This window comes from Streptomyces sp. UG1 (genome assembly GCF_049974585.1).
In the GTDB taxonomy this organism is placed as follows: domain Bacteria; phylum Actinomycetota; class Actinomycetes; order Streptomycetales; family Streptomycetaceae; genus Streptomyces.
In genome coordinates this window covers 112355-155210 of record NZ_JBNGGG010000030.1, presented here as the reverse complement: position 1 = coordinate 155210, position 42856 = coordinate 112355, and the positions used below count along the sequence as shown (strand labels likewise).

Here is a 42856-nt window from a genome sequence, read left to right as displayed (position 1 = left end):
GAGCACGCCGAGGTCGACGCCCGCACCGCGATCTGCGTCCTCACCCACGACGCCAAGTTCGACATCCCCCTGCTCCGTCTGGCCCTCGGCCTCCCGGTCGGCTACATCGGCGCGCTGGGCTCCCGCCGCACCCACGAACACCGCCTGGAACGTCTGCGGAAGACCGGCGTGCCCGAGGAACACCTGGCCCGCCTGCACTCACCGATCGGGCTCGACCTCGGCGCCCACAGCCCCGAGGAGACGGCGATCTCCATCACCGCCGAGATCATCGCCCACACCCACAACGGCACCGGCCTGCCCCTGTCCCGCGTCCCCGGCCCCATCCACGGGGCCGTCCGGACGACGACGGGCCTGCGAGAAGAGGAGCCCCAGACATGGACCCCGTACGGAGCACCTCACCTCGTCGAGGATTGATCGAGGCGCATCGGGTGCGCCCCTCGTCGCGGCACCGTCCGGCCGAGGGTTGCCGAAGGGCAACTGGCGCATCGACACCCACGCGCACTACTTCCCCGACGTGTACTACGACTACCTGGAGCGCCACGGCGGCCTCGCCGACACCCTGCCCTCGGCCCGGTCGACGACCGCCGCGTCACCGCCCGCGCGGTCAACGACTACGCCCACGACCTCGTGCGCACCCGTGGTGACCGGTTCGGGATCTTCGCGGTCACCCCGATGCCGGACAGCGAGGGCGCGGTGGCCGAGGTGGACCGCGCGCTCGGTGAGCTGGACCTCGACGGCATCTGTCTGCTCACCAATTACCAGGGCCCGCTACCTGGGCGACCCCTCGTTCGCGCCGCTGTACGAGGTCCTCGACCACCACGGCGGCTATGTCTACGTCCACCCGACGGGTCCGGAGGTGAATCCGGCCCCGAAGCTCCGCTACGGCCCCGACATCCCCGCACTGAACTTCGTCTACGAGTACACCTTCGACGCGACCCGCGCGATGACGAGCCTGATCTACAACGGTGTCCTGTTCGGCAGCGACTGGCCGCCCGTCCACAACCTCTTCGAGGCCGACAACCTAGAGAAGATGCCGTTCCTCGAGGGACGTCTGCCGGACCCGCGAGCGGGCGACCCCGAACCGCCCGTCGACGGCGTCTACAGCCCGCGCCAGAGGATCGCTCTCGAGCGGACCAACGCCCTCGCCCAGTTCCCGAAACTGCGCGCGCGCATACCGCGGCTGAGTCGGCACTGAACCACGACCGTGCCGCGGGCCCGGGAGATTCGGTGGCCGGTCATCCGGTGTGCGGCAGCCGGGTGGCGGGGATGACGCCGAGTCGGCCGGCCTGGTAGTCCTCGAAGGCCTGGACCAGTTCGTCGCGGGTGTTCATGACGAACGGGCCGTAGTGGGCGACCGGTTCACGAATCGGCTGTCCGCCCATGACATACAGCTCCAGCTTCGGGGTGTGTGAAGCCTGCCGCGGCGCGGCGGCGAGGCGCAGGCCGTCCCCGGGCCCGTGCACGGCGAGTTGACCGACGTGGATCGGCCTGCTCTCGGCGCCGACGGTGCCGGCGCCGGCCAGGGCGTAGACCAGCGCGTTGTATCCGGGGTGCCAGGGCAGGCCGACCTGGGCGCCGGGCTCGACGGTGATGTGCGCCAGCGTGATCGGCGTGTGCGTGACCCCCGGTCCGGCGTACCCGGCGATGTCGCCGGCGATGACCCGGATCAGCGCGCCGCCGTCCGGTGTGGTCAGCAACGCCACCTGGCTGCCGCGGATGTCCTGATACCGGGGCGGGACCAGCTTCTTCGCCCGGGGCAGGTTGACCCACAGCTGGGTGCCGTGGATCACGCCCCCGCTCATCACCAGGCTCTCCGGCGGCGCCTCGATGTGCAGGATGCCCGCCCCGGCGGTCATCCACTGGGTGTCGCCGTCGGCGATCCGCCCACTGCCACCGTTGGAGTCCTGGTGGTCCACGATGCCGTCGATGACGTACGTGACGGTCTCGAAGCCGCGGTGCGGATGCCACGGGGTCCCTTTGGGCTCGCCGGGGGCCAGGTCCACTTCGCCGAGATGATCGAAGTGGACGAAGGGATCCAGTTCCGACAGGGGCACATCGGCGAACCCGCGGCGTACCGGGAAGCCCTCACCCTCGTAGCCGCGCGGTGCGGTGACCAGCCGGCGCACCTCGCGGACCCGGGTCCTGGCCGGGGCGAGTGCGGGCAGGCGGGGCAGGACGAGGACGTCCTCGACGGTGATGGCGGGCATGGTGTTCCTCCCTGTTCCTCCCTGTACGGACGCTGCCGGCGATCAGGCGAAGGGGTACGGGCCGAAGCGGCCCCACGCCACCGCACCGGCCAGCGCGATCAGCACAAGGTTCGGCACGATCGCGCTGGACTCCTTGCGCCTGGCGTGGGTTATCGCCGCCCCGGCCATCAGCAGCACGAGGCCGACGGCGGCCAGCGGCGCCAGGACGGGGAGGATGTCCAGCGCGGCGGGCAATATCAACCCGACCGCGGCCAGCACCTCCAGGGCGCCGATCAGCTTGAGCGTGCCCGGAGAGAAGTCCTCGGCCCACGCCATGTTCGGCGAGGCGACGAGCTTCTCCTTCGGCTGGGCCAGCTTCGCGCCGCCGGCGGCCAGGAAGAGCGCGGCGAGCAGGCCGGCCAGAATCCACAAAACGATGTTCATGAGTTGACCAATCAGGGGGGAGGCAGACAGGGCCCGGCGTTCTCGTGATGCGTCCCGATGTGCGGGAGGAAAGCGGTATTTCGCGAGAACGCCGGGCCCTGGGGATCAGATGCGTGGAATAAGATCCGCCGGGTCGCCCGTCAGGCGCCGGCGAAGGCGTGCTTGTGTGCGTTCAGCCACTGCTGGAACGTCTGCAGTTGCGGGTTCAGGCCGCGGACGACGTCGAGGTCGCGGACCGCGTTGAACTGCGGCACTTCCGCGTAGAACTGGAACATGTTCCCCGACTCGGCCGCGGCGGGGAACGGCTGCGCCCGCATCACGTCGAAGGGCACCGGCACGTACGCCACGTCTTCACCCAGGGCCGCGCTGAGCTGCTCGGCCATCTGCTTGCCGGTCAGGTGCTCGCCGGCGATGGACACGGTGCGGCCCACGAGGTCACCGCCGCGGCGGAAGATGCCGTAGGCGGTCTTGCCGATGTCTTCGACGGCGATGCCGGCGAGCAGGCTGTCGGCCATGGGCATGGCCAGCACGAGTCGGCCGTCGTCTCCCCGCCGCGGCGCCATCGGGCCGAGCAGGTTCTCCCAGTAGAACGTGGTCTGCAGGAAGGTGGTCGGCACCCCGGCATCGGTGAAGTACTGGTTGGCCTCGGCCTTGGCGTCGAAGTGCGGCACCTTGTAGCCGCCCATCAGCGTCGGCATGCGCTCGTCGTCGAGCGGGATGTAGTCGCGGGTGTCCTCCAGCGTCGACCAGATCACATGGGCCACGCCGGCGGCCTTGGCGGCCCGGGCCATGGTGGCCGCCTCCCGCTTCTCCCGCTCGGGCGACATGTCCGCCCAGAAGTTGGTCACCAGGAACGCCCCATGCGCCCCGTCGAACGCCTCCGTCAGGCTCCGCAGGTCGCCGAGGTCGGCCTTCACCACTTCGGCGCCCAGGGCCGCGAGCTCGCGTGCGGCGTCCGAGTCGGGGCTGCGGGTCAGTGCACGTACCGCGAACCCACCACCGGCGTCGGCCAGGATCGCCCTGGCCAGCCCGCCGCCCTGGGAACCGGTCGCGCCGACCACCGCGATCACTTTCTTCTCCGCCACGGCCTTCTCCTTCTTGTTGAGTCAAGGGCGACACAGGCCCACTACATGTCACATCATCTATCTTCGCGTCCGAATGCATGACGCGTCATATGATGTGTCATGCACGTTAGGCGCAGGTGTATGACGTGTCAAGCATCCAGGTAAACTCGTTGCGCATGAACGACACACCCGCGTGGCTGAGCCCCGCCGAGCAGGACGCCTGGCGTGCCTTCATCCGCCTGCACCAGAAGCTCTGGGCCACGCTTGAGCGTGACCTGAAGGCGCACAAACTGTCCGGCGCCGACTTCCAGATCCTCGTCGCCCTCACCGACACCCCCGACGGTCGGCAACGATTCCAGGACCTCGCCGGCACCATCGAGTGGGAACAGAGCCGCCTGTCCCACCAGATCGCCAGGATGACCAAACGCGGCCTGGTGGCCCGGGAAGAATGCGCCGAGGACGGACGCGGGGCCTTCGTCGCCATCACACCGGCCGGCCGCAAAATCATCGAGGCCGCCGCACCCCACCATGTCGCCACGGTCCGCCGCCTGGTCATCGACGCCCTCAGCCCGGACGAACTCGCCACCTTCGCACGGCTCTCCAACCGCATCCTGGAACAGTTGGGCAACGGATGACGGACCTGGCGGAGGCCTTGTCCTTCAGCTCGGCGGCTTCACCCGGCTCGCCGACCGCGTGGCGAAGGAGGGGTTGATCCGTCACCGGATCGCTCTCATCCGAGGATCGCCGCCACCTGGAGCGCATCCTGCGCGCGCTCCGCTACGCCAACGAATGAAGTTCCGCGCGGACGCGCAGACCCTCAGCGCCGGATGGGCGCCGTAGCCGCATGGCCACCTGAAGCCGGTCGCCCGGACCGGAAGGCAATCGCCCTTCGCCGTCATCGCAGAGACCATGGGCCCGCCCCCGTCCGCCGGGACGGCACAGCGCCCCACTGTTACTGCTGCTGTCTTGGTCAGAGGTTCAGCAGGTGTGCCGCGTTGCGGTGTGCGATCCGTTTGAGGTCGGCGCGGGGGAACGGCGCTGTGCGGAGGAACTCGACTGCCTCGGCGGTTGATTCGTAGGGGTAGTCGACGGCGAACAGCAGCCGGTCGGCGCCGATGGCCTGGACGGCTCCGAGGAGGGCCGCGTGGGAGAAGACGCCGCTGGTGGTCGCGTAGAGGTTGTGCCGCAGGTAGTGGGAGGGCAGGTGGCGTGGCCTGCTCTTGGGGTCGGCCTGGTGGTAGCGGCTGTCGAGCCGGGCCAGCTGGAAAGGCAGCAGTTCTCCCATGTGCCCCAGCGTCACCGAGGCCCGGGGGAACTCGTCGAACACTCCGCCGTAGATCAGGCGAAGTGCGTGGGCGCCGACCTGCGCCGTCCATCCCCAGGACGGCCCGCTCAGCACGGGGTGTCCCTGGAACACCCGCCACTGATCGGCGGGGAAGAGCGCGGGATGGAGGTAGAGCGTCACGCCGAGCCGTTCCAGCTCGGCCCACACCGGCCGGAACTGCGGCTCGTCGAGGTAGTGGCCCTGGACGTGGTCGTTGTGCAGGACTCCCTTGAGGCCGAGTTGCTCCACCGCCCGGCGCAGTTCGGCCACGGCGGCCTGCGGGTTCTGAAACGGCAGGGTGGCGAAGCCGGTGAACCGTGTCGGGTGGGCGGCGACCACGTCGGCCAGGCGGTCGTTGACCCGGCGGGCCGTGGCCACGGCCTTTGAGGGGTCCTTGATGGCCTCCACGCCGGGTGAGGTGAGCGAGAGGACCTGCATGTCCACCCCGTGCTCGTCCATGTCCGCCAGCCGCAGCTCCGTGAAGTCGGCGAGCCGGCGCCCCCACTCCTGCCCCCAGCCGGGGGGCATGCGGGCTTCGCCCGGCCACGGGATCAGCTCCGGAACGGAGAACGCCTCTTCGACCGCGATCACCTTCATGCCGCGCCCCGGGCGGTCGGCGGCGGTCCCGGCCGAGGTGGAGGTGGCGGCCTGGGCGGGGGCGGGCGAGGCCGCGAGGGCTGCCGTGCCGGCGGTGGCGCTGGCCGCGGCGGCTATCAGACGTCGCCGCGAGGTGCCCGCGGTGAGGGGGGATTCAGGCGATCCTGTCGTCATCGTCCTGCCTTCCATCGGTTTGGTGGGAATCGGAGGCATGTGTCGGAGGGGTGGGATCGATTTGAGCTCACCATTAGGTAGCCTAATCGTAGGCTACCTAATGAATGCTGATCTCGGAAGCTCAGCTCCCGGTGGTGTGGGGCACCAGACCTGACCGGCCTACGATCGGCAGACCGCGCCGAACCGACCGCCTCACCGTGAAAGCAGAACCCCATGTCCTCCTCCCCGCCTGAATCCGAGCCGCTCATCCGGCTGCTGTGGCGCGCACACAACTGGTTCCGAACCGCCCTGACCACTGCGTTCGAGGCCCAGGAAGACGGGCCGGCCGTCAGCGCGGCACACGTGACCCTGCTCAGTCAGCTCCCGTCAGAGGGAGCGAGCATCGCCGAGCTGGCCCGGCGGCTGGGCGTGAGCGCCCCGACCGCGCACCAGTGGGTCCATGAACTTGTCGCCGTGGGCGTGGTGACCCTGGAGAGCGATCCGCACTCCGCCCGGTCGAAGCTCGTGCGCCTCACGGCGGCCGGTGTCCGGCGCCGCGCGGAGACGATGCAGATACTGGCCGGGCTCGAAGCCGCGCTCGCCGAACGCGTCGGCGCGGATACCGTCACCGCACTACGGGCCGCACTGGAGGAACCGTGGGGATCTCCGGAGTCGGTGGCAGTGGAACTCCCCGGCCCTTCCACCCCGTAACGCTGTTGGCTCCCGGGCGCAGTGGCCAGTCCTTCTCCGGGCAGCAGGCGTAAAGCCATCACACGCGGACCGCATGACTGGTCCGGCGCGAACCTGCGCGACAGCCAGGCCCGGGAGCCCCTCGTCTGCGGTATCCCGCCGATCCGCTCCCGCCACGGTCCGCGCCGACGCCGGCCGGCCGCGCTCCACGCCGACAAGGGCTACGGCTACGACCACCTGCGTCGTCGGCTCAGCAAACGCGGCCTGCGGCCGTCCGCCCGCCGTGGAGTGGCCTGGGGCTTAGACGTCGACAGGTGGCAGGAGCGGGCCGGCACCCGCCGAAGGCGCATCGAGCCAGTGGCCACGGTCCTCGCGAGCCACGGTCGAGGCCGAGCAGCTCCAGCGCGAGAGCCTGGGCCAGCCGGGCGGCGGCCTGCTCACCGGGAACCGCGGTGTGCCGCCGGCCGACGGCTTCCACTGCGGTCCGGGCGAGCACGGCTGACCAGCGGGCTCCGCGGCCGCGAAGCCACCCACGCTCCAGGGCGGGGAGGATGCCGGCCAGCAGCCCGCGCAGACGGTTGGAGGCACGGGTCCGGTCGCAGACCATGCAGATCCTGGCCGCCGTAATGACATGGTGCTCTGCTGCTCGGAAGAGTCTCGCTCGCGCGATCTTCGGACGGCAGACGGCATTCCGCGCCATACGTGACATCCAGCGTCAGGGTTCCCACGGCGTTTCCGTAAAGCCGGCCGGTCGCTCTCGCTCCCGGGTGCGTCAGGACGGCCGGGCGGGCCAGAGCGCGGTGACGTCGTCGGCCGGGGGTTCGGTGATCATCCCGTCGGCATCGGCCGGGGAGCCGCCGATGGCCCGGGAGTTGCCCGCGGCTTCCGGGGCGTACGGCGGCCAGCCCGGGTCGCCGGTGGCGGCGAAGGCGCCCCAGGCGCCGACGAGGGTGTCACGGGCGGTGAGGTGTTCGGGGGTGTCGGCGCCGACGAGGGCGAGTTTGTCGAAGACGTGGAGCAGGTCGGCGCCGTGGAAGGCTCCCATGGCCGGTCCGCACGGTTCGTCGACGAGGAGGTAGTGGTAGGCGCGGCCTCCGGCCCCTGCCTGGGCCTGAGCCAGACGCGTGGCCGGGATCCGGTAGAGGGCGTCGGTGAGGAAGGCGCTGCGCAGGGCTGACAGGTCGTCGGGGTCGGCGGTGCGGCTCCGGTAGGCGTCGAGGAACTTCTCAGGTTCCGTGACACCGGCGCGCCGCATCTCCGATGTCGGCGGCGGCGCCGTCGGCGACGGCCTGCTGCGGGGCGACGGGCAGCACGCTGCCGTCGAGTACGGCACCCCAGGAACGGCCGCCGGGCAGGTTGCGCTGCCCGATGTCGCCGGTGACGACGGTGCTCTGCACGTCCAGGATCCGCTGGCAGGCGACGGTGAGCAGGTCCTCGGGGCTGTCGAGGCGGAGTGCGCTGATCAGGTCCTCGGCCATGGTGGTGGCGGTGGCCCGGTCGAAGATCCGGGACGTACTGCCGCTCTGCAGGATCGCCTTGTGGAAGAGGCCGGCTGCTGCGGGTGCGGCCAGCAGGGCTCCGATGGAGAAGGCACCGGCGGACTGCCCGGCCACGGTGATGTTGCCGGGGTCACCGCCGAAGGAGGCGATGTTGTCCCGTACCCAGCTCAGTGCGGCCATCTGGTCCTGCAGGGCGAGATTGGTCGACCCGGCCCACTGGCTGCCGAGGTCGGCCAGGTGCAGGAAACCGAGTGCTCCCAGGCGGTAGTTGGCGGTGACGACGACCGCGCCGGTCTGCCGGGCGAGCGTGGCCCCGTCGCTGTACGGGGGTGCGGCGGAGCCGGCGTCGTATCCGCCGCCGTAGATCCACACGATGACGGGGCGGAGGGCGTCCTCGGCCGTCGTCGTGGGCGTCCAGACGTTGAGATACAGGCAGTCCTCGGACGTCTCCCGGATTTCCGCCGTGGGGAAGGCGGGGAAGGTGGACGTCCGGCTCGCCCCCGGCACCAGGGATGACGCGCCCTGGGCGGGCGCCGGTGCGAAGCTGTCGGCCTGGCGGACGCCCTGCCACGGCCGGGGCGGCTGGGGCGGGCGGAACCGCAACTCCCCCACCGGGGGTGCGGCGAAGGGGATACCGGCGAAGAGTCGACCTCCGTGCGGGAGTACGGATCCGCGGACGGTTCCCGTGGTGGTGTCGGTCAGAAGTGTGACTGTCATGGCGTGCGCCTGTCTCCCCATGGTGCGAGGTCAGGTGGGTGGCAGTGAGCATTCCACCCATACGTGACACCCGACGTCAGGATTTACGCTCACTCGTGTGAAAGCCGACCGACTGCTGTCCATCCTGCTGCTCCTGCAGACCCGCGAACGGATCTCCCACGTCGAACTCGCCGACCACCTGGAGGTCTCCGTCCGCACCGTCTACCGCGACGTCGAAGCGCTGTCCGCCGCCGGGGTCCCGGTGTGGACGGAGCGCGGACGCAGCGGCGGCGTCCGGCTGCTGCCCGGCTACCGCACCGACGTCACCGGGCTGACCAACGACGAGGCACGCGCCCTGTTCGTCCTCGCCACCGAGGGCACGCACGACGCCCTCGGCCTCGGCGAGGCGATCCGCACCGCGCTGCGCAAGGTCATGGCCGCGCTGCCCGCCCCGCACCGCGGCGAGGCCGAGCGCACCAGCGAGCGCGTCCTCGTCGACCCCGTCCGCTGGATGCACGGCATCGAAACGGCCTCCGACGCCCATCTCGCAGAGCTCCAGCACGCCGCCTTCACCGACTGCCGGCTCCGGCTGACCTACCGCAGCAGCGACGCCCGCGAGCCGCGCAGCCACACCGTCGACCCGTACGGGCTGGTCAGCAAGGCAGGCGTCTGGTACCTGGTCGCCGACCGGGACGGTGAGCCCCGGCTGTTCCGCGCCGACCGCGTCATGGCCGCCGAGGTCACCGACGAACCCGTCCACCGCCGTCCCGGCCAGAACCTGGCCACCGTCTGGGCCCTGCTGCGCGAACGCTTCGAGAGCCTGCCGGACGGCATCCGGGTCCGCTGCCGCGTACGCCGCGCGCAACTGGAGATCTTCCAGCGCCTGTTCGCCTCCCAGCTCGTCGCCCCGCCCCACCCCACGGATGACGGCTGGGCCCGCGCCGAACTCGCCTTCCGCGAACTTCCCGACGTACGCGGCCTGCTCTCCCTGGGCGCCGCTGTCGAGGTCCTCGACCCGCCCGAGGCCCGCGCCGAACTCGCCGCCGTGGCCACCGAACTCACCGCGCTCTACGGTGCGCGGACCTGACCGCACCTACCGACCTGCGCCGAACGGCAGGTCGGCATCGAGACCGCTATCGCATTCGTAGGGTTGCGCCAACCGGTCTTGCCGCCCGTCTGCCTGCCGGGCCGTCCTGTTCGCGGCGATCTACGCACCGGTCGAATGCGCCCGACAGTTCCGAGACGCAGTCTTCCCATGCCGCAGCGAAGTGGCGGGAGCGGGCGTATCCGCACCGCTCTCCGTGGTCGGGACCGTCAGAGGGCGATGATCTGCCACTGCTTCTCAGGCGCGCGGTCGTAGGTGAACTGGTTGATGTTGGCCCCGTCGGCGGTCGAGCCTGCGTCGACGTTGAGCGACAGTCCGCTGAACCGGTTGGTGAGGTAGTAGTAGCCGTCGCCGGTCGGAGTGAGGGCCCAGTGCTGCTGGGGAACGTTGTGGTCCCCATAGATGGAGACGTTCCCGCCGTCCACCTGGACCAAGCGGGGCGTGATCCTGGAGAAGGACCTCTCGCTCGGCATCAAGGGGACCGGCCACCACTCCGTCGTCCAGGTGCCGAACACCGACGACTGGTACATCGCCTACCACCGATTCGCCATCCCCGGCGGTGACGGCACCCACCGCGAAACCACCATCGACAAGCTGGAGTTCACCTCGGACGACCTGATCGAGAAGGTCGTCCCCACCCTGAGCGGCATCGACCCGGTCACCACCGGCACGGCCCTACCGGCCAACGCCACCCGCTCGCTCCGATCGGCCAACTTCCCCGGCCGCTACGCCGTCGTGCGCTCGGACGGCCGCGGCTACCTCGACCCGGTGACGTCCTCCAGCGCAACGGCGGTCAAGCAGAGCGCCACCTTCACCATCGTCCCCGGGCTGGCCGACTCCAAGTGCTACTCGTTCCGTGACTCGTCCGGCCGCTATCTGCGCCACTGGGACTTCCGGGTCCGCTTCGACGTGAGCAACGGCACGACGCTCTTCAACAAGGACGCCACGTACTGCGCGCGTCCGGGCGCGACCGTCGGCTCGGTCAGCCTGGAGTCGTACAACTACCCCGGCCGCTATCTCCGCCACTACTTCTACGAGCTGCGCATCGACCGCTACCAGGACAACGCCACTTTCCGCGCCGACAGTTCCTTCACGGCGGTCAGCCCCTGGACCTGATCGATTCCCTCGCTCGCCTGCGTCTCCGCTGGGTGGTCCGCCTCCTCGGCCTCGAGCCGGGCGGGCCGGTCGTATGGGAGCCCGACGGCCGCATGCGGTTGCTGGTCGTCGACAGCCCGCAGGAGGGACCGGCACGGGAAGCCGTGCCGGTCTGACAGGACGGTCGGAGCGGTGAGCTACTGCTCACCCAGCCTGGTGGCGTGTTGTGCCACCTCCGTGTCCGAGCGCCGGGTGCCGGTGAATCGTGTGGGCCGGAAAGCCCGGAGGAGGTCCTGCTCCTGATCGGTCGCGATCTCGGTCGCGACCAGGCGTCCCAGAATCGGCGCCAAGGTGATCCCGCTGTGCGAGACGAGACAGTAGACGCGGGATTGCCCGGACGGGTAGCCGGCGATGGTGTGCCCGTCCACGGGCAGTGATCGCAGACCGACACGGAGGCCGATCCGCGGTCGCTCGCCCGGGTCGGGCAGCACCGCGGAGAACCGCTGCGCGAGGGTACGTGCGAGGTTTCCGTCCGGGGACGGAGGGTTGTCCGGATCGACGTGCGCGTTCAGATCGAGGGCTTGCAGGACCGCGTGCCCGCCGGCCGAGGGCCGGAGGTTGAGCCCGGGGCTGTGGATCACACAGCGCAGGTCGAGTTCCGGGGACCTGGCGTAGCCGAGCAGACCGACGGTCGGCGATCCACGGCCGGTCCCCGTCACCATCGGAACGTCGATCCCGGCCCGGGCGGCCAGACGCTCCGACCAACGGCCTGCCGCCAGGACCACTCGATCGCCCCTGAGGACTTTGCCTCCGGCCAGGGTGACGGACACTGCGTCAGGCTTGTCCGCGACGGCCACGACTCGGCCGATCGCGTACGTGGCTCCGTGCCGCTCGGCGTCGGCCAGCAGGTTGCCGACGAAGAGGTCCGGCAGCACGTATCCCTCGCTGGGAAAGTGCGCGATGGACGTGATGGCCGAGGGGATCCGCAGGTCGCCCGCGAACCGCGTCGCCTCGTCAGGCGTGACGAAGCGGGCCGGGTAGCCGAGGGCCCGCAGCCGTTCCACGTTGTCGGCGAGCCATTGCTCGCTCGAGGAGTCCGCCCACTGCAGCGCCCCGCTGGGGAAGTACGACCGCGTGCCCCCGAGTTGCCCGGCCAGCCTGCCGTGCTCCTCCATCCCCGCAACGCCCAGCCGGTGGTAGTCCGGGTCGAGCCTGCGGTACGAATTGATCCAGGCGAAGGTGGTCGAGGACGTACCGGTGCCGGCTCCCCGCTGATCGAGCAGGACGACGTCCTCGCCCGCCAGAGCGAGCTGCCTCGCGACGCTCACGCCCAGCGCGCCGGCACCGACAATGATGATCTTCATTGTTCCGGGCTCCTTCTCATGGGGCGGGGACGGGAAGCTCCAGGAAGAACTCGGCGGTTCCCGGGCGGACCAGGGTCGTCACCACCTCGACGGCGCTTGCGTCGTCGGTACGCAACTCCCTGCGCCTCATCAGCGCAGGCGTTCCGACCTCGCTGTGCAGCAACGCGGCGTCGTACTCGTCGAGGCTCACCGGGTCGAGGTAGAGGCGGATCGAGTCGACCGGTACTCCTGTGCGCCGCAGATACGGCAGGGTGACGAGGTCTTCGAGGTCCTCGTTCAGCAGATCGGGAGCTGCCGCGAAGAGAACGACATGCCGTTCGACGGACTGCGGCTCCTCGCGTACGTCCAGCTTCCGGCGGACCAGTTCCACCACGGCCGTGTCGGCGGCGGCACCGGGGAGCGCCAGGACGGCGTCGGCGGCCCTGACGATCCGTGCGGACACGACCTCGTGTCGGCCCGGAGTGCCCTTCGCGGCCACCTCCGGAGTGACGAAGCCGAGCAGATTGATCTGCCGCCTCACGTCCGCGACAAACGTTCCGTGACGCCGCCGCCGGATCGCCAGCCCCGCCTCGGCCAGGTCGTTGAGGACCCGTTGGGCTGTGGCCCGGCTGACGCCGTACTCCGCGGAAAGATCCATCTCGGTCGGCAGGCGTGCACCGGCGGCCAGGTCACCGGACCGGATTCTGGCTTCCAGCTCTCGCCTGATCTGCACGTAAAGGGGTGCGGACACATTTGGACAGTACAATTGGCCAATTGACCGGTCAATACCTCGGGCAGCCTCTACTCAGAGCGCGTCCACCGCGCTCACCTTCCAGCCGCCGTCCGTGTCGGACATCGTCATCCGCACCCGGTTCAGATCCACCCGCGGCACCGAAACCTGCGTGCTCTCGGTCACCTGGTTGATGAAAAGCAGGACCACGACCTTGTCCGGGGAGGCCGAGACGACGGAGGCCGCCGGGGTTCCGCCGGAGGCCGGGGCGGCGACCGTTGCCTTGACCACGCCCCGGTACTTCTGGGCCGTGGGGGCGACCACGGTCTTTGTCGTCTTCCCGTATTCCTCGCGGAAGCCGCCCGTCAGGTGGGTACGGGCTCTCGCGAAGTCCTTGTCCAAGTGGCGGTAGTCGTAGGAGAGGACGTGGGGTGCCGCCTTCCGGGCCGCCGCCAGGGCCTCCGTGCGGGCGGTCTCCGTGCGGTGGGCGTTCCAGGAGTGCCATCCGAGTACGGCCGCTGCGATCAAGGTCGCCACGAGCAGGATGCCGAGCAGTGCCGGGAGCGGCGGCCTTCGGCGGACGGGCGTGCCTGGGAGGTCCTTAGGGAGGTCCTTCGGTAGGGCGTCGTCTTTCTCGAAAGCCTCTGATGACGGCTCCGGCGGGTCCTCCCAGCCGTTCTTCGGGGCCTCGATCAGCACGGTGCGGCCCGCGACGGTGACTGCCGAGTCCCGTTCGCGGTGGCCGCGTTCCGCTCGCTTGGCCGCCGCGCGGGCTGCCGCCGTCATCGTGCGCCGAGTGGCGGTCGTCTTCGGCATGGTCCTCGTACTCCTCACTCGTGCTTGTCAGCCGACGAACTCGACGTCCGACGTCAGCCAGCGGCCGTCCTTGTGGACCAGGTCCAGTTGGAGGCGGTACGTGCGCGCCTCGCCCTTGGGCACGGCCGTGTTCGTCACCTTGCTGTCGGCCACCACCAGGACGCGCGCGGAGTTCTCGTCGGAGCGGACGATGCCCGCCTCCAGGACCTGGCCCTCGGAGACCGACTTGTTCTGGGCCACCAGCTCCGTCAACTGCTTCGTCTGCGCCGCGAACTGCTTTTTGAAGTCGCCGGTCGCGCCCGACAGGACGTTCGCGCTGTCGCGGTCGTAGTGGCGGTAGTCGAGGGACGTGAAGTTCAGGGCTGACTGGCGGGCTGCTGCCAGGACTTCCTGGCGGCGCTGGTCCGTCTCGCGCTGGTCCAGGACGACGAAGGCCAGCCAGATCGTGAGCGCGGTGGTGACGACCGTCGCCGTCGCCAACCCCACCGACAGAACTCTTCTCATGCCATCGGGCCAACGAGTAGCCATTGCCACGACTCCTTTCCGAATACGGTTCGCTGGCCGCCCGTCGAGCCGATCCGGACGGGCGTTCCCTCCGGGCCGGTGGTGGTGCCCGTCTCCGGGTCGTACGGGGTGACGTAGGCCGCGCGGTCCGCGCCGCCGTCCGGCGCCGACGCGCCCGGCGCGTTCTGCGCGCCCCGCACCGACGACTCGCTCCCGCGCGGCAGCGTGCAGCGGGCCTGTGTGTTCGGCTCGCGCGTGCTCGTGTCCGACGGGTCGCGGCGGGGCGTGCCGTAGCCCTGTTTGCACGCCGGCGGGTCGTCGGCGTTCAGCACCATGCCGAAGTGGGTCGTGCCGTCGCCCGGTACGACCGTGTAGCTGCCCGCCACCATCACCGGGAAGGTGACCAGGGCCTGTTCCACGCCGGGCAGCCTCGCCAGCGTCACCTGGCCGCCGCTGATCAGGTTCGACAGTAGGACCGACAGGTCGGGGTCCACGGACTTGAGCAGTGAGTTCACTTCCTGTGCCGCCGGCCTCGCGTTGCCGATCAGCTTGCGCAGGTCCCCGTCACTCGCCTTCAACTGGGCGGTGAGAGCAGCCAGATCGCTCGCGAACGACTTGATCGACGATCCCTGGTCCGCCTGTGTCTTCAACACCTTCCTCGAGTCCTCGATCAGCGCGATCGTCTCCGGCAGCGCGTCGGACGCCGACTCGACCAGGTCGTTTCCCGAGTCCACCAGGCGGCTCAAGTTCGGGCCGGTTCCGGCGAAGGCCTCGCCCAGCTCGTCGATCGTCACCCGGAGGTCCTTCTTGCCGACCGAGTTCACCAGGCGGTCCAGGCTGAGGACCATGTCCGTCGTCGGCAGCGGTACGCGGGTGTTGCGGCGCGGGATGTCACTGCCGTCCAGCAGGTAGGGGCCGTCGGCCGTGCGCGGCTGCAGGTCCACGTACTGCTCGCCCACCGCCGAGCGGTTAGCCACCACGGCCAGGGTGTCCGCGGGGATGCCGGGCGCCCCGTCCTCGATGTCCAGGGCGATCGACACGCCGCCCTTGCCCGTCAGGTGCAGCGCGCCCACCTTTCCCACCGGCACCCCGCGATACGTCACCTCGGCGCCAGGGAAGACGCCCCCGGAGTCGGGGAAGTCCGCGCGGACCGTGTAGCCGCGGTCCAGGATTTCGTCCACCAGGCCCGTGTACTCGGCGCCTACGTATGACACCCCTACTGCGGTGATGGTGGTGAAGGCCAGCAGTTGGAACTTGACCGTACGGGTGATCACGGCTGGACCCCCTTCAGCAGCAGCTCGGCGAGTTCGAGGTTGATCCCCTGGGGCGGCCAGTTGTTCCCGGCCGTGTACGCGGCGGCCGTGCACACCGGCGGGCACAGCAGGTCTCCGCCGCCCCCGGAGGGGGCCGAAGGTGACGACGGCGCGCTCGGGCCGTCCGGCAGCGCCGTGGGCGTCGGCACGCCCGGCACCTCCGGGAGGTCCGGTACGTCCGGCAGGTCGGGGGGTGAGGGAAGCTCCGGCGGCCCGTCCGGGTCCCCGTCCCCGCCGTCGCCGCCCGGCTCCTCCGTCAAGTTGCCGTAGATCCCCGCCAGATCGAGGTCCGCGGTGATGTGGAGGTTCACATAGTCGCCCTTGATCGCGTCCACCGCGTTGCGAGGGAAGGGGTAAGTCGTCAGCAGTTCAAGGGAGTTGGGCAGGTCGTCGCCCGCCTTGTTGAGCTGTTGCAGGATCGGGCGGAGCCGCTTCAGGTTCGCGACCGTGTCGTCGTGCGAGGCGTTGACCACCTTGGTGCCCGTCTTGCCGAGTTTCGACAGGGCGGTGAGCATGCGCGTCAGGTCGCGGCGCTGGTCGGCCAGGACCTTGAGCGCCGGTGGCATCTCCTCCACCGCCTCGGCGATGGTTTCCTTCTCCTTGCCCAGGCGCTTGGCGAGTCGGTCGACGGCCTTCAGCGCCCGGACGATGTCCTGCTTCTGCTTGTCCAGGCCGCCCAGGAAGACATCCAGCTCCTTCAGCAGCGACTTGACCCGGTTCTCCCGCCCCTCCAGCGCCTTGTTCAGCTCCACGGTGATCGTCTTGAGCTGGGCCACCCCGCCGCCGTTGAGCAGGGCCGACAGCGCGGACAGCACCTCCTCGACCTCCGGGTTGCGGCCGCTGCGGGACAGGGGGATCACATCGCCGTCGTCCAGTCGGCCGACCGGCTCCGTGTCCGTCGGCCTCGACAGCGCCACGTACTTCTCGCCGAGCATGCTGGTCTGCCGCAGCTCGGCGATCGCGTTGGCCGGTAGCTTCACCGAGTCGGCCACCCGCAGCCGTACGCGCGCGTGCCAGCCGTCCAGCTCGACCTTCTCGACCGCGCCGACGGTGACGTTGTTGACCTTCACCGACGACTGCGGGACCAGGTCCAGTACGTCCCGGAACTCGACCGTGACGTGGTACGCATTGCCGTCCGCCGCCGCGCCGCCCGGCAACTGGACGTCGTACCAGCCGTTGAACTCGCAGCCGGAGAGGAACAGCGAACCGACCGCCGCCCATGCGACCACCCCGCCCTTGCGCAGCACCCGCCTCATGCGCTCGCCCCCAGGATTCCGCCGAGGGTGCGGTCGACCGTGCCGGTGACCGCCGGTCCCTGGGGTACCTCGGGCAGGGAGTCGAACAGCTCGTTCAGGTCCCGGCAGTCGGTCCGCTCCCCGGTCGTCCGCAGGATCGAGCACAGCAGGGACGCCGGATCCTGTGCCTGGTCGGCGTTGTTGCGGGTGTCGAGGGTGCCGGCCGACGGGTTGTAGGCGTTGTTGAGGTTCGACATGCCCGTGGGGGCCACCTCCAGCAGCTCCTCCAGCGCCGCGCGCTGCGTGACGAGCACCTTGGTCACCTTGCTGAGGCCCTCCACGTTCGAGGTCAGCGACTTCTTGTTGTTCTTCACGAAGGCCGACACATCGCCCAGCGCCGTGCCCAGGTTCTTCAGCGCCGCCGCCAAGTCCTTGCGCTCGGCGGCGAGTTGACCGGCCACCTTCGCCAGGCTGGTGTTGAACGACCGCACGCTCTTGTCGTCCGCCGCCAGCGCCGCCGTGAACACCTGGAGGTTGCGGACCGTGCCGAACAGGTCCGTGCGGCCGTCGGACAAGGTCGTCACCGCCGCCGACAGGTCCTCGATCGTCCGGTGCAGGTTCCTGCCCTGGCCGTCCAGGTTGTCCGCGCTGACGCCCAGCAGCCGGGACAGGGCGCCGTCCTTGTTGGCGCCGTCCGGGCCGAGCGCCTCGGCCGTGGTGTGGAGGCTGTCGAAGACACGGTCCAGCTCGACGGGTACGGCCGTGCGCGACTCGGGGATCTCGTCGCCGGTACGCAGCGCCGGGCCGCTGCCCCGGTACACCGGCAGCAGTTGCACATAACGGTCGCTGACCACCGATGAGTTGATGATCGCCGCCTGCGCGTCCGCCGGGACCCTGCGGTCCGCGTCGTACTCCAGCTCCACCCGCACCCGGCCGCCCTCGGGCGTGATCTCCTTGACCTCGCCGATCCGCACGCCCAGCACGCGGACGTCCGAACCGGGGTAGATGCCGACCGTGCGCGGGAAGTACGCCGTGACCCGGACCGGCTCGGGGCGCGGCCACAGGACGTATGTGAGCGCGGCGACCAGGGTCAGGGCGGTCAGCAGGGCCGCGCGCTTCTTCCAACGGCTGCTCACTGGGCACCACCTCCCGACTGCGCCCGCGGCACCACCGGAGCCGCGACCAGGTTCTGGACGTAGGAGTCGAACCAGCGGCCGTTGCCGAGGGTGTTGGTGAAGAGCCGGACATAAGGGGCCATGAGCTTGATGCTCCGGTCCAGGCTGGACTGGTTCCGCTCGAGCATGTCCACCACGCGGTTGAGGCCCTTGAGCGCGGGGCCGATCTCCTTTTCGTTGTCCTGGACCAGACCGGAGAGCTGGATGCCGAGCGCGGCGGAGCTCTTCAGCAGCTTGTGGATCGCCTCGCGCCGCGCGCTGATCTCCTTGAACAGCTTGTCGCCGTCCTTGACCAGGGCGGTGAAGTCCGAAGAGCGCTCCGCCAGGACGCCCGTGACACCGTTCGCGTGGTCGAGCAGCTCGCGCAGCGCCTTGTCGCGGGAGGCCACCGTCCGGGAGATCTGCGACAGGCCCTTGATGGACTCGCGTACCTCCGCGGGGGAGTCCTCGAAGGTGGCGGAGATCGTGTCCAGGGCCTTCGCCACGCGGTCGGTGTCGACCTTCTCCGTCGTGGTGGTCAGGTCGCTGAAGGCCTGGACGACGTCGTACGCCGGGGTGGTGCGCCGGAGCGGGATCTCGCTGCCGGGCGCCAACTGGCCCCGGCCCTTCGGGTGCAGGGCCATGTACTTCGCGCCCAGGATCGTCTTGACCCGGATCGACGCGCCGGTCTCGGCGCCGAAGGCAGGCTCACCCTTGATCTTGAAGGTGACCTTCACGTGGTCGCCGTCCAGGTCGACCTCCTGCACCTTGCCGACCTTGACCCCGGCGATCCGCACCTCGTCGCCGGGCTTGAGACCGCCCGCCTCCGCGAAGGCCGCGCTGTACGTCTCGCCGTCGCCGATGACCGGCAGGCGGTCGGCGTTGAAGGCGGCCACCGTCAGCAGCGCCAGCACGGTGAGGCCGACGGCGCCGATGACGACGGGGTTGCGCTCGCGGAAGGGGGAGAGGTGCGGACGGCGGAGGCGTGGGAGCCGTATGCGCGGGGGCTCCACCCGCACCTTGATCAGCGGCTCCGGCCGGTGCTTACGGCTGCTCATGCCCCGCACCTCGCCCTCGCCACATGCAGATCGGGCGTGAGCACCTGCTGCGACCGGGTCTTCGTCTTCGGCAGCACGATCCGGCCGTCGAAGTCACACAGGTAGAAGTTGAACCACGAGCCGTAGGACGCCGTTCCCGTCAGCTCGCCCAGCTTGTTCGGCAGCCGCTTCAGCACGCCCTCCACGGTCTTCTCGTTGTCGTTCAGCGTTCCGGTGAGCTCGGTCAGCTCGGCGATGTCGTCCTTGAGCGGCGGGCGCGCGTCCTTCAGCAGGCCCGAGGTCGCCTCCGTCAGATCGCCGATGCTCACCAGCGACTCCCCGATGGGCTTGCGGTCGGCGGCGAGGCCCGAGATGACCCGGCGCAACTGCTTGAGCAGGCCGGAGAAGCGGGCGCCGCGCTTGTCCAGCGTGCCCAGCACCGTGTTGAGGTTGTCGATCACCGAGCCGATCAGCTTGTCGCGGCCGGCCAGCGTGGAGGTGAGGGATGCCGTGTGCACGAGGAGGCTGTTGACCGTGCCGCCCTCGCCCTGGAGGGTCTTGATGATCTCGGTGGCGAGCTGGTTGACGTCCTTCGGGCTGAGCGCGGCGAAGAGCGGCTTGAAGCCGTTCAGCAGGGCGTTGAGGTCCAGCGCCGGCTGGGTGCGCGACCGCGGGATCGTCGACCCGGGGCGCATCCGGGTGCCGTCGCCCGCGCCCTCCGCCAGCGCGATGTACCGCTGGCCGACCAGGTTGCGGTACCGGATGACCGCGCCCGTACTGGTCAGCAGGGGCCGGTTCCGGACGACCGTGAAGGTGACCTCGGCCAGCGTGCGGTCCTTGATCTGGATGCCCTCGACCTCGCCGACCCGCACCCCGGCCACCCGGATGTCGTCGCCCTCCTCCAGGCCGGTGACGTCGCTGAAGACGGCGCGGTAGGTGTCCTTCGGGGTGAAGGAGATGTTCACGATGGTGGCCGCGAGCAGGGCCGTCGCCAGGATCGTCACCAGCGCGAAGACGCTGAACTTGATCAGCGGGGCGGCGGTCTGCCGGGCTCCTCCCGTAGTCCTCATGCCACACTCACCGCCGTTCCGCGCGCCAGCGGCCCGAACAGCAGGGTCGTGACCGGCGGCACCTGGTCGGCCGGCACCCCGAGGACCGGGGCCACGAGCGAGCCGACCGCCCGCTGCTCGCCCCGGGTGGCGGAGACGCCGAGCGGGCCGCCGTCCGAGGACGAACCCGGCTTCTTGGAACCGTCGTCGAGATGAGCGCCCGGCGCCGGCACCCGGGGGTGCGGCAGACCGTGGCAGTTCGGCCCCGACCGCTCGCCGTAACGCGGCTCCTCGCCCGGCTCGTACGCCCCCTGCGGCCGTACGACCTCCAGCGTGATGTGCATCTTTCCGCCCCGGAACGCCTCCTCCGAGGCCTTCTCCTGCCGGACCAGACCGGCCAGCAGACAGGGGTACTCGGGGGAGTAGCGGGCGAACAGCTCCAGTGTCGGGCGGGAGACCTGGCCGAGTGTGATCAGCCGGTCGCCGTTGACGTCGAGGAAGTCCTCGGCCGTGCCGGCCACGGTCGCCGTGGTCTTCAGCGCCGCCGCCAGCCGGTCCTTCTGCTCGACGAGCGTGCGGCTGGTGGTGACCGAGTTGCGCAGGATGTCCATCAGGTCGGGCGCCGCGTCGCCGTAGATCTCGGCGACCTCGGCGAAGCGGGCGATGTCCTCGGTGAGGGACGGCAGGTGGGGGTTGAGGCGGCGCAGGTAGGCCTCCAGGCGGGTGAGGTTGTCGCCGATGCGGTCGCCGCGGCCGTCGAGGGCGGTGGCGAACGCGGACAGGGTGGCGTTGAGCTTGCCGGGCTGGACGGTGCGCAGCAGGGGCATCAGGTCGTTCAGGAGCTGCTGCACCTCGATGCCGACGCGGGTGCGGTCCTGGGTGATGACGTCACCGGCGCGGATCGGGCGGGCCGACGAGCGGCCGGGCGGCACCAGGTCGACGTACTTCTCGCCGAACAGCGTCTTGGGCAGCAGCCGCGCGTGCACGTCCGACGGGATGTACGCGACGTGCTCCGGCTTGAGCGCGATGTCGAGGCGCGCCTTCGTCCCGTCGGCGTGCACCTCGCGCACCTCGCCGACCAGCAGCCCGCGCAGCTTGACGTCGGCGCGCGGGTCGAGCTGGTTGCCGAGGCTGTCGGCCTCCAGAGTGATCCGCACCACCGGCGTGAACGCCTGCTGGTAGACGGCCACGGACAACGACAGCAGCAGCGCGAGCACGGCCAGGAACACGACGCCGTACAACCGCAGTCTCAGCACTCTCATACGGCGGCTCACCCCGCTATCCGTACGGTCGTGTTGGCGCCCCAGATCGCCAACGACAGGAAGAAGTCCAGGACGTTGATCGCCACGATCGAGGTCCGCACCGCACGGCCCACCGCGACGCCGACGCCCGCCGGGCCGCCGCTCGCGTAGTAGCCGTAGAAGCAGTGCACCAGGATGATCAGGACGGCGAAGACGAGCACCTTGCCGAAGGACCACAGCACGTCGACCGGGGGCAGGTACTGCTGGAAGTAGTGGTCGTAGGTGCCGGCCGACTGGCCGTAGTAGCCGGTGGTGATGGTGCGGGCTGCGAGATACGACGACAGCAGGCCGATCACGTACAGCGGGATCACGGCCACGAACCCGGCGATCATCCGCGTCGTCACCAGGAACGGCAGCGAGGGCACACCCATGACTTCGAGGGCGTCGGTCTCCTCGCTGATCCGCATCGCGCCGAGCTGGGCGGTGAAACCGGCGCCGACGGTCGCGGAGAGGGCCAGCCCGGCCACCAGCGGGGCGATCTCGCGGGTGTTGAAGTACGCCGAGAGGAAGGCGACGAAGTTGGAGGTGCCGAGCTGGTTGAGGGCCGCGTAGCCCTGGAGGCCGACCTCCGTGCCCGTGAAGAAGGACAGGAAGGCGATCACGCCCACCGTGCCGCCGACGACGGCGAGTGCGCCGCGGCCGAAGCTCACCTCGGCGAGCAGCCGCAGGATCTCCTTCTTGTAGCGGCGCAGGGTGCGGCCCGTCCACGCCAACGAGCGGCCGTAGAAGGAGAGTTGAGTGCCCAGCGCTTCGAGGGAGTGCAGTGGTCGCTGGAGAAGTCGTCGCATCGGCTAACCCCTCTGCGGGACGACCTGGAAGTACACCGCGGTCATCACGAAGTTGGTCACGAACAGCAACATGAAGGTGATCACCACCGACTGGTTCACCGCGTCGCCCACACCCTTCGGCCCGCCTTTCGCCGTGAGTCCCTTGTACGAGGCGACGATCCCGGCGATCGCGCCGAACACGAGTGCCTTGACCTCGGCCGCCCACAGGTCGGAGAGCTGGGCGAGGGTGGTGAAGGAGGCGAGGTAGGCGCCCGGGGTGCCGTTCTGGAGGACGACGTTGAAGAAATAGCCGCCCGCCACGCCGACCACCGATACCAGGCCGTTGAGCAGCACCGCCACCAGCATCGACGCCAGCACGCGCGGGACGACGAGGCGGTGGATGGGGTCGATGCCCAGCACCTGCATCGCGTCGATCTCGTCCCGGATCTTCCGGGCGCCCAGGTCCGCGCAGATCGCCGTGCCGCCCGCGCCCGCGATCAGCAGCGCCGTGACGATCGGCGAGGCCTCGCGCAGCACGGCCAGCACGGAGGCGGCGCCGGAGAAGGACTGGGCGCCGAGCTGCCGGGTCAGGCTGCCGATCTGCAGCGCGATGACGGCCCCGAAGGGGATGGAGACGAGCGCCGTCGGCAGGATGGTGACACTCGCGACGAACCACGCCTGCTGGATGAACTCCCTCGCCTGGAAGGGGCGCCTGGGGATGGTCCGGACGACGTCCAGCGCCATCGCGAACAGGCTCCCCGACTGCCGCAGCCCTCCGATCGGTGACAGGCTCATGCGCCGGCCACCGCCTTGTGGTGCAGCGCGGCCTCGCGCCGGGCGATCGCCTCCCAGCGCGGTGGCCGGGGGATGCCCGGCCCCGGCAGCAGGCGGGGAGTCATGGCCTGGCTGCCGGGTGTCTGTGCGGGCTCGCTTCCGTTGAGCGCGGCCAGTTCCTGCTCGACCTGGGCGGCGTCCTTCTCCTCCGCCATGCCGATCGGGCCCTGCATCCGGCCGTTCAGGAACTGCCGTACGACGGGCTCGTCGCTGGTCAGCAGCTCCTCCCGCGGCCCGAACATCACCAGCTCACGGCGGAACAGCAGCCCGATGTTGTCCGGCACCTGGCGGGCCGAGGCGATGTCGTGGGTGACGATCAGGAAGGTCGCGTCGATCTGGGCGTTGAGGTCGACGATGAGCTGGTTGAGATAGGCGACCCGGACCGGATCCAGGCCCGAGTCGGGCTCGTCGAAGAGGATGATCTCCGGGTCGAGCACGAGCGCCCGCGCCAGCCCCGCCCGCTTGCGCATCCCGCCGGAGATCTCGCCGGGCAGCTTCCCCTCCGCGCCGATCAGCCCGACCATGTCCATCTTCTCCAGCACGATGCGCCGGATCTCGCTCTCGGACTTACGGGTGTGCTCGCGCAGCGGGAAGGCGATGTTGTCGTACAGGTTCATCGAGCCGAACAGCGCGCCGTCCTGGAACAGCACGCCGAAGAGCTTGCGCACCTCGTACAGGTCGTGCTCGCGCAGCTTGGTGATGTCCCGGCCCTGGATCGTGATCGACCCGCGCTCCGGCTTCAGCAGTCCGACGAGCGTCTTGAGGAACACCGACTTGCCCGTGCCCGAGGGGCCGAGCATGACCGATACCTCCCCGGCGGGCAGCGTCAGTGACACGTCCTGCCAGATGACCTGGTGGCCGAAGGACTTGGTCAGCCCTTCCACACAGATCTCGACACCCATCCGGTTCACCCTTCAGCCCCTGGAGCAGCTCCGACATCTGCTCTACGGGGAGGGGCGGGGCGTCCGTCGCCGAGGTGGCGGATTTTTTTCGAGCGGGATGGTGGGTGGGTGATTTGGGAGGTTTACGGCCGCTTGGCCGGGGCTACGGCAGGGTGCTCGCCGTCGGCGTGGGGAGCGCGGGGGGCGGTACGGCGGTGGGGGCGTCGTCCGGGACCGCCGTCGCCGCGTCCGTCGGATCGGCCGGGGGCGCTACGGGCAGGTCGGGGGCCTCGGGGACCTCGGGCAGCTCCGGCACGGTCGGCACCTCGGGGACCGGCGGGACCTGCGGTGCGGAGAGCGCCGGCAGCGGGGACACGGAGACCGGCGGGACGTCCGGCACCTTCGGCAGCGACGGGACGGACAGCGGGAGGAACGATTCACCCGACGGGGACTCGGTCGCTCGCCGTTCCGCCGTCGCCCCGGCGGGCCGGTTCCCCTCCGGCCCCCGGCCCTCACCCTCCTCCGGACGCAACGCCTCCGCGCCGTCCGGCGTGGCGACGGCGGGCCGAGGCTTGGTGCCGTCCGCGTCCCCGCCCCCGTCGAGGGCGTGCGGCAGGACGAACCCCGCGACCGCCAGCGTCGCCGCCGTCGAGGCCACCGCCACGGCCTGCACCTTGCCGCCGCCGCGCGGCCGCCCCCACCCGATGAGGAACAGGGCGAACCCGAGCGTCGCGGCCAGCGACTGCCGCAGCGTCCGCCGCGCCCGGGCCAGCAGCGACTCGACGGTCCGGTAACTGAGCCCCATCCGGACGGCGACCTGGCCGACGTCCAGGTCCTCCGACTTCAGCCGCAGCGCCTCGGCCTGCCGCGCGGGCAGTTCACCACTGCGCACCGCCAGCCACTTCGCCTCGGCCCGGTCGCACACCGCCTCCTCGACGGGGACGGGGCCGGGGGCGATGAGGGTCGGGCTGGTGCGCACCTGGGCCTCGCGGTTGACCTGCCGGTAGCGGTCGACGCACAGCCGCATCGTGACCGTCGTCAGCCAGGCCGCGAGCCGCTCGTCGTCCAGGTCGGGGCGCTCGGCGGCGCGCAGCATGGCCTCGTGCACCGCGTCCTCGGCGTCCTCCGCGCTCATCGACCTGCGCCGGGCCACCTTGAGAAGCTGCTCGCGGTGGCTCCACATGTGTCGCCACCGTTCGTCGGCGGCGTCCATCTCCGCAGGTATCTCTGCGGGCATGTCCGCAGGCATGTCCGTCGCCATGAGGGCCCCTTCGCGCTCACCCGCCGGTTTCGTTCCGTCCGGCGGGGCGCGACATTACCGTCGAGTATCGGCCGTTGTGGAGGGGGCGGCGGTCATCGAGTCCGCGCTGTTACTGGTGAGTGAGGGCGCCGTCGGACAGCAGGTCGTCGCCGGGAAGGTCGATATCCGGGGTGGGGAGGGGGAGTTGGGGGTTCTCGGACTCCTCGGGGCTGGGGCCGGGGTGGGGGGTCGACGGGGTGGCGGTCGGACGGGTGGAGGGGTGGGTCGGCGCGACGGTGATTGCCTTCGGTTTCGGTTTCGGTGTGGGCTTCGACTGCGGCTTCGGCTTCGAGGCTGACCCTGATGGTTCGGGGCGAGTGGAGGGACCGGCCGAGCTGTCCGGGACCACCCGGTGGCCGTCCAGGAAGTACGCGTACCAGGCCCTGACCGTGCGCAGATAGGCCGCCGAGTGGTTGTAGCCGAGGATCGCCCGGTCCAGGTCGGCCGGGTCCGACAGGTCCCGCCCGCCCGCGCAGAGATACCGCCCGGCGGCGAGGGCCGCGTCGAAGACGTTGTTCGGGTCCGTGCGCCCGTCACCGTTGCCGTCCGCACCCCAGCGGGCCCACGTCGACGGGATGAACTGCATCGGCCCGACCGCGCGGTCGTACGCCGTGTCCCCGTCATGGGCGCCGCCGTCGGTGTCCCGGATCAGCGCGAACGCCATGCCGTCCAGCCGTGGGCCGAGGATCGGCGTCACGGTCGTACCGTCCGTCGTCACCCGCCCGCCCCGGGCCTGCCCGGACTCCACCTGCCCGATCGCCGCCAGCAACTGCCACCGCAGCCGGCAGCCGGGCGCCTCGCGCGCGAGCCGCCGCTCCGCCTGCCGGTACGCGGCGAACACGCTCGCCGGCAGCGCGGCGTCCGCCTCGGCCGGGACGGTGGCCTGGTCGCCGTCGGGTTTCCCGGTCCGCAGCGGCGGCAGCTCGGTGCGGTACGGGGTGTCGCCGGAGATGCTCGGTCCCTGCTCGGCGGGTGTCTGCCTCGGTGCCGGCGCCGCGGTGCGCGCCGGGATCGCCCCTGGCGCCTGTGAGGCGGTGAGCGCCACCATCGCCGCCAGCGCGGCCGCCGTACCTCTGGCGGCTCTGCCTCCGTGCCCTGCCACGGTCTGTTCCCCTCCCTGCGGACGTCTGTCTGTCGTCTGCTCTACGGGGGAGGGCGGGGGGTCCGTCGCGCGGGGCGCATCACCGTTTCCGGGCTGTTCCTGGAGGCTGGACGTGGACGACCCCTTCCACGGCTTCAACGAGGGCTCCACGCACCTCCGGGTCGGCGCGCACGACCAGCCGCGCTTCCCACCGGTTCGAGAGCGACGCGGGGCGTCGCGGTGTTTTTCCGGCGGAGCCGGGCAGTGCACGACCCAGGTGACATCTCGTACACATGTTCCTGGCGGCAGCGGGTGTTCGAGCTTTCTAGGCTGATCGGCATGCAACTCCGGTACGCGTTCAGGCTCTACCCGAATGCCGGTCAGCGCACTGCGCTGGCCAGGGCGTTCGGGTGCGCCCGTGTGGTGTTCAACGACGCGGTCCGCGCCCGTGAACACGCCCGTAAGGCCGGGCAGCCGTTCCCGACGGCTGGAGAGCTGTCCCGGAAGCTGATCACCGAGGCGAAGCGGACGAGGGAGCGGTCCTGGCTGGGTGAGGTGTCCGCGGTGGTGCTCCAGCAGTCACTGCGGGATGCCGAGAGCGCGTACCGCAACTTCTTCGCCTCCCTCAAGGGCACCCGCAGGGGACCGAAGCTGGGCGCACCGCGCTTCAAGTCCCGCAAGGACGCCCGGCAGTCGATCCGGTTCACCGCCAACGCCTGCTGGAAGATCACCGGCCATGGCTGTCTGAACCTTCCGAAGATCGGCGCGGTGAAGGTGAAGTGGTCCCGCGCCTTGCCGGCCACCCCCACCTCCGTCACCGTCATCAAGGACGCGGCCGGACGGTACTTCGCCTCCTTCGTCATCGACACCGACCCCGCCGCCGACGCCACCCGGATGCCGGAGACCGACCGCACCATCGGCATCGATCTCGGCCTGACCCACTTCGCGGTCCTCTCCGATGGCACGAAGATCGACTCCCCGCGCTTCCTTCGGCGCGCGGAGAAGAAGCTGAAGAAGGCCCAAAAGGAGCTGTCCCGCAAACAGAAGGGATCAAAGAACCGGGCCAAGGCCCGCCTGAAGGTCGCCCGCGCCCACGCCACAGTTGCTGACGCCCGCCGTGAGTTCCACCACCAGCTCTCCACGAAACTGATCTCCGAGAACCAAGGGATCGCCGTGGAGGACCTGTCGGTGGCGGGACTGGCCCGCACGAAGCTGGCCAAGTCCGTCTACGACGCCGGATGGGCACAGTTCATCAGCATGCTGGCGTACAAAGCGGAGCGGTACGGCCGCACCCTGGTGAAGATCGGCCGCTTCGAGCCGACCTCCCAGACCTGCTCCACCTGCGGCGCTGTGGACGGGCCCAAACCCCTGAACGTGCGGGAATGGACCTGTGCCGCCTGTGGCACCCTCCACGATCGGGACACCCATGCCGCGATCAACGTGAAGACGGCCGCCGGACTGGCGGTATCGGCCTGTGGAGCGCCGGTAAGACCGGGAGCAATCCCGGCACAGCGCGAAGAAACAGGAAGCCATGGAATCCCGACCGGGCCCCGTGCCGCGTAGCGGCACAGCAACGATCGGGAAGGCCGCAATCCTCGGGCTTCAGCCCGAGGAGCAAGTCAATCGCCGAACAACGACTCCTGCCCCTCGAACCCCGCCGCGTCCTCCTCCTTCTCCGGCTTGTCCAGCCGTCGGTTTCGTGCGCCCACCACCAGGGCCGTCACCGCGGCCGTCGTCGCCAGGGCCGTCGGTACCATCCAGCCGCGGTCGAAGACATGGCCGAGGGCGTGGTCGAGGGAGAGCCGGCCGGGGCCCGCGATGGCGAGGCCGGTCGCGGCGAGGCCGAGGGTCGCCGCGTATTCGTAGCCGCCGCTCTGGTTGAAGAAGCCGTTGGGGGCGTGCACGGTTGCCGCCCCCGCCATGCCGCCGGCCGCCGCCGCACCGGCCGCGGGGGTCGCGAGGCCCAGCGCCAGCAGCGTGCCGCCGCCGGCCTCCGCGAGGCCCGCCGCGGTGGCGCTCGCCTTGCCGGGCCGGTAGCCGACCGACTCCATGAACTGGCCGGTCCCCGTCAGGCCGTGCCCGCCGAACCAGCCGAACAGCTTCTGCGTGCCGTGCGCGGCCAGCACCCCGCCGGCACCCAGCCGGAGCAGCAGCAGGCCCAGATCACGTCGGTCGAAAGCACTCGCAGCATTTGCAGCACCCACAGCGACTCCCGGAACAGTCAGCGGAACGGTCAGGTGGAACACTCAGCGGAACACTCAGCAGGGACAGATCCCCTTCCGTGTGTCCACCGTCGCACCCACTACACCCGCCCGGCCTCCTCTCGCCGCCGTTCGGGTGGCGGACCGCCGGGGCCGGTGTGAGGCTGACCGGTATGACGATTCAGACGTCCAAACTGAGCGACCCCGCCGTCCGCGCGTTCGTCACCGCCGTCAACGCCCATGACCGCGAGGGGTTCCTGAACATCCTGGCGCCGGGCGCGACCATGGCCGACGACGGCACCGACCGCGACCTCGCCGAGTGGATCGAGCGGGAGATCTTCGCCTCCCACGGCCACATGGAGGTCGACAACGAGTCCAACCACGGCCGTGACCTCCTCGCCAGCTACCGCAACGACACCTGGGGCGAGATGCGCACCCGGTGGCACTTCGAGGTCGAGGACGACGGCCGGATCTCCCGTTTCGAGACTGGTCAGGCGTAATCGCTTTCAGGGAGTTCGCTCGAGGGCTTGCCTTCGTGTGCGCTTCAACTTCTAACGTCCCTCCTCATGGACACCAAGAGGACTTTGGGACGGACCGGCATCGAGGTAAGCGCTCTCGGCTTCGGCTGCTGGGCCATCGGCGGTGAGTGGCAGTCCGCCGACGGGCAGCCGCTCGGCTGGGGCAAGGTCGACGACGAGGAGTCGGTACGGGCCATCCGGCGCGCCCTCGACCTGGGCGTCACCTTCTTCGACACCGCGGACACCTACGGCGCCGGCCACAGCGAGCGGGTCCTCGGCCGCGCCCTCGGCAAGCGCCGCGCCGATGTCGTCGTCGCCACCAAGTGGGGCAACGTCTTCGACGAGGAGACCCGCACCCTCACCGGCGCCGACGATTCCCCGCAGTACGTCCGCCGGGCGCTGACCGCCTCGCTGAAGCGCCTTGACACCGACCACATCGACCTCTACCAGCTCCATCTGTCCGACGCCGACCCGCAGCGCGCCGCCGAACTGCGCGACGCCTGCGAGGGGTTCGTGCGGGAAGGGCTGATCCGGGCCTACGCGTGGAGCACCGACGATCCGGACCGCGCCGCCGTCTTCGCGCGAGGCGAGCACTGCGCGGCCGTACAGCACATGGCCAATGTGCTCCAGGACGCGCCGCGGATGTTCGAGCTGTGTGCGCAGTTGAAGCTGGCGAGCATCAACCGCAGCCCGCTGGCGATGGGCCTGCTGACCGGGAGGCGCAGGAGCGGGCAGGCGCTGGAGGCCGGGGACATCCGCAGCCGGCCGCCCGAGTGGCTGAAGGGCTTCGAGGACGGATCCGGCGCCGACCCGGACTGGGTGGCCCGCGTGGACGCGCTCAAGGAGGTCCTCACCAGCGGGGGCCGTACCCTCGGCCAGGGCGCCCTGGCCTGGCTGTGGGCGCGCAGCCCGCAGTCCGTGCCGATCCCGGGGTTCCGCTCCGTGGCGCAGGCCGAGCAGAACGCGGGGGCGATCGAGAAGGGGCCGCTCACCGCGCGGGAGATGGCCGAGGTCGACCGGATCCTGGGGCGCTGAGCAGCGCCGCCGTACGCAACCGCATGGCAGCCGTTCCACGTGCCGGTGCGCACCTCGCGGTCCCACGCGAGGTCCACCCCCAACCCGGTGTCGTGGAACGGCCGCCGTTCCCCCCTCGGTTCGGCCTGCGGAAGACCCCTACTCCAAATGTGAAGCTCTGGTGCAGGTGGAGTTGAGCATAGGTCGCCCACCGGCCCTGATGCAGCGGAACTTCATATTCCGGTTGTGCAGGTTGTGGAGGATGTGACAGGCCGTCGGATCTCAGCCACGCCCCACGTACGGCATCGCCGTCGCCAGTACGGTCGCGAACTGCACGTTCGCCTCCAGCGGGAGCTCCGCCATGTGCCGCACCGTCCGCGCCACGTCGGCGACGTCCATCACCGGCTCGGGCACCACCGAACCGTCGGCCTGGAGGGCGCCCGTCTGCATCCGTGCGGTCATGTCGGTCGCCGCGTTGCCGATGTCGATCTGGCCGACGGCGATGTTGTAGGGCCGGCCGTCCAGGGACAGGGCCTTGGTCAGGCCGGTCAGCGCGTGCTTGGTCGCCGTGTAGGGCGCCGAGTGGGGGCGTGGGGTGTGCGCGGAGATCGAGCCGTTGTTGATGATGCGGCCGCCCTGCGGGTCCTGCTCCTTCATCTGGCGGTACGCCGCCTGCGCGCACAGGAACGCCCCGTTGAGGTTGGTGTCCACCACATGCCGCCAGGCGTCGTACGGCAGCTCCTCGACCGGCACCCCGCCAGGACCGAACGTCCCCGCGTTGTTGAACAGCAGGTCGACCCGCCCGAACCGCTCCACGGTCGCGGCGAACAGGGCGGTCACGTCCTCCTGCCGTGACACGTCGGTCCGTACGGCGAGAGCGGCCCCGTCCGGCACCAGCGCCGCCGTCTCCTCCAGCGTCTCCACGCGCCGCCCCGCGAGCGCCACCGACCAGCCCGCGCGCAGCAGTTCCACCGCGACCGCACGGCCGATGCCGGAGCCGGCACCTGTCACCACCGCGGTCCTCGTGTCCGTTCGCCTGTCGTTCATGGGGCCGCAGGCTACGCGACGGTCCGCCATTCGGAACTCATCTGTCTGCCATCCGGGTGTTGTGTACGCGCCAAGCGGGTGTCGTCACCGGCCACTCCAATGCCTCATGCATCCATCGGCAAGGGGAGGACCGGATGACCATCACGACAGACCCGCCCCAGCACAGCCCCGAACTGCGCGCCGCCGCCCGCCGTATCGGCCGCCGCCGCTTCCTGACCGTGACCGGCGCGGCCGCCGCACTGGCCTTCGCCGTGAACCTGCCGGCCGCCGGCACCGCGAGCGCCGCCCGGCTCGACCCCCGCAGGATCGCCGACGACCCCTTCACCCTCGGCGTCGCCTCCGGGGACCCGCTGCCCGACTCCGTCCTGCTGTGGACCCGCCTCGCACCCGCCCCGTACCAGCCCGACAGCGGGCTGCCCGCCCAGCAGGTCACCGTGCACTGGGAGCTGGCGCACGACGAGGCGTTCACCCGGATCGCCAGACGCGGCGCGGCCATCGCCCACCCCGAGTTCCACCACAGCGTCCACGTCGAGGTCGGCGGCCTGGACGCCGACCGCGTGTTCTACTACCGCTTCCGCGCCGGCACCTGGATCAGCGAGACGGGCCGCACCCGCACCGCCCCGGCGCCGGGCGCCGCGCCGAGCGCCCTCACCTTCGCCGCCGTCTCCTGCCAGTCCTACACCGACGGCTACTACACGCCGTACCGCCATCTCGCGCAGGACGACGTGGACGTCGTCCTCCACCTCGGCGACTACCTGTACGAGTACGCCGTCAACTCCGTCGGCGGCTACCGCAACTACACCGACCGCACCCTCCCCGGCCTGTTCAACCGCGAGACGGTGACCCTGGAGGACTACCGGCTGCGCTACGCCCTGTTCAAGTCCGACCCCGACCTCAGGGCCGCGCACGCCGCACACCCCTTCGTCGTCACCTGGGACGACCACGAGACCGAGAACAACTACGCCGACGACACCCCCGAGAACAGCGTCCCGCCGGAGGAGTTCCTGCTGCGCCGGGCCGCCGCCTACCGCGCCTACTGGGAGAACCAGCCCCTGCGCCTCCCGCAGCGCCCCGCAGGACCCGACATGCAGCTCTACCGGCGCCTGCACTGGGGCCGGCTCGCCCAGTTCGACGTGCTGGACACCCGGCAGTACCGCTCCAACCAGGCCTACGGCGACGGCGCCCAGCTCCCCGGCCCGGAGATCGACGACCCGGCGCGCACGATGACCGGCGCCACCCAGGAGCGGTGGCTGCTGGGCGGCTGGCGCGACTCGACGGCGCTGTGGAACGTCGTACCGCAGCAGGTCGTCTTCTCCCAGCGCCGGTTCGACCTCACCGCGCCCTCACGGGTGTCCATGGACGCCTGGGACGGCTACCGCGCCTCCCGCCGCCGGGTGCTCGACGGCGCCAAGGCCGCCGGCGTCGAGAACCTGATGGTGCTCACCGGCGACGTCCACGTCGGCTACGGCTTCGACATCAAGGACGACTTCGACGCCCCCGACTCCGCCACCCTCGGCACCGAGATCGTGGCCACCTCGATCGCCAGCGGCCGGGACGGCGCCGACCGGCCCGCCAACTGGGACACGTACCTGAAGGCCAACCCGCACCTGCGGTTCTACAACGGACAGCGCGGCTACGTGACCGTCGCGCTGGGACAGCGGCTCGCCCGGGCCGACTTCAAGACGGTGCCGTACGTGACCAGGCCCGGGGCGCCGCTCTCCACCGCCGCGTCCTTCGTCACGCAGGTGGGGGAGCCAGGGCTCAAGCCGGCGTGAGTTCCGGTGCCTCGCCGACGGGGTCCTCGCCCGGGTAGCGCACCCCGACGCGGTCCCGGATCGCGTCCAGCGTCCGCATCACGGCCAGCGTGCCCGCCAGCGGGACCAGCGGGGACTCGGTCTCACCGGCCCGCAGGGCACGCATCACCTCGGCGGCCTCGTGCCGCAGGCTGTTGCGGGGCCCGTCCGCCGGGTCGGCCGTGAACTCCTCGGGGTCACGGCCGTCCCGGTGCAGCACGAACCGGTCCGGGAAGAAGAACCCGTTCGGTACGTCGATCCGGCCGCCCGAGCCGGTGACGGACGCCGAGGTCGCCGTACCGCCGACGATGGAGCAGTGCAGCGAGGCGAGCGCGCCGCTGTCCCAGGAGAGCAGCGCGCCCGTCTGCAGATCGACGCCCTCCGCCGACAGCGCCGCCCGCGCCGTCACGTCCGACGGCTCCCCGAGCAGGAGGTGGGCGAAGGAGACGGGGTACACGCCGAGGTCCAGCAGCGCGCCGCCGCCCTGCGCCGGGTCGCGCAGCCGGTGCGCGGGCGGGAAGGGGCCGGCAAGGCCGAAGTCGGCCTGGACATGGCGCACCTCGCCGATCGCGCCGTCGTCGACCAGGGCCTTCAGACGCCGGATCAGCGGATTGCAGTACATCCACATGGCTTCCATCAGGAAGCTCCCGCGCGCTCGGGCCAGCGTGACGAGTTCCGCGGCCTCCCGCGCGTTGATCGTGAACGCCTTCTCGCACAGCACGTTGCGCCCGGCCTCCAGACACAGCCCGGCGGCCTCGCGATGCGCCGAGTGCGGGGTGGCGACGTACACGACATCGATGTCGCCGTCCTCGGCGAGCGCGCTCCAGTCGCCGTACGCGCGGGGGATCCCGAACCGCTCGGCGAACGCGTCGGCGGACTCCTGCCTGCGCGAGGCGACGGCCACCACCTCGGCATGGGGCAGATCGACGAGATCCGCGGTGAACGCGGCGGCGATCCCGCCGGTAGCCAGAATCCCCCACCGCACGCGCTGCTCACCCATCGCGGCCCCACCCCTCGTCCATGTGACACTCGGCACTCTGTTCGAGCTGAGAGCATAGAGGGCGGATCACTCGGAGAGGGAGGGGCGCAGATGGGCGACCGTGGGGGGCCGATACAGCCGATACCGGACGTGTCGCAGTCGGCGGCACCGACGACGAAGCGACCACCCACCCGCTCCCTGCGCACCACCGGCCTCCTGGTCACCTTCATCCTCGGCGGGCTGACGGCCACGCCCCCGCTGGCGATGGACATGTACCTCCCGGCGCTCCCCGAGGTCACCGGCTCCCTGCACGCGCCCGCCGCGACCGTCCAGCTCACCCTCACCGCCTGCCTGGCCGGCATGGCGCTGGGGCAGTTGGTGGTCGGCCCGATGAGCGACCGCTGGGGCCGCAGGCGCCCGCTGCTTGCGGGCCTCGCGGTGTACGTCGTGGCCACCGCGCTGTGCGCACTGGCCCCCACGGTCGAGTTCCTGGTCGCCTTCCGGCTGGCGCAGGGGCTCGCGGGCGCGGCGGCGATCGTGATCGCGCGGGCGGTCGTACGCGATCTGTACGACGGGCTGGCGATGGCCCGCTTCTTCTCCACCCTGATGCTGATCTCCGGGGTCGCCCCGGTCGTGGCGCCGCTCATCGGCGGGCAGATCCTGCGGGTGACGGACTGGCGTGGCGTGTTCGTCGTGCTCACCGTGGTCGGGGTGCTGCTGGCAGGCCTCGTCTGGCGGAGGCTCCCGGAGACCCTGCCACCTCAGGACCGGCACGCCGGCGGGGTCGGCGAGGCCCTGCGCGCCATGCGCGGCCTGCTCGCCGACCGTGCCTTCGCCGGATACACGCTGGCCGGTGGCTTCGCCTTCGCCGCGCTCTTCGCGTACATCTCGGCGTCCCCCTTCGTGATCCAGGAGATCCACGGCGCCTCGCCGCAGACCTTCAGTCTGCTGTTCGGGCTCAACTCGGTCGGCCTGGTGGTGGTCGGCCAGATCAACGGCAAGGTGCTGGTGGGGCGGGTGAGCCTGGACCGCGTCCTGGGGGCGGGCCTGGGAGTCGTCATCCTGTCCGCGACGGCACTGCTGCTGATGTCCGTCGGCGTCTTCGGCGAGGTGGGCCTGGTACCGGTCGCCGCAGCCCTCTTCATCCTGATGTCCGCGATGGGCATCACCCTCCCCAACACCCAGGCCCTCGCCCTCCAGCACACCCAGCACTCCGCCGGGTCCGCCTCCGCGCTGCTCGGCACGTCCTCCTTCCTCATCGGCGCCGTCGCCTCGCCCCTGGTGGGCATCGCCGGGGAGGACACGGCCGTCCCGATGGCCGTCGTCCAACTGGCCGCGGCACTGGTGGCGCTGGCCTGCTTCATGGGAATGTGCCGTCCTTGGAACAGACGTGCGGACAGACATGCGGATGCGGAGGGAGCAGAGAGCTGAGCGCGCCGAGACTGCGCGGGGACACGCCGGAGAAGGCCGGTCTCGACCCCGAGGAGATCCGACATCTCGTCCGCGAGGTCCACGACCTCACCACCGGCCCACGCCCCTGGGCGGCCGGAGCGGTGCTGATCGTCGGGCGGGGGCCGTACGTCGCCGTCGAGGAGGCGGTGGGCTGGGCGGTGCGGTACGCCGCGTACGACGAAGCCAAGGAGGAGGGCGTGGAGCTGCCGCCCGAGGCCCGCGTCCCGATGACCACGGCGACCCCCTTCGACCTGGCCTCCCTCACCAAGCTGTTCACCTCCGTCGCCGCGGTGCAGCAGATCGAGCGCGGCACGCTGGGCATCGACGCGCGGGTCGGGGCGTATCTGCCGGACTTCCGGGCGGCGGCGCGGCACGGGATCACCGTCCGCCAATTGCTGACGCACACCTCCGGGCTGCGGCCGGAACTTCCCCTCTACGACTGCGACGACGACGCGGAGCGCATGGAGCTGCTGCGCGCGGAACCCCCGATCGGCGTCCCTGGCACCTACTGCTACTCCGACCTCAATCTGCTCCTGCTCCAGCACGTCCTGGAACGCATCACGAGCCGCACCCTCGACGTCCTGATCCACGACGGCATCACGCGTCCGCTGGGCATGACGGCGACCCGCTTCGGCCCCTGTCCCGGCGCGGCGGCGACGGAGGACCAGCGGCGGCCCTGGGCCAAGGCGGACCGGGGGATGCTGCGGGGTCTCGTCCACGACGAGAACGCCTGGGCGCTGGGCGGGGTGGCGGGGCACGCGGGCCTGTTCTCGACCGGCCACGACCTCGCGGTGTTCTGCCGTGCCCTGCTGTCCGGGGGCGCGTACGGGCCCGCCCGCATCCTGGGCCCCGACTTCGTGGAACTCCTGCTGACCCCGCCCGGTCTGGGCTTCGCGGTCGACCAGCCGTGGTTCATGGGGGAGCTGGCGGGGCGAGGGGCGGCCGGGCACACGGGCTTCACCGGGACGTCGCTGGTACTGGATCCGGCGACGGACTCGTTCCTGGTGCTGCTGGCGAATGCGGTGCATCCGCGCAGGCGGGGGGCGGACAGCCGGCCGCGGATGGCGGCGGGGACGAGGGTGGCGCGGGCGATGCGGGGGCGGTAACGGCCGGGGAGGGTTTTCGCCCCCGCCGCCCCTACCCGTCCCGTCCCCGGGGGCTGCCGCCCCCGGACCCCCGCATCGGCCCTGAACGGGCCTCGTCCTCAAACGCCGGACGGGCTGGGAATCCTCCCGCGCTCGTAGAATCGCCGGGTGAACGTCCCCGTCCCCCCAGCCGCCGAAACCCTGCGCACCGCCCTCGCCGCCCTCCTCGACGGCCTCCCGCCCCGCCAGGCCGCCCAGGCGGTCGACCGGCTGATCGCCGCCTACCGCGGAGCGACCCCCACCCACGCCCCGATCCTCCGCGACCGCGCGGACGTAGCCGCCTACGCCGCCTACCGCATGCCCGCCACCTTCGAGGCCGTCCACGCGGCGCTGGAGGCGTTCGCACGGGCCGTGCCGGACTGGACCCCCGTCGGCCACATCGACGTGGGCGGCGGAACCGGCGCCGCTACCTGGGCCGTCACCGCCACCTGGCCCGGCGAGCGCGGCGTCACCGTGCTGGACTGGGCCGAGCCCGCCCTGGAGATCGGCCGGGAGATCGCCGCCGCCAACCCGGTGCTGCGGCGGGCCCGTTGGCAGCGAGCCCGCATCGGCTCGGCGCTCACCCTCGACCCCACCGACCTCGTCACCGTCTCCTACGTCCTCAACGAACTCACCGCCCCCGACCGCACCACCCTCCTCGACACCGTCGCCTCCGCAGCGCAGGCGGTCGTGATCGTCGAACCCGGCACCCCCGACGGCTACACCCGCGTCATCGAGGCCCGCGACCGCCTCGTCGCCGCCGGCTTCCACATCGCCGCCCCCTGCCCGCACAGCGCCGCCTGCCCCATCGTCCCAGGCACGGACTGGTGCCACTTCTCGGCGCGGGTCAGCCGCTCCTCCCTGCACCGCCGGATCAAGGGCGGCTCCCTCGCCTACGAGGACGAGAAGTTCAGCTACGTCGCCGCCACCCGCCACGCCCCCACTCCGGCCCCCGCCCGAGTCGTACGCAAACCCCAGATCCGCAAGGGCCAGGTACTCCTCGACCTCTGCGAAACCGAACCGTCCCTGCGCCGCACCACCATCACCAAACGCCACGGCGACCTCTACAAGGCTGCTCGCGACGCGAACTGGGGCGACGCCTGGCCCTCGGAGGGCGACACCCCGTAGGCCCGGTCGTCAAATTCCCGCCGGCCGCGCGACGCCATGCACGCTCCCCCACTGCCTCAAGGGCGTGGGAGGTGCCCACACAGCTCGTCGCCGCCGAGAGCACGCGCCCACGGCGACATCAGCCTCCCTCACTCTCGGCTTCGCTCGAGCGGGGGCCCCCATCCGCGGCGGGCGCGCGGCCCGCCCTTCGGGCGGACGACGGGAATTCGACGACAGGGCCTAGGCGCGAGCCCACCGCGCCAGCGTCGCCCGCGCCTGCGCCCGGTCCACCGGCGGCAGGTTCTCGATCTTGGCGCTGTGGTTCCCGCCCGGCACGTGCAGCACCCAGGAGTCGGGGCCGCCGGGGCGGAAGGGCTCGGCGACGGAGGGGTCCGCCGTGCCGTTGACGAACAGCAGGCGGCTGCCGCGGCGGCGGACCCAGCGGTCGATGTCCGGCATGGCCGTGGCGTCGAACGGCATCGGGATGTCGCGCGGCACGAACGTGCGGGGCCGGGCGGGGTCCCGGTACCGCAGCAGGCCGGTCAGGTGGGGCGCCCGCATGTCGGCGTAGCCGAGCTGGGTGCCGCACTGGTACCAGTACGGGATGTAGTTGCGTGCCGTGGAGTCGGCGTACAGGGACAGGCCGGTCGTGCGGTCCAGCCAGTCGTACAGCTCGTCCGGCGTGGCGTCCGGGCCCGGCAGCGCGGCGAGGTCCGGCGCCTGCGCCCGCTGCCAGAACATGAACTGCGCGCGCAGCACCGCGATCTCCAGCGCCTTGTCGGCACTTCCGACGATGCGGAAGGTGTCCCCGTCGCCGGCCGCCCAGGCCTCGTAACGGGCGACCATCTCGCCGCGGCGCAGCAGGATGTGCCGCTGGGCCCGCCTCACGGCCTCGCGGTGTTCCGCGCTGCCCACACTGTCCAGGAAGCGGAGGTAGGCGGAGTCGTCCCGGTCGTCGACGTTGTTCGGGGCGCCGTAGGCGACGGTGCCGTCCACGTCGGCGGGGTGGAAGCGACGGTGGTAGACCGAGGCCATGCCGCCCTTGCTGCCGCCCGCCGAGATCCAGGCGCCGGGGTACAGAGCGCGGAAGAGGCGGACGACGCGGTGATGGTCGTCCGCGGCCTGGCGGATGGTCAGGTGGGTGTGGTCGAGGGTCGCGGGGCGGGACGTGCCGAAGTAACGGTGCTCGATCTGGAGCTGGTTGGCGCCCAGCAGCACGGTCGGTTCGGCCCGCCAGGGGGTGAGCACGGCGTGGTATCCCGTCGTGGCGAGGACCATGGGGCGGTCCGCCGCGGTGTGCAGCAGCGTGAGGCGCTGCTCGAAGGTGCCGGCCGCCGGGTCGGTGTGGTCCACCGGCTGACGCAGCCCGAGCACGAAGAACCGATACCGGTCACCCGGCTCGGCTGACCCCGGCCGCTCCTCGATCACCCGCAGTCCGGGCAGGGCCCGCAAGGCGTCGGCGATGTCGCCGCTCCCCGGACGCGACCGGCCCGCGGCCGACGCCGTCGAGCCCATCGGCACCGTCGGGATCAGCGGCGCCGCCGACGCCGTCGTGATGAGCATGCGGCGTCTCGTCCACCCGCGCATCGTGATTCCTCCGTCACTGTCCTGAGCTGCTGACCGCTTCAGTACAGCCGCCGCGCGCCGGGCGAGGATCCCGCATGCGAGGGGGCCCGTCTCCCTCTGGCGGGGGGAGACGGGCCCCGCTATTTCTGCTTCTGCTTCTGCTTCTGCTGAAGTCTGCGCAGCAGGTCCCGTTTCTGCGCCGCCGGGTCCGTACCGCCGCCGATCCGGCTGCCCTGGCCCGCGCCGCGCAGCGCCTTGCGGCCGAGGTTCCGTCGGGTGCCGCCGACTCCGAGCATGTTTCCGCCGCCTCGGGTCATGTGAGGTTCCTTTCGCCATTCATCTCGTCGTTCGTCTCGCCGTTCATCTCGTGACTCATGACTCGACGATACGTATCGTCTCGTTTCCGTCGTTCGACCAGGATCCGGCGAGACGGTCCGTCTTGTCAACTGATAAATTCGAGCCATGGCAGCCCAGAAGTCCGAGCGGACCGCCCCCAACTCCACCCGCCGCAGCGAGAAGTCCCGCCGCGCCATCTACGACGCCGCCCTCGCCCTCGTCGGGGAGATCGGCTACCCCAAGACGACGATCGAGGGCATCGCCGCCCGCGCAGGCGTCGGCAAGCAGACGATCTACCGCTGGTGGTCGTCCAAGGCCGACGTCCTGCTGGAGGCCTTCCTCGACCTGAGTGAACAGGCCGCCCGGGACGCGGGCCCGGACTACGAGTTCGCCATCCCGGACACCGGCGACCTCGCCGCCGACCTCAAGGCCGTACTGCGCCTGACCGTCGACCAGCTCAAGGACCCCCGCTTCGCGGTCCCCTCCCGCGCCCTGGCCGCCGAGGGCGTGGTCGACGAGCAGCTCAGCCGGGTCGTTGTGGCCAAGCTCCTCGAACCCTCGCTCCAGCTCTACGTCGACCGGGTGCGCGCCGCCCAGGAGGCCGGCCAGGTCCGCCGGGAGGTCGACCCGCGCATCGCCCTCGAGCTGTGGGTCTCACCGCTCGCCCAGCGCTGGCTGCAGCACACGGGGCCGATCTCGTACGAGTACACCGACACCCTCGTCGACTACGCCCTGTACGGCATCGCACCCCACAGAGCGGGGGCGTAAATCCCGAATCCCGCCAAAGCGGCTCATTACCGCTGATCCAGGTGGTGTGTACGCCTCGTCCCACCTACCCCGGTTGTCCGCTACCGCCCCCCGGAGCGCACGATAGTGGGACCATAAGGCATGCTGTTCCGCACGACAGCGAGGCGAGGGGATAGATGAGCGCGGAGTTGGGCGGCCGGACCGGCCTGCAGGGCAAACTCTCCCAGTGGCTGCGCGGACGCCGCCCGAAGGACACCACCGCGGACGACGGTGGCCGTGAGGCCCTGCTGCTGGCCGCCGTCGGAGCGGGCCTGCCGCTCGCGCCCGCCGCACACCCCGCCCCCGGCTACCGCTGCTCCTGCGACCGCGTCGGCTGTCCCACGCCCGCCCGGCACCCGGTGTCCTTCGCCTGGCAGACGCAGTCCACCACCGACCGCGCCCAGATCGAGCGCTGGGCCCGCCATCAGCCGCAGGCCAACTTCATCACCGCCACCGGCATGGTCCACGACGTGCTCGACGTGCCGCTGGAGGCCGGGCTCGACGCGCTGGAGCGGCTGCTCGGCGCGGGTGTCGAGGTCGGGCCGGTCGCCGAGAGCGACGACGGCCGGCTGCTGTTCTTCACCCTCACCCGCGGTACCCCCGAGGACGAGGACGAGTGGTGGCCCTGTGAGCTGGACTGCCACCCCGAGACCATGGACGAGCACCCCGGCCTGCGCTGGCACTGCCGGGGCTCCTACGTCCTCGTACCGCCCGCCCGGCTTCCCGGCGACGGCCAGAGCGTCCACTGGGTCCGCGGCCTCGAACACCCGCTGCCCGACCCGCTGAGCCTGCTGGAACTCCTCACCGACGCCTGCGCCCGCTACGTCGGCGAGGACCGTGACCACGCCTCCGCGGCCTGGCCCCTGCGCCACTGATCGCTCCGCGGGAAGACCGCGATGCGTGGTCTTTCGTCTGCGGCGCCATTGTGGCTGGTCGCGCAGTTCCCCGCGCCCCTTTGGGGCGCGCTACTCGCCCTTCGCCGACGTCAGGCCCTGGGTCCTGCCGATGACCTCCACCTTGCCCGAGCCCTTCGGGTCCAGGGCCACCTCGTTCGAGATGATCTCCATCGTCAGTGACTGCTTTATCTCGCCCGTCGTCAGGGCCTCCACCGCCTTGCCCGGCGAGGGGACCTCGGTGCCCGCGTAGGCCGTCCGCTTCTCGTAGTAGCGCGTGGTGAAGAACACCATCGCGCCGCCGTCCGTGGTGCGCAGCGCCACCGGGGCGTAGTCGCCCTCGGTCAGCGGCTCGTCGATGAACTGGCTGACCAGGCCAGGGCGCTTGGCGTCCTTCTCCCGGTCGGCACGCCACTCACTGGTGTGGCGGCCGGGCGCGAAGGTGTCCCCGCCGTCCTTGAGGTAGCCGGCGTACGCCTTGCTCAAGTCCCCCGGCGGCACGGCCAGTTCGGTCGAGTTCGCGGGGACGGCCTCGGCCCAGCCGTCCTTGTCGGTCTTGAACTTCGGTACGTCGTCGGGGGCCACCAGCGTCAGATACGCCGCCTCCCACGGCTCCTCCAGGCCGCCCCGCGTGAACACCAGGAGCCAGCGCGCGCTGCCGAACTTGTTGCCGGCCGCGTCGGCCACGAACCAGCGCGGCCAGCCCGCCTTCTTCGGGATCGTGTACGTGACGTCCGACAGCTTCAGCGGGGTGTGCTTCGCGTTGCCGCCGGGGCTGATCGCCTTGCTCGCCTTCAGCCGGGCAGCGTCGATGTCGCCCAGGGCGCCGGTGACGTGGTCGGCGTCGAGGGAGCTGTCGTACTCCTTGTCCGCCTCGTTGTATGCGGCAGTGAACTGCTGGAGCGCCTTGGCGGCCTCCGCCTTGGTGGCCGAGGGGAGAATCTCCCGCTCCCCGTGGACCACCACGCACCCGCTCGCCGTCAACGACAAAGCGGTCATGGATGCCGCTACCAGTGCGCTCCGGTCAAGCCTGCGGAGCCTTCGAGGGCCGCGATCCCTGCTCATCAGGTCCCTTCACCTTCCCCTTCCCGGAGGCGAACCCTACCGGGGCCAGGAACAGCGCGAGCGTCGGGACCAGGTACAGCAGCCACACCGTGACCTGAAGGGCGGTCGGGTCCGGCTGGAAGTTGAACACGCCCTTCAGCAGGGTGCCGTACCAACTCGACGGATCGATGGTGTCGCTGATGTCGAAGGCCTTGGCCGACAGGCCCGGCAGCCAGCGGGCCTCCTGCAGGTCGTGGAAGCCGTACGCCAGCACGCCCGCCGCCACGACGACCAGCATGCCGCCGGTCCAGGTGAAGAACCTGGAGAGGTTGATGCGCAGGGCGCCCCGGTAGAACAGCCGGCCCAGGACGATCGCCGTGGCGATGCCCAGGGCGACGCCGACCAGCGGGCGCGGACTGCCGTCACCCGCCGCGCGCACCGACGCCCACACGAACAGGGCCGTCTCCAGGCCCTCCCGGCCGACGGCGAGGAACGCGGTCGCCACCAGCGCGCCCGTGCCCATCTGCAGGGCCGCGTCCAGCTTGCCGTGCAGCTCGGCCCTCAAGTGCCGGGCGGTGCGCCGCATCCAGAACACCATCCACGTCACCAGGCCGACCGCGAGGATCGACAGGGATCCGCCGAGCGCCTCCTGTGCCTCGAACGTCAGCTCCTGCGAGCCGAATTCGAGCGCGCAGCCGAAGCCCAGCGCGAGGGCGAGGGCGACGCCGATGCCGGCCCAGATGGGCTTGAGGGCGTCCCGGCGGTCCGTCTTCACCAGGTAGGCGATGAGGATGCAGA

Annotated in this window: 44 protein-coding genes and 2 pseudogenes (1 of these 46 only partly in view); 17 read left to right on the top strand and 29 right to left on the bottom strand. The window is 70.9% G+C overall.

From position 1 onward, the window contains the following. Positions 1 to 414, top strand: a 414-nt coding sequence (locus ACP4J3_RS30965; RefSeq protein ID WP_426539379.1) for an XdhC family protein, incomplete at its 5' end; no start/stop codon positions are given. Between the two features lie 49 nt (positions 415 to 463). Continuing rightward, a complete protein-coding gene (locus tag ACP4J3_RS30960) occupies positions 464 to 1195 on the top strand; it encodes a hypothetical protein (protein ID WP_426539378.1) in 732 nt (243 codons plus the stop codon). A gap of 40 nt (positions 1196 to 1235) precedes the next feature. On the opposite strand, the gene ACP4J3_RS30955 is transcribed toward ACP4J3_RS30960, so the two are convergent. The 3 genes from ACP4J3_RS30955 to ACP4J3_RS30945 all read right to left on the bottom strand — a co-directional run bounded on the left by ACP4J3_RS30955 (position 1236) and on the right by ACP4J3_RS30945 (position 3715). Beyond that, complete coding sequence (locus ACP4J3_RS30955; protein ID WP_426539377.1) at positions 1236 to 2207, bottom strand: pirin family protein; 972 nt, start codon at positions 2205 to 2207, stop codon at positions 1236 to 1238. Positions 2208 to 2249: 42 nt separating this feature from the next. Next, entirely contained in the window at positions 2250 to 2630 is a 381-nt protein-coding gene (locus ACP4J3_RS30950) for a DoxX family protein (protein ID WP_426539375.1), read from the bottom strand. A 140-nt stretch (positions 2631 to 2770) separates the two neighbouring features. Further along, entirely contained in the window at positions 2771 to 3715 is a 945-nt protein-coding gene (locus ACP4J3_RS30945; protein ID WP_426539374.1) for an NmrA/HSCARG family protein, read from the bottom strand. Positions 3716 to 3870: 155 nt separating this feature from the next. Between ACP4J3_RS30945 and ACP4J3_RS30940 the strand changes: the two genes are divergently transcribed. Beyond that, positions 3871 to 4329 (top strand): MarR family winged helix-turn-helix transcriptional regulator, encoded by a 459-nt coding sequence (locus ACP4J3_RS30940; RefSeq protein WP_426539373.1) that lies wholly within the window; start codon positions 3871 to 3873, stop codon positions 4327 to 4329. Positions 4330 to 4664: 335 nt separating this feature from the next. On the opposite strand, the gene ACP4J3_RS30935 is transcribed toward ACP4J3_RS30940, so the two are convergent. Further along, positions 4665 to 5789: an amidohydrolase family protein gene (locus ACP4J3_RS30935; RefSeq protein WP_426539372.1), complete on the bottom strand. Its 1125-nt coding sequence runs from the start codon at positions 5787 to 5789 to the stop codon at positions 4665 to 4667. Between the two features lie 213 nt (positions 5790 to 6002). Here ACP4J3_RS30935 and ACP4J3_RS30930 point away from each other — a divergent pair, with 213 nt between their 5' ends. Next, positions 6003 to 6479 (top strand): MarR family winged helix-turn-helix transcriptional regulator, encoded by a 477-nt coding sequence (locus ACP4J3_RS30930; protein ID WP_426539371.1) that lies wholly within the window; start codon positions 6003 to 6005, stop codon positions 6477 to 6479. Positions 6480 to 6560: 81 nt separating this feature from the next. Continuing rightward, positions 6561 to 6749, top strand: a pseudogene (locus ACP4J3_RS30925) (IS5/IS1182 family transposase); the annotation flags it as partial. Between the two features lie 481 nt (positions 6750 to 7230). On the opposite strand, the gene ACP4J3_RS30920 reads toward ACP4J3_RS30925, so the two are convergent. Together ACP4J3_RS30920 and ACP4J3_RS30915 are read right to left on the bottom strand one after the other, a co-directional pair. Next, on the bottom strand, positions 7231 to 7713 hold the full coding sequence (locus ACP4J3_RS30920) for a carboxylesterase family protein (RefSeq protein WP_426539370.1): 483 nt from the start codon (positions 7711 to 7713) through the stop codon (positions 7231 to 7233). Continuing rightward, on the bottom strand, positions 7685 to 8674 hold the full coding sequence (locus ACP4J3_RS30915; protein WP_426539369.1) for a carboxylesterase family protein: 990 nt from the start codon (positions 8672 to 8674) through the stop codon (positions 7685 to 7687). The genes ACP4J3_RS30920 and ACP4J3_RS30915 overlap by 29 nt, the downstream gene beginning before the upstream one ends. A 97-nt stretch (positions 8675 to 8771) precedes the next feature. Between ACP4J3_RS30915 and ACP4J3_RS30910 the strand changes: the two genes are divergently transcribed. Continuing rightward, positions 8772 to 9740 carry a helix-turn-helix transcriptional regulator gene (locus ACP4J3_RS30910; RefSeq protein WP_426539368.1) on the top strand — a complete coding sequence of 323 codons (969 nt, stop codon included), beginning with the start codon at positions 8772 to 8774 and terminating at the stop codon, positions 9738 to 9740. 227 nt (positions 9741 to 9967) lie between these two features. On the opposite strand, the gene ACP4J3_RS30905 is transcribed toward ACP4J3_RS30910, so the two are convergent. Continuing rightward, the gene (locus tag ACP4J3_RS30905) at positions 9968 to 10231 is read right to left on the bottom strand and encodes an RICIN domain-containing protein (RefSeq protein WP_426539366.1); all 264 of its coding nucleotides are present in this window, start codon (positions 10229 to 10231) and stop codon (positions 9968 to 9970) included. Here ACP4J3_RS30905 and ACP4J3_RS30900 point away from each other — a divergent pair. Together ACP4J3_RS30900 and ACP4J3_RS30895 are read left to right on the top strand one after the other, a co-directional pair. Then, positions 10173 to 10874 (top strand): annotated as a pseudogene (locus ACP4J3_RS30900) (AbfB domain-containing protein); the annotation flags it as partial. The gene ACP4J3_RS30905 and the pseudogene ACP4J3_RS30900 sit on opposite strands and share 59 nt — an antisense overlap. 32 nt (positions 10875 to 10906) lie before the next feature. Then, positions 10907 to 11029, top strand: a complete 123-nt coding sequence (locus tag ACP4J3_RS30895) for a hypothetical protein (protein ID WP_426539365.1) — start codon at positions 10907 to 10909, stop codon at positions 11027 to 11029. Positions 11030 to 11050: 21 nt separating this feature from the next. Here ACP4J3_RS30895 and ACP4J3_RS30890 read toward each other — a convergent pair whose 3' ends face one another. From ACP4J3_RS30890 to ACP4J3_RS30820, 15 genes are all read right to left on the bottom strand, one after another. Then, the gene (locus ACP4J3_RS30890; RefSeq protein ID WP_426539363.1) at positions 11051 to 12217 is read right to left on the bottom strand and encodes an NAD(P)/FAD-dependent oxidoreductase; all 1167 of its coding nucleotides are present in this window, start codon (positions 12215 to 12217) and stop codon (positions 11051 to 11053) included. Positions 12218 to 12233: 16 nt separating this feature from the next. After that, complete coding sequence (locus tag ACP4J3_RS30885; RefSeq protein ID WP_426539362.1) at positions 12234 to 12947, bottom strand: GntR family transcriptional regulator; 714 nt, start codon at positions 12945 to 12947, stop codon at positions 12234 to 12236. 54 nt (positions 12948 to 13001) lie between these two features. Further along, the gene (locus tag ACP4J3_RS30880; RefSeq protein ID WP_426539361.1) at positions 13002 to 13742 is read right to left on the bottom strand and encodes a hypothetical protein; all 741 of its coding nucleotides are present in this window, start codon (positions 13740 to 13742) and stop codon (positions 13002 to 13004) included. 27 nt (positions 13743 to 13769) lie between these two features. After that, the gene (locus ACP4J3_RS30875) at positions 13770 to 14246 is read right to left on the bottom strand and encodes a hypothetical protein (protein ID WP_426539360.1); all 477 of its coding nucleotides are present in this window, start codon (positions 14244 to 14246) and stop codon (positions 13770 to 13772) included. Next, the gene (locus ACP4J3_RS30870) at positions 14243 to 15520 is read right to left on the bottom strand and encodes an MCE family protein (protein ID WP_426539359.1); all 1278 of its coding nucleotides are present in this window, start codon (positions 15518 to 15520) and stop codon (positions 14243 to 14245) included. Before ACP4J3_RS30870 ends, ACP4J3_RS30875 begins: the two co-directional genes overlap by 4 nt. Beyond that, the gene (locus ACP4J3_RS30865; protein ID WP_426539358.1) at positions 15517 to 16815 is read right to left on the bottom strand and encodes an MCE family protein; all 1299 of its coding nucleotides are present in this window, start codon (positions 16813 to 16815) and stop codon (positions 15517 to 15519) included. Before ACP4J3_RS30865 ends, ACP4J3_RS30870 begins: the two co-directional genes overlap by 4 nt. After that, on the bottom strand, positions 16812 to 17930 hold the full coding sequence (locus tag ACP4J3_RS30860) for an MCE family protein (protein WP_426539357.1): 1119 nt from the start codon (positions 17928 to 17930) through the stop codon (positions 16812 to 16814). The genes ACP4J3_RS30865 and ACP4J3_RS30860 overlap by 4 nt, the downstream gene beginning before the upstream one ends. Then, positions 17927 to 19006, bottom strand: a complete 1080-nt coding sequence (locus ACP4J3_RS30855) for an MCE family protein (RefSeq protein WP_426539356.1) — start codon at positions 19004 to 19006, stop codon at positions 17927 to 17929. Before ACP4J3_RS30855 ends, ACP4J3_RS30860 begins: the two co-directional genes overlap by 4 nt. Then, positions 19003 to 20055, bottom strand: coding sequence for an MCE family protein (locus ACP4J3_RS30850; RefSeq protein ID WP_426539355.1), 1053 nt, complete (start codon positions 20053 to 20055; stop codon positions 19003 to 19005). Before ACP4J3_RS30850 ends, ACP4J3_RS30855 begins: the two co-directional genes overlap by 4 nt. Then, the gene (locus ACP4J3_RS30845) at positions 20052 to 21296 is read right to left on the bottom strand and encodes an MCE family protein (protein WP_426539353.1); all 1245 of its coding nucleotides are present in this window, start codon (positions 21294 to 21296) and stop codon (positions 20052 to 20054) included. Before ACP4J3_RS30845 ends, ACP4J3_RS30850 begins: the two co-directional genes overlap by 4 nt. An 8-nt stretch (positions 21297 to 21304) precedes the next feature. Then, entirely contained in the window at positions 21305 to 22123 is an 819-nt protein-coding gene (locus tag ACP4J3_RS30840) for an MlaE family ABC transporter permease (protein ID WP_426539352.1), read from the bottom strand. Between the two features lie 3 nt (positions 22124 to 22126). Beyond that, positions 22127 to 22897: an MlaE family ABC transporter permease gene (locus ACP4J3_RS30835; protein WP_426539351.1), complete on the bottom strand. Its 771-nt coding sequence runs from the start codon at positions 22895 to 22897 to the stop codon at positions 22127 to 22129. Continuing rightward, a complete protein-coding gene (locus ACP4J3_RS30830) occupies positions 22894 to 23838 on the bottom strand; it encodes an ABC transporter ATP-binding protein (RefSeq protein ID WP_426539350.1) in 945 nt (314 codons plus the stop codon). Before ACP4J3_RS30830 ends, ACP4J3_RS30835 begins: the two co-directional genes overlap by 4 nt. A gap of 142 nt (positions 23839 to 23980) precedes the next feature. Then, a complete protein-coding gene (locus tag ACP4J3_RS30825) occupies positions 23981 to 25078 on the bottom strand; it encodes an RNA polymerase sigma factor (protein WP_426539349.1) in 1098 nt (365 codons plus the stop codon). 109 nt (positions 25079 to 25187) lie between these two features. Continuing rightward, complete coding sequence (locus ACP4J3_RS30820; RefSeq protein ID WP_426539348.1) at positions 25188 to 26219, bottom strand: lytic transglycosylase domain-containing protein; 1032 nt, start codon at positions 26217 to 26219, stop codon at positions 25188 to 25190. A gap of 318 nt (positions 26220 to 26537) precedes the next feature. Between ACP4J3_RS30820 and ACP4J3_RS30815 the strand changes: the two genes are divergently transcribed. Further along, positions 26538 to 27761, top strand: a complete 1224-nt coding sequence (locus tag ACP4J3_RS30815) for an RNA-guided endonuclease InsQ/TnpB family protein (protein ID WP_426539346.1) — start codon at positions 26538 to 26540, stop codon at positions 27759 to 27761. A 56-nt stretch (positions 27762 to 27817) separates the two neighbouring features. Here ACP4J3_RS30815 and ACP4J3_RS30810 read toward each other — a convergent pair whose 3' ends face one another. Next, on the bottom strand, positions 27818 to 28402 hold the full coding sequence (locus ACP4J3_RS30810) for a DoxX family protein (RefSeq protein ID WP_426539345.1): 585 nt from the start codon (positions 28400 to 28402) through the stop codon (positions 27818 to 27820). Between the two features lie 170 nt (positions 28403 to 28572). On the opposite strand from ACP4J3_RS30810, the gene ACP4J3_RS30805 reads away from it, so the two are divergent. Together ACP4J3_RS30805 and ACP4J3_RS30800 are read left to right on the top strand one after the other, a co-directional pair. Continuing rightward, entirely contained in the window at positions 28573 to 28899 is a 327-nt protein-coding gene (locus tag ACP4J3_RS30805) for a nuclear transport factor 2 family protein (RefSeq protein ID WP_194046824.1), read from the top strand. Between the two features lie 66 nt (positions 28900 to 28965). Next, positions 28966 to 29952 carry an aldo/keto reductase gene (locus tag ACP4J3_RS30800; RefSeq protein ID WP_426539344.1) on the top strand — a complete coding sequence of 329 codons (987 nt, stop codon included), beginning with the start codon at positions 28966 to 28968 and terminating at the stop codon, positions 29950 to 29952. Between the two features lie 261 nt (positions 29953 to 30213). On the opposite strand, the gene ACP4J3_RS30795 is transcribed toward ACP4J3_RS30800, so the two are convergent. Continuing rightward, positions 30214 to 30978: an SDR family oxidoreductase gene (locus ACP4J3_RS30795; RefSeq protein WP_426539342.1), complete on the bottom strand. Its 765-nt coding sequence runs from the start codon at positions 30976 to 30978 to the stop codon at positions 30214 to 30216. 134 nt (positions 30979 to 31112) lie between these two features. Here ACP4J3_RS30795 and ACP4J3_RS30790 point away from each other — a divergent pair, with 134 nt between their 5' ends. Continuing rightward, positions 31113 to 32753, top strand: a complete 1641-nt coding sequence (locus tag ACP4J3_RS30790) for an alkaline phosphatase D family protein (RefSeq protein ID WP_426539341.1) — start codon at positions 31113 to 31115, stop codon at positions 32751 to 32753. On the opposite strand, the gene ACP4J3_RS30785 is transcribed toward ACP4J3_RS30790, so the two are convergent. After that, the gene (locus ACP4J3_RS30785) at positions 32740 to 33771 is read right to left on the bottom strand and encodes a Gfo/Idh/MocA family protein (RefSeq protein ID WP_426539340.1); all 1032 of its coding nucleotides are present in this window, start codon (positions 33769 to 33771) and stop codon (positions 32740 to 32742) included. The two genes, ACP4J3_RS30790 and ACP4J3_RS30785, sit on opposite strands and share 14 nt — an antisense overlap. Before the next feature lie 90 nt (positions 33772 to 33861). Here ACP4J3_RS30785 and ACP4J3_RS30780 point away from each other — a divergent pair, with 90 nt between their 5' ends. From ACP4J3_RS30780 to ACP4J3_RS30770, 3 genes are all read left to right on the top strand, one after another. Further along, positions 33862 to 35181, top strand: coding sequence for a multidrug effflux MFS transporter (locus ACP4J3_RS30780; protein ID WP_426539339.1), 1320 nt, complete (start codon positions 33862 to 33864; stop codon positions 35179 to 35181). Next, a complete protein-coding gene (locus ACP4J3_RS30775) occupies positions 35121 to 36308 on the top strand; it encodes a serine hydrolase domain-containing protein (protein WP_426539338.1) in 1188 nt (395 codons plus the stop codon). The genes ACP4J3_RS30780 and ACP4J3_RS30775 overlap by 61 nt, the downstream gene beginning before the upstream one ends. Before the next feature lie 147 nt (positions 36309 to 36455). Beyond that, positions 36456 to 37454 (top strand): small ribosomal subunit Rsm22 family protein, encoded by a 999-nt coding sequence (locus ACP4J3_RS30770; RefSeq protein WP_426539337.1) that lies wholly within the window; start codon positions 36456 to 36458, stop codon positions 37452 to 37454. A gap of 219 nt (positions 37455 to 37673) precedes the next feature. On the opposite strand, the gene ACP4J3_RS30765 is transcribed toward ACP4J3_RS30770, so the two are convergent. Together ACP4J3_RS30765 and ACP4J3_RS30760 are read right to left on the bottom strand one after the other, a co-directional pair. Continuing rightward, positions 37674 to 38996: a S28 family serine protease gene (locus ACP4J3_RS30765; RefSeq protein ID WP_426539336.1), complete on the bottom strand. Its 1323-nt coding sequence runs from the start codon at positions 38994 to 38996 to the stop codon at positions 37674 to 37676. Positions 38997 to 39139: 143 nt separating this feature from the next. Next, positions 39140 to 39316, bottom strand: coding sequence for a DUF6243 family protein (locus ACP4J3_RS30760; RefSeq protein ID WP_426539335.1), 177 nt, complete (start codon positions 39314 to 39316; stop codon positions 39140 to 39142). 145 nt (positions 39317 to 39461) lie between these two features. Here ACP4J3_RS30760 and ACP4J3_RS30755 point away from each other — a divergent pair, with 145 nt between their 5' ends. Further along, complete coding sequence (locus tag ACP4J3_RS30755; protein WP_426539334.1) at positions 39462 to 40103, top strand: TetR/AcrR family transcriptional regulator; 642 nt, start codon at positions 39462 to 39464, stop codon at positions 40101 to 40103. 155 nt (positions 40104 to 40258) lie between these two features. Beyond that, positions 40259 to 40996, top strand: a complete 738-nt coding sequence (locus tag ACP4J3_RS30750; protein WP_426539333.1) for a bifunctional DNA primase/polymerase — start codon at positions 40259 to 40261, stop codon at positions 40994 to 40996. A gap of 90 nt (positions 40997 to 41086) precedes the next feature. On the opposite strand, the gene ACP4J3_RS30745 is transcribed toward ACP4J3_RS30750, so the two are convergent. Together ACP4J3_RS30745 and efeU are read right to left on the bottom strand one after the other, a co-directional pair. Beyond that, positions 41087 to 42079, bottom strand: a complete 993-nt coding sequence (locus tag ACP4J3_RS30745; RefSeq protein ID WP_426539332.1) for a hypothetical protein — start codon at positions 42077 to 42079, stop codon at positions 41087 to 41089. Then, a protein-coding gene (gene efeU, locus ACP4J3_RS30740) for an iron uptake transporter permease EfeU (protein WP_426539331.1) crosses the window boundary here: on the bottom strand, positions 42039 to 42856 show its 3' portion. It continues 55 nt past the right edge of the window; 818 of the gene's 873 nt are visible here — the last part of the coding sequence; its start codon lies off the right edge, out of view — the gene reads right to left on this strand; it ends in the stop codon at positions 42039 to 42041. The genes ACP4J3_RS30745 and efeU overlap by 41 nt, the downstream gene beginning before the upstream one ends.

What these genes read in the sequence shown, in the direction of transcription:
- ACP4J3_RS30835 (WP_426539351.1), bottom strand. Translation starts at nt 22,897, where the DNA reads ATGAGCCTGTCACCGATCGGAGGGCTGCGGCAGTCGGGGAGCCTGTTC.
- ACP4J3_RS30940 (WP_426539373.1), top strand. Translation starts at nt 3,871, where the DNA reads ATGAACGACACACCCGCGTGGCTGAGCCCCGCCGAGCAGGACGCCTGG.
- ACP4J3_RS30850 (WP_426539355.1), bottom strand. Translation starts at nt 20,055, where the DNA reads ATGAGGACTACGGGAGGAGCCCGGCAGACCGCCGCCCCGCTGATCAAG.
- ACP4J3_RS30915 (WP_426539369.1), bottom strand. Translation starts at nt 8,674, where the DNA reads ATGACAGTCACACTTCTGACCGACACCACCACGGGAACCGTCCGCGGA.
- ACP4J3_RS30765 (WP_426539336.1), bottom strand. Translation starts at nt 38,996, where the DNA reads ATGCTCATCACGACGGCGTCGGCGGCGCCGCTGATCCCGACGGTGCCG.
- ACP4J3_RS30920 (WP_426539370.1), bottom strand. Translation starts at nt 7,713, where the DNA reads ATGCGGCGCGCCGGTGTCACGGAACCTGAGAAGTTCCTCGACGCCTAC.
- ACP4J3_RS30750 (WP_426539333.1), top strand. Translation starts at nt 40,259, where the DNA reads ATGAGCGCGGAGTTGGGCGGCCGGACCGGCCTGCAGGGCAAACTCTCC.
- ACP4J3_RS30905 (WP_426539366.1), bottom strand. Translation starts at nt 10,231, where the DNA reads ATGCCGAGCGAGAGGTCCTTCTCCAGGATCACGCCCCGCTTGGTCCAG.
- ACP4J3_RS30785 (WP_426539340.1), bottom strand. Translation starts at nt 33,771, where the DNA reads ATGGGTGAGCAGCGCGTGCGGTGGGGGATTCTGGCTACCGGCGGGATC.
- ACP4J3_RS30790 (WP_426539341.1), top strand. Translation starts at nt 31,113, where the DNA reads ATGACCATCACGACAGACCCGCCCCAGCACAGCCCCGAACTGCGCGCC.
- ACP4J3_RS30845 (WP_426539353.1), bottom strand. Translation starts at nt 21,296, where the DNA reads ATGAGAGTGCTGAGACTGCGGTTGTACGGCGTCGTGTTCCTGGCCGTG.
- ACP4J3_RS30755 (WP_426539334.1), top strand. Translation starts at nt 39,462, where the DNA reads ATGGCAGCCCAGAAGTCCGAGCGGACCGCCCCCAACTCCACCCGCCGC.
- ACP4J3_RS30930 (WP_426539371.1), top strand. Translation starts at nt 6,003, where the DNA reads ATGTCCTCCTCCCCGCCTGAATCCGAGCCGCTCATCCGGCTGCTGTGG.
- ACP4J3_RS30865 (WP_426539358.1), bottom strand. Translation starts at nt 16,815, where the DNA reads ATGAGGCGGGTGCTGCGCAAGGGCGGGGTGGTCGCATGGGCGGCGGTC.
- ACP4J3_RS30935 (WP_426539372.1), bottom strand. Translation starts at nt 5,789, where the DNA reads ATGACGACAGGATCGCCTGAATCCCCCCTCACCGCGGGCACCTCGCGG.
- ACP4J3_RS30830 (WP_426539350.1), bottom strand. Translation starts at nt 23,838, where the DNA reads ATGGGTGTCGAGATCTGTGTGGAAGGGCTGACCAAGTCCTTCGGCCAC.
- ACP4J3_RS30855 (WP_426539356.1), bottom strand. Translation starts at nt 19,006, where the DNA reads ATGAGCAGCCGTAAGCACCGGCCGGAGCCGCTGATCAAGGTGCGGGTG.
- ACP4J3_RS30760 (WP_426539335.1), bottom strand. Translation starts at nt 39,316, where the DNA reads ATGACCCGAGGCGGCGGAAACATGCTCGGAGTCGGCGGCACCCGACGG.
- ACP4J3_RS30805 (WP_194046824.1), top strand. Translation starts at nt 28,573, where the DNA reads ATGACGATTCAGACGTCCAAACTGAGCGACCCCGCCGTCCGCGCGTTC.
- ACP4J3_RS30955 (WP_426539377.1), bottom strand. Translation starts at nt 2,207, where the DNA reads ATGCCCGCCATCACCGTCGAGGACGTCCTCGTCCTGCCCCGCCTGCCC.
- ACP4J3_RS30950 (WP_426539375.1), bottom strand. Translation starts at nt 2,630, where the DNA reads ATGAACATCGTTTTGTGGATTCTGGCCGGCCTGCTCGCCGCGCTCTTC.
- ACP4J3_RS30890 (WP_426539363.1), bottom strand. Translation starts at nt 12,217, where the DNA reads ATGAAGATCATCATTGTCGGTGCCGGCGCGCTGGGCGTGAGCGTCGCG.
- ACP4J3_RS30840 (WP_426539352.1), bottom strand. Translation starts at nt 22,123, where the DNA reads ATGCGACGACTTCTCCAGCGACCACTGCACTCCCTCGAAGCGCTGGGC.
- ACP4J3_RS30795 (WP_426539342.1), bottom strand. Translation starts at nt 30,978, where the DNA reads ATGAACGACAGGCGAACGGACACGAGGACCGCGGTGGTGACAGGTGCC.
- ACP4J3_RS30875 (WP_426539360.1), bottom strand. Translation starts at nt 14,246, where the DNA reads ATGAGAAGAGTTCTGTCGGTGGGGTTGGCGACGGCGACGGTCGTCACC.
- ACP4J3_RS30800 (WP_426539344.1), top strand. Translation starts at nt 28,966, where the DNA reads ATGGACACCAAGAGGACTTTGGGACGGACCGGCATCGAGGTAAGCGCT.
- ACP4J3_RS30815 (WP_426539346.1), top strand. Translation starts at nt 26,538, where the DNA reads ATGCAACTCCGGTACGCGTTCAGGCTCTACCCGAATGCCGGTCAGCGC.
- ACP4J3_RS30780 (WP_426539339.1), top strand. Translation starts at nt 33,862, where the DNA reads ATGGGCGACCGTGGGGGGCCGATACAGCCGATACCGGACGTGTCGCAG.
- ACP4J3_RS30880 (WP_426539361.1), bottom strand. Translation starts at nt 13,742, where the DNA reads ATGCCGAAGACGACCGCCACTCGGCGCACGATGACGGCGGCAGCCCGC.
- ACP4J3_RS30745 (WP_426539332.1), bottom strand. Translation starts at nt 42,079, where the DNA reads ATGAGCAGGGATCGCGGCCCTCGAAGGCTCCGCAGGCTTGACCGGAGC.
- ACP4J3_RS30825 (WP_426539349.1), bottom strand. Translation starts at nt 25,078, where the DNA reads ATGGCGACGGACATGCCTGCGGACATGCCCGCAGAGATACCTGCGGAG.